General features: G+C 72.0%; 53 protein-coding genes. 22 read left to right on the top strand and 31 right to left on the bottom strand.

The features are described 5' to 3' along the window. Positions 1-442: phytoene desaturase family protein (locus tag VET29_RS01265; protein ID WP_414636429.1), on the top strand; the 442-nt coding region annotated here is incomplete at its 5' end. Here the strand turns inward: VET29_RS01265 and VET29_RS01260 are convergent. Beyond that, entirely contained in the window at positions 404-1,132 is a 729-nt protein-coding gene (locus tag VET29_RS01260) for a CDP-alcohol phosphatidyltransferase family protein (RefSeq protein WP_324913431.1), read from the bottom strand. The two genes, VET29_RS01265 and VET29_RS01260, sit on opposite strands and share 39 nt — an antisense overlap. Positions 1,133-1,185: 53 nt before the next feature. Here VET29_RS01260 and VET29_RS01255 point away from each other — a divergent pair, with 53 nt between their 5' ends. Both VET29_RS01255 and VET29_RS01250 read left to right on the top strand, forming a co-directional pair. Continuing rightward, positions 1,186-2,079, top strand: a complete 894-nt coding sequence (locus VET29_RS01255; protein ID WP_324913429.1) for a YhjD/YihY/BrkB family envelope integrity protein — start codon at positions 1,186-1,188, stop codon at positions 2,077-2,079. Continuing rightward, the gene (locus tag VET29_RS01250; RefSeq protein ID WP_324913427.1) at positions 2,027-3,055 is read left to right on the top strand and encodes a DUF5914 domain-containing protein; all 1,029 of its coding nucleotides are present in this window, start codon (positions 2,027-2,029) and stop codon (positions 3,053-3,055) included. The genes VET29_RS01255 and VET29_RS01250 overlap by 53 nt, the downstream gene beginning before the upstream one ends. On the opposite strand, the gene VET29_RS01245 is transcribed toward VET29_RS01250, so the two are convergent. From VET29_RS01245 to VET29_RS01215, 7 genes are all read right to left on the bottom strand, one after another. Beyond that, complete coding sequence (locus VET29_RS01245; protein WP_324913425.1) at positions 3,031-3,795, bottom strand: class I SAM-dependent methyltransferase; 765 nt, start codon at positions 3,793-3,795, stop codon at positions 3,031-3,033. The genes VET29_RS01250 and VET29_RS01245 overlap by 25 nt on opposite strands. Continuing rightward, on the bottom strand, positions 3,792-4,751 hold the full coding sequence (locus tag VET29_RS01240) for a phytoene/squalene synthase family protein (protein WP_324913423.1): 960 nt from the start codon (positions 4,749-4,751) through the stop codon (positions 3,792-3,794). The genes VET29_RS01245 and VET29_RS01240 overlap by 4 nt, the downstream gene beginning before the upstream one ends. Then, entirely contained in the window at positions 4,748-6,262 is a 1,515-nt protein-coding gene (gene crtI, locus VET29_RS01235; RefSeq protein ID WP_324913421.1) for a phytoene desaturase family protein, read from the bottom strand. The genes VET29_RS01240 and crtI overlap by 4 nt, the downstream gene beginning before the upstream one ends. A gap of 8 nt (positions 6,263-6,270) precedes the next feature. Continuing rightward, positions 6,271-7,368, bottom strand: a complete 1,098-nt coding sequence (locus tag VET29_RS01230; protein WP_324913419.1) for a polyprenyl synthetase family protein — start codon at positions 7,366-7,368, stop codon at positions 6,271-6,273. 160 nt (positions 7,369-7,528) lie between these two features. Then, positions 7,529-8,770 (bottom strand): NAD(P)/FAD-dependent oxidoreductase, encoded by a 1,242-nt coding sequence (locus VET29_RS01225; protein WP_324913417.1) that lies wholly within the window; start codon positions 8,768-8,770, stop codon positions 7,529-7,531. 184 nt (positions 8,771-8,954) lie between these two features. After that, positions 8,955-9,431: a hypothetical protein gene (locus VET29_RS01220; protein ID WP_324913415.1), complete on the bottom strand. Its 477-nt coding sequence runs from the start codon at positions 9,429-9,431 to the stop codon at positions 8,955-8,957. A gap of 146 nt (positions 9,432-9,577) precedes the next feature. Further along, positions 9,578-10,429, bottom strand: a complete 852-nt coding sequence (locus VET29_RS01215) for an alpha/beta fold hydrolase (protein WP_324913413.1) — start codon at positions 10,427-10,429, stop codon at positions 9,578-9,580. A 168-nt stretch (positions 10,430-10,597) separates the two neighbouring features. On the opposite strand from VET29_RS01215, the gene VET29_RS01210 reads away from it, so the two are divergent. Genes VET29_RS01210 through VET29_RS01195 form a run of 4 tightly spaced genes read left to right on the top strand, consistent with a single transcriptional unit; the run spans position 10,598 to position 15,039 of the window. Beyond that, positions 10,598-11,806, top strand: coding sequence for a glutamate-cysteine ligase family protein (locus VET29_RS01210; RefSeq protein ID WP_324913411.1), 1,209 nt, complete (start codon positions 10,598-10,600; stop codon positions 11,804-11,806). Continuing rightward, positions 11,803-12,849, top strand: a complete 1,047-nt coding sequence (locus tag VET29_RS01205; RefSeq protein ID WP_324913409.1) for a methyltransferase domain-containing protein — start codon at positions 11,803-11,805, stop codon at positions 12,847-12,849. The genes VET29_RS01210 and VET29_RS01205 overlap by 4 nt, the downstream gene beginning before the upstream one ends. Beyond that, positions 12,846-13,907: a hypothetical protein gene (locus VET29_RS01200; protein WP_324913407.1), complete on the top strand. Its 1,062-nt coding sequence runs from the start codon at positions 12,846-12,848 to the stop codon at positions 13,905-13,907. Before VET29_RS01205 ends, VET29_RS01200 begins: the two co-directional genes overlap by 4 nt. After that, entirely contained in the window at positions 13,897-15,039 is a 1,143-nt protein-coding gene (locus VET29_RS01195; RefSeq protein WP_324913405.1) for an alpha/beta hydrolase, read from the top strand. Before VET29_RS01200 ends, VET29_RS01195 begins: the two co-directional genes overlap by 11 nt. On the opposite strand, the gene lepB is transcribed toward VET29_RS01195, so the two are convergent. The 5 genes from lepB to VET29_RS01170 all read right to left on the bottom strand — a co-directional run bounded on the left by lepB (position 15,036) and on the right by VET29_RS01170 (position 18,748). Then, positions 15,036-15,521, bottom strand: a complete 486-nt coding sequence (gene lepB, locus VET29_RS01190; RefSeq protein WP_324913403.1) for a signal peptidase I — start codon at positions 15,519-15,521, stop codon at positions 15,036-15,038. The two genes, VET29_RS01195 and lepB, sit on opposite strands and share 4 nt — an antisense overlap. Continuing rightward, complete coding sequence (locus tag VET29_RS01185) at positions 15,518-16,051, bottom strand: MauE/DoxX family redox-associated membrane protein (protein ID WP_324913401.1); 534 nt, start codon at positions 16,049-16,051, stop codon at positions 15,518-15,520. Before VET29_RS01185 ends, lepB begins: the two co-directional genes overlap by 4 nt. A 21-nt stretch (positions 16,052-16,072) precedes the next feature. Further along, positions 16,073-17,929, bottom strand: coding sequence for an ABC transporter ATP-binding protein (locus VET29_RS01180; RefSeq protein WP_324913399.1), 1,857 nt, complete (start codon positions 17,927-17,929; stop codon positions 16,073-16,075). Next, the gene (locus tag VET29_RS01175) at positions 17,926-18,489 is read right to left on the bottom strand and encodes a peroxiredoxin family protein (RefSeq protein WP_324913397.1); all 564 of its coding nucleotides are present in this window, start codon (positions 18,487-18,489) and stop codon (positions 17,926-17,928) included. Before VET29_RS01175 ends, VET29_RS01180 begins: the two co-directional genes overlap by 4 nt. A 76-nt stretch (positions 18,490-18,565) precedes the next feature. Further along, on the bottom strand, positions 18,566-18,748 hold the full coding sequence (locus VET29_RS01170) for a hypothetical protein (protein ID WP_324913395.1): 183 nt from the start codon (positions 18,746-18,748) through the stop codon (positions 18,566-18,568). A gap of 124 nt (positions 18,749-18,872) precedes the next feature. Between VET29_RS01170 and VET29_RS01165 the strand changes: the two genes are divergently transcribed. Continuing rightward, positions 18,873-22,007: an AfsR/SARP family transcriptional regulator gene (locus VET29_RS01165; RefSeq protein ID WP_324913393.1), complete on the top strand. Its 3,135-nt coding sequence runs from the start codon at positions 18,873-18,875 to the stop codon at positions 22,005-22,007. A 24-nt stretch (positions 22,008-22,031) separates the two neighbouring features. Here the strand turns inward: VET29_RS01165 and VET29_RS01160 are convergent, their stop codons facing one another. Continuing rightward, positions 22,032-22,805, bottom strand: coding sequence for a maleylpyruvate isomerase family mycothiol-dependent enzyme (locus VET29_RS01160; protein WP_324913391.1), 774 nt, complete (start codon positions 22,803-22,805; stop codon positions 22,032-22,034). Positions 22,806-22,948: 143 nt separating this feature from the next. After that, positions 22,949-23,584: a helix-turn-helix domain-containing protein gene (locus tag VET29_RS01155; RefSeq protein WP_324913389.1), complete on the bottom strand. Its 636-nt coding sequence runs from the start codon at positions 23,582-23,584 to the stop codon at positions 22,949-22,951. A gap of 159 nt (positions 23,585-23,743) precedes the next feature. On the opposite strand from VET29_RS01155, the gene VET29_RS01150 reads away from it, so the two are divergent. Continuing rightward, positions 23,744-24,664 (top strand): NADP-dependent oxidoreductase, encoded by a 921-nt coding sequence (locus VET29_RS01150; RefSeq protein ID WP_324913386.1) that lies wholly within the window; start codon positions 23,744-23,746, stop codon positions 24,662-24,664. Between the two features lie 119 nt (positions 24,665-24,783). On the opposite strand, the gene VET29_RS01145 is transcribed toward VET29_RS01150, so the two are convergent. Next, the gene (locus VET29_RS01145; protein ID WP_324913384.1) at positions 24,784-25,722 is read right to left on the bottom strand and encodes a hypothetical protein; all 939 of its coding nucleotides are present in this window, start codon (positions 25,720-25,722) and stop codon (positions 24,784-24,786) included. Positions 25,723-25,857: 135 nt separating this feature from the next. Here VET29_RS01145 and VET29_RS01140 point away from each other — a divergent pair, with 135 nt between their 5' ends. Further along, positions 25,858-28,596, top strand: a complete 2,739-nt coding sequence (locus tag VET29_RS01140) for a helix-turn-helix transcriptional regulator (protein ID WP_324913382.1) — start codon at positions 25,858-25,860, stop codon at positions 28,594-28,596. Positions 28,597-28,616: 20 nt separating this feature from the next. Continuing rightward, positions 28,617-29,264, top strand: a complete 648-nt coding sequence (locus tag VET29_RS01135; protein WP_324913380.1) for a hypothetical protein — start codon at positions 28,617-28,619, stop codon at positions 29,262-29,264. A gap of 182 nt (positions 29,265-29,446) precedes the next feature. Here the strand turns inward: VET29_RS01135 and VET29_RS01130 are convergent, their stop codons facing one another. Further along, entirely contained in the window at positions 29,447-30,466 is a 1,020-nt protein-coding gene (locus VET29_RS01130) for a hypothetical protein (protein WP_324913378.1), read from the bottom strand. Between the two features lie 308 nt (positions 30,467-30,774). Continuing rightward, positions 30,775-31,119, bottom strand: a complete 345-nt coding sequence (locus tag VET29_RS01125; RefSeq protein WP_324913376.1) for a helix-turn-helix domain-containing protein — start codon at positions 31,117-31,119, stop codon at positions 30,775-30,777. Between the two features lie 132 nt (positions 31,120-31,251). On the opposite strand from VET29_RS01125, the gene VET29_RS01120 reads away from it, so the two are divergent. After that, positions 31,252-32,190 (top strand): NmrA family NAD(P)-binding protein, encoded by a 939-nt coding sequence (locus tag VET29_RS01120; protein WP_324913375.1) that lies wholly within the window; start codon positions 31,252-31,254, stop codon positions 32,188-32,190. Positions 32,191-32,216: 26 nt separating this feature from the next. Here the strand turns inward: VET29_RS01120 and VET29_RS01115 are convergent, their stop codons facing one another. After that, positions 32,217-32,780, bottom strand: coding sequence for a TetR family transcriptional regulator (locus VET29_RS01115; RefSeq protein ID WP_324913372.1), 564 nt, complete (start codon positions 32,778-32,780; stop codon positions 32,217-32,219). A 121-nt stretch (positions 32,781-32,901) separates the two neighbouring features. Between VET29_RS01115 and VET29_RS01110 the strand changes: the two genes are divergently transcribed. From VET29_RS01110 to VET29_RS01100, 3 genes are all read left to right on the top strand, one after another. Further along, entirely contained in the window at positions 32,902-33,834 is a 933-nt protein-coding gene (locus VET29_RS01110) for an NADP-dependent oxidoreductase (protein ID WP_324913435.1), read from the top strand. A gap of 61 nt (positions 33,835-33,895) precedes the next feature. Then, positions 33,896-34,201, top strand: a complete 306-nt coding sequence (locus tag VET29_RS01105; protein ID WP_324913370.1) for a muconolactone Delta-isomerase family protein — start codon at positions 33,896-33,898, stop codon at positions 34,199-34,201. 51 nt (positions 34,202-34,252) lie between these two features. Continuing rightward, on the top strand, positions 34,253-34,669 hold the full coding sequence (locus VET29_RS01100) for a DUF6640 family protein (protein WP_324913368.1): 417 nt from the start codon (positions 34,253-34,255) through the stop codon (positions 34,667-34,669). Between the two features lie 99 nt (positions 34,670-34,768). On the opposite strand, the gene VET29_RS01095 is transcribed toward VET29_RS01100, so the two are convergent. Together VET29_RS01095 and VET29_RS01090 are read right to left on the bottom strand one after the other, a co-directional pair. Beyond that, positions 34,769-35,824 carry a Glu/Leu/Phe/Val dehydrogenase family protein gene (locus VET29_RS01095; RefSeq protein WP_324913366.1) on the bottom strand — a complete coding sequence of 352 codons (1,056 nt, stop codon included), beginning with the start codon at positions 35,822-35,824 and terminating at the stop codon, positions 34,769-34,771. A gap of 3 nt (positions 35,825-35,827) precedes the next feature. Further along, positions 35,828-37,060, bottom strand: coding sequence for a serine hydrolase domain-containing protein (locus tag VET29_RS01090; RefSeq protein ID WP_324913364.1), 1,233 nt, complete (start codon positions 37,058-37,060; stop codon positions 35,828-35,830). Between the two features lie 71 nt (positions 37,061-37,131). On the opposite strand from VET29_RS01090, the gene VET29_RS01085 reads away from it, so the two are divergent. After that, positions 37,132-37,566 carry an Lrp/AsnC family transcriptional regulator gene (locus VET29_RS01085; protein ID WP_324913362.1) on the top strand — a complete coding sequence of 145 codons (435 nt, stop codon included), beginning with the start codon at positions 37,132-37,134 and terminating at the stop codon, positions 37,564-37,566. Between the two features lie 19 nt (positions 37,567-37,585). On the opposite strand, the gene VET29_RS01080 is transcribed toward VET29_RS01085, so the two are convergent. The 7 genes from VET29_RS01080 to VET29_RS01050 all read right to left on the bottom strand — a co-directional run bounded on the left by VET29_RS01080 (position 37,586) and on the right by VET29_RS01050 (position 43,327). Then, on the bottom strand, positions 37,586-38,902 hold the full coding sequence (locus tag VET29_RS01080; protein ID WP_324913360.1) for a hypothetical protein: 1,317 nt from the start codon (positions 38,900-38,902) through the stop codon (positions 37,586-37,588). Positions 38,903-38,907: 5 nt separating this feature from the next. After that, complete coding sequence (locus VET29_RS01075) at positions 38,908-39,738, bottom strand: ESX secretion-associated protein EspG (protein WP_324913358.1); 831 nt, start codon at positions 39,736-39,738, stop codon at positions 38,908-38,910. Beyond that, positions 39,735-40,544, bottom strand: coding sequence for a hypothetical protein (locus VET29_RS01070; protein ID WP_324913356.1), 810 nt, complete (start codon positions 40,542-40,544; stop codon positions 39,735-39,737). The genes VET29_RS01075 and VET29_RS01070 overlap by 4 nt, the downstream gene beginning before the upstream one ends. After that, positions 40,541-40,825 (bottom strand): hypothetical protein, encoded by a 285-nt coding sequence (locus tag VET29_RS01065; protein WP_324913355.1) that lies wholly within the window; start codon positions 40,823-40,825, stop codon positions 40,541-40,543. Before VET29_RS01065 ends, VET29_RS01070 begins: the two co-directional genes overlap by 4 nt. A gap of 210 nt (positions 40,826-41,035) precedes the next feature. Beyond that, the gene (locus tag VET29_RS01060) at positions 41,036-41,914 is read right to left on the bottom strand and encodes an SAM-dependent methyltransferase (protein ID WP_324913353.1); all 879 of its coding nucleotides are present in this window, start codon (positions 41,912-41,914) and stop codon (positions 41,036-41,038) included. A gap of 113 nt (positions 41,915-42,027) precedes the next feature. Further along, complete coding sequence (locus tag VET29_RS01055; RefSeq protein WP_324913350.1) at positions 42,028-42,885, bottom strand: Scr1 family TA system antitoxin-like transcriptional regulator; 858 nt, start codon at positions 42,883-42,885, stop codon at positions 42,028-42,030. A gap of 106 nt (positions 42,886-42,991) precedes the next feature. After that, entirely contained in the window at positions 42,992-43,327 is a 336-nt protein-coding gene (locus VET29_RS01050; RefSeq protein WP_324913433.1) for a DUF397 domain-containing protein, read from the bottom strand. A 186-nt stretch (positions 43,328-43,513) separates the two neighbouring features. On the opposite strand from VET29_RS01050, the gene VET29_RS01045 reads away from it, so the two are divergent. The 4 genes from VET29_RS01045 to VET29_RS01030 all read left to right on the top strand — a co-directional run bounded on the left by VET29_RS01045 (position 43,514) and on the right by VET29_RS01030 (position 47,255). Beyond that, entirely contained in the window at positions 43,514-44,680 is a 1,167-nt protein-coding gene (locus VET29_RS01045; RefSeq protein ID WP_324913347.1) for a cytochrome P450, read from the top strand. Beyond that, positions 44,677-45,543, top strand: a complete 867-nt coding sequence (locus VET29_RS01040) for an alpha/beta hydrolase (RefSeq protein ID WP_324913345.1) — start codon at positions 44,677-44,679, stop codon at positions 45,541-45,543. Before VET29_RS01045 ends, VET29_RS01040 begins: the two co-directional genes overlap by 4 nt. Before the next feature lie 3 nt (positions 45,544-45,546). Beyond that, on the top strand, positions 45,547-46,800 hold the full coding sequence (locus tag VET29_RS01035; RefSeq protein WP_324913343.1) for a hypothetical protein: 1,254 nt from the start codon (positions 45,547-45,549) through the stop codon (positions 46,798-46,800). Between the two features lie 80 nt (positions 46,801-46,880). Further along, the gene (locus VET29_RS01030) at positions 46,881-47,255 is read left to right on the top strand and encodes a response regulator transcription factor (protein WP_324913341.1); all 375 of its coding nucleotides are present in this window, start codon (positions 46,881-46,883) and stop codon (positions 47,253-47,255) included. Here the strand turns inward: VET29_RS01030 and VET29_RS01025 are convergent. The 3 genes from VET29_RS01025 to VET29_RS01015 form a co-directional block, all read right to left on the bottom strand. After that, entirely contained in the window at positions 47,234-47,899 is a 666-nt protein-coding gene (locus VET29_RS01025; RefSeq protein ID WP_324913339.1) for a response regulator transcription factor, read from the bottom strand. The two genes, VET29_RS01030 and VET29_RS01025, sit on opposite strands and share 22 nt — an antisense overlap. Then, a complete protein-coding gene (locus VET29_RS01020) occupies positions 47,896-49,641 on the bottom strand; it encodes a sensor histidine kinase (RefSeq protein WP_324913337.1) in 1,746 nt (581 codons plus the stop codon). Before VET29_RS01020 ends, VET29_RS01025 begins: the two co-directional genes overlap by 4 nt. Before the next feature lie 81 nt (positions 49,642-49,722). After that, complete coding sequence (locus VET29_RS01015) at positions 49,723-50,187, bottom strand: hypothetical protein (RefSeq protein WP_324913335.1); 465 nt, start codon at positions 50,185-50,187, stop codon at positions 49,723-49,725. Between the two features lie 68 nt (positions 50,188-50,255). Here VET29_RS01015 and VET29_RS01010 point away from each other — a divergent pair, with 68 nt between their 5' ends. Both VET29_RS01010 and VET29_RS01005 read left to right on the top strand, forming a co-directional pair. After that, positions 50,256-51,026, top strand: coding sequence for an ArsR family transcriptional regulator (locus tag VET29_RS01010; RefSeq protein WP_324913333.1), 771 nt, complete (start codon positions 50,256-50,258; stop codon positions 51,024-51,026). Further along, complete coding sequence (locus VET29_RS01005) at positions 51,023-51,421, top strand: VOC family protein (RefSeq protein WP_324913331.1); 399 nt, start codon at positions 51,023-51,025, stop codon at positions 51,419-51,421. The genes VET29_RS01010 and VET29_RS01005 overlap by 4 nt, the downstream gene beginning before the upstream one ends. The last annotated feature ends 408 nt before the right edge of the window (positions 51,422-51,829 follow it).

Below are 51,829 nucleotides of genomic sequence, written 5' to 3'. Positions count from 1 at the left end.
CGCTCCCCGCCCGGTGCCGGACCCCACCGTCTACGTCTGTGCCCCGGACGACCCCACGGTGGCACCCGACGGCGACGAGGCGTGGTTCGTGCTCGTGAACGCGCCACGCCACGGACCGGTCGACTGGACGGCGCCGGGGCTCGCCGGCGACTACGCCGACCGGGTGCTGCGGGTCATGGCCGACCGCGGGCTGGACGTGCGTGACCGGATCCGGTGGCGCGGGATCCGCACCCCGGCCGACTGGGCACGCGACACCGGGTCGGTCGGCGGCTCGATCTACGGCACCTCGTCGAACGGGCCGCGCGCCGCGTTGCTGCGTCCCCGCAACGCCGGCCCCGTGCGCGGCCTGTACCTCGTGGGCGGGTCGGCGCATCCCGGCGGCGGGCTGCCGCTCGTGGCCATGTCAGCCGAGATCGTCGCCGGCCTGATCGGGCCGGCCTGAGCCGGCCGGGTCCACCCACGGCCGCCCCGAGAGCTCCCGCCGGATCCCGGCCGTCAGCTGGACCAGCCCGACGACCGCGCCCACGCCCCACACGAGCGCCGACACCGCGCCCCACGACCACCCGGTGCCCGGGGTGCCCGCGGGGAACGTCCCCGCCCCCGCACAGGCCACCCCCACGACGATCAGGCGGGTCGGCCGCTCCGCGACGGTGACGGCACCCGCCGAACCCATGCCGACGCCCTGCGCCCTAGCCCGCGCGTACTCGTGCGACATCAACGCCGCCCCCAGCGCCGCGCACACCCACCCTGGCGCGCCGAGCACGAACAGCACCAGCACCAGGCACAGGTCCGCGAGCCGGTCGGCCACGGCGTCGACGACCGCGCCGAGCGGCCGGGCCCGGCCGGTGCGCAGCGCCACCGCGCCGTCCAGCCCGTCCAGCACTCCCGTCGCGACCACCAGGACCAGCGCCGCCAGGGGCCACCGGCCGCCCAGCGCCGCGATGCCGACGGCGCCCGCCGCGACCGCCACCCCGGCCGCGGACAGCACGTCAGGAGGAACGCCGTCGACCCGGCGGGCGAGCACGTGCACGAACCGGAGCCAGCCGACGACCACCCGGCTGCCCGACACGTCCTCGCCGTGCAGCCGCGACCAACCCGCCACCGGGTCGTCGTGCGGCTCGCCGTCGGTCATACCGGGACACTAGGCGGACGGGTGAGACACCGCGCCCCGGGTAACCAGCACCCATGCTCCGACCCGGCCTCCGTGGCGCGCTCCACGCGGTCGCGGCGCACGTGCGTGCCGCGCTGCGCGGACGTGACCTCGTGCTGTGGGCCGCGGGGCTGACGTTCTACGGCATGATCGCCCTGGTCCCGGTGTTGCTGCTCGCGCTCACCGGCGCCGCGACCCTGTTCGGTGACGACCTGGTCGTCGACGGGGCACGCCTCCTCGGCCGGTCGCTGCCGGACGCGCACGACAGCCGCCCCGCGCTGTCCGCGCTCGCCGGCGCCGCCGTGTCCACGACGTGGCCGCTGCTCCTGGCGATGCTCCTGCCGGCGAGCCTCTACGGCGAGGGGCTGCGACGTGGGCTCGTCGCCGTCACCGACCAGCCCGTGCAGGGCTCGACCGGGTGGGCCGGCCGGTTGCGCTTCGTGCCCGTGCTCGTGGCGGCGCCCCTGCTCGTGGCGCTGCCACTGGCCTTCGCGCCGGTCGTCGTGCCGCTGTACGAGGCGGGCGGCTGGTCGGCCGTGCTCGGCGTCGTGCTCTCCTTCCACCTCGACCTCGTCCCGATGTGGGTGGCTTTGGGCCTGGTCCTCGCGGGTACCGGCCCGTCGGTGCTCACGCCCCGCGCGGTCGTGCTCGCCGCGTTCGCCCTCGCGGCCGTGCTGACCGGTTTCCTCCACGGGTTCGTGCTCTTCCTCGCGATCCCGCTCGACTGGAGCCTGCCGTTCGGCGCACTGCCCTTCGTCGGTGACCTCGTCGCGCTCGGGCTGTGGCTGTTCGGCCTGCACGTCGTGCTGCTCGCCGGGTACCGGATCGCCGTCAGCGCCAACACCGTCCACACCACCGTGCGGAGAGGAACAGCTCATGTCTCGCAGGACCCCCATGTTCGACCGCCTTCGGGAGCGGTGGCCCGATGAGGTCCCGGTGCGGCCACTGGACCCCCCGAGCTGGCCTGCGCAGGAGCCGACGTTCGCGGCGGCGCGACCGGCGCTGATCGACGCGGCCGCGAAGCGGGCGGCGGCGCGACCGTCCGGCAACTGGTTCGTCCTGGCGGCGAGCCGGGAGATCCGTGGCGACCGTCCCTTCGGCACGTCCGTCGGGCCGAAGGAACTCGTGGCGTGGCGCGACGCCGAGGGCGCGCTCGTGGCCGGCTCCGGTGTCTGCCCGCACCTCGGCGCGCCCCTCGCCCTCGGCCGGGTCGACTGTGGCACGCTGCGCTGCCGCTGGCACGGGCTCGCGCTGACCGGCGACGGCGGTCCCGGCTGGCGCCCCCTGCCGTCCCACGACGACGGCGTGCTCTCGTGGGTGCGGCTCGACGACCTCGGCGGCGAACCACCCCTGGCCGCCCCGGTCCTCGCGGCCAGGCCGGACCCGGCGTCGAGTGTCGAGGCCGTCGCCACCCTAACCGGCGTCTGCGAACCGGACGACGTGGTCGCCAACCGCCTCGACCCGTGGCACGGCGCCTGGTTCCACCCGTACTCGTTCGCCCGGCTCACCGTGGTGTCCGCGCCCGCCGAGGCGACCGACCTCCCCGACGAGGACGACCGGTTCGTCGTCGACGTGACCTTCCGCGTCGGTCCGCGCCTCGGCGTGCCCGTACGGGCCGAGTTCTCGTGCCCGGAACCCAGGACCGTCGTCATGCGCGTCACCGGCGGCGAAGGCCGCGGGAGTGTCGTCGAGACCCACGCGACACCCCGCGCGTCCGGCCGGGACGGGCGGCCGAGGACCGCGGTCGTGGAGGCGACGATCGCCACGTCCGACCGTCCGGGGTTCGCCACCGCCCAGCGCGTCGCGCCGCTGCTGCGTCCGCTGATGCGCCGCGCGGCCGCCCGGCTGTGGCGTGACGACCTCGCCTACGCGGAGCGGCGCTACGCCCTGCGTTCCTCGACCTGACCCGGACGGCCGGCGTGGTCCTCGACGGGTCGGGTGGCGAGGAAGGAGTGCTCGATCCCGCGCTGCCACCCCGGCACGGTCGCGAACCGGACGCCGGTGAACCCCGCGCCGCACAGTCTGGCGGCGAAGGCCGGGGCGTCGTCGAACTCCGCGACGCTGCGCCACAGGTGGCGGTACAGACCGGTGCCGCCACGGTGGAACACGGCCAGGGGGATGACGATGCCCCAGCACACCGCGTGCCACTTGACCCGGGTGACGGCGTCCTCGCCGGAGGTGTAGTCGTGGACCAGCAGCGTGCCGCCCGGGCGCAGCAGCTCGCGCAGTGCCCGCAACTGGCCGTCCGGGTCGGCCAGGTTCCGGCACAGGTACGCGGCGAAGATCGCGTCGAACGGGCCGCGAACGCCCGCGCCGGCCAGGTCCTCGATCCGGCTGTGCACGAACCGCACCCCCGGCGGCCACTGTTTCGCCCGCGCCTGAGCCAGCATCGCGTCCGCGGCGTCGACACCGACGATCTCGGCGCGCGGCGCCGCGGACAGGAGCGCCGCGGTGGACGCACCCGTGCCGCAGCCCGCGTCCAGGATCCGCAGCCCGGCGCCGTCGCCGGGTGTGCCCAGCCGTTCGGCGGACAGCCGGAGGTTCTCGTGGTAGCCCGGGTTGCGGCCGACGAGCAGGTCGTAGGCGGACGCCCCGGCGTCGAACGCGGTCGCCAGGTCCGCGTCCCGCAACGGCGCGCGTCTCACACCGGCCGTCCTTCGTGGACGGTCTCGGTCCTTCTCCGCAGCCACCACGCGCGGGCGAGTGCCGGCGCGGCGACGCGCAGCTTGCGCCCGGTGCCGACGGCGGCGCGTCCGGCGAACACGTCGTGGTCCATCGCCTCGATGCGGCCGAGGATGCCCGCGTACAACGCGAACGCGGTCGCGACGCACGGCCGGGACGCCGGCGCCAGCATGGGGATCCCACGCACGGCGTCCCGGTAGATCACCCGCGTCGTGGCGACCTGCTCGGCCACCGCCGCGCGCACGACCGTGTCCGCCGCGCCGCGCGTCCGGCACCACAGCAGCCGTTCCCTGTCCACACCGGACGCCGCGAGCTCGTCGGCGGGCAGGTACACCCGACCCCGGTCGAGGTCCTCCGCCACGTCCCGCAGGAAGTTGGTGCGCTGGAACGCCTCGCCGAGCAACGCCGCGCACGGCTCGGCCTCCGCGCGGTCGGTCACCGAACCCAGCACGGGCAGCATCTGGAGCCCGATCACCCGCGCCGAGCCGTACGTGTAGCGCTCCAGGTCCGCGCGGGTCGCGTAGTCCCGCACGTCGAGGTCCATCCGCATCGACCTCAGGAACGCCGAGAACAGCGGCGGGTCGATCCCGTAGCGGTCGACCGTGTGGACGAGCGCCCGCACCACCGGCTCCGCGGAGCCGCCGCACGCCAGCCCGGCGGACAGGAGCCGCTCGGCCCGGTTGATGCGGGCGGCCACGACGGCCGGGGTGGCGTCCGGCCCCGGCTCGTCCACCAGGTCGTCGACCCATCGGGCGAACCCGTACAGCGCGTGTACGGCCGGCCGCTGGTGCGGGGCGAGCAACCGGGTGGCGAGGAAGTACGTGCGGCCGTGGGCGGCGTTGAGCACCCGGCAGCGCAGGTACGCCGCACGCAGGCCGGGATCGGTGATCCGTGCGGCGTCGAGCTCGCGCCGGCTCATCGCGACCACCCGGCCGCCATGGTGCTTCTCCGCGTCGCCGGCGAGCCGGTGATCCGGTCGGCCGCGAGCCGGCCGGAGACCAGCGCCGTCGGCACTCCGACGCCGGGGACCGTGCCGGCCCCGGCGAGCACGACGTTGTCGGTCGAGCGGGGGAAGTTGCCGGGGCGGAACGGGCCCGTCTGGGCGAGGGAGTGCGCGTAGCTGAACGGGGTGCCCGCCGTGAGCCCGGACCGCGCCCAGTCCGCGGGGGTGATCGTGTGCAGCACCTCCGCCGACGCGGTCAGCCCTGGCAGCAGCCTGCGCTCGGCCACCCGCAGGACCTGTTCGGTGTAGGCGCTCCCGTGGCGGTCCCAGTCGATCCGGCCGCTGTCGAGGTTGGGCACGGGGACCAGGATCGACAGCAGGTCGCGGCCGGCGGGCGCCAGCGCCGGGTCGGACGCGGTCGGCCGGGTGATCAGCAGCGACGGGTCGGACATGGTGGCGCCCCGGTCGATCAGCTCGCGGAAGGTCTCCCGCCACGCCACGCCGAAGCTGATCAGGTGGTGGCCGGTGTCCCAGCCGGCGGGGGTGCCGAGGTGCACGACGAACGCCGACGGCGAGGCACGCAGCGGCACCGCCCGCGCCGGCGTGTGCCGCAGCAGCCGGTACGCGACGCGTGGTTCGGTCGTGAGCACGACGGCGTCGCACGCGAGCCGGTCACCCCGGTCGGTCACCACCGCGGTCACCCGCCGCCCGCGCCGCTCCAGTCCGGTCACCGCGGCGCCGAACTCGAACCGCACCCCGGCGTCCTCGGCGGCGGCGGCCAGGGCGTCCGGGAGGGCACGCACCCCGCCGCGGGGGAAGTACACCCCGGCGACGGTGTCCATGTAGGAGATGACGCCGTAGACGGCGAGCGCGCGCTGCGGGGCCATCCCGGCGTACAGGGACTGGAAGCTGAAGACCCGGCGGAGCCGCTCGTCGCGGACGAAGTGCCCGACCCGCCGGGCCAGGGTGTCGAACCCGCCCAGCGCCGCCAGCCGCGCCAGCCGCGGCGACACCAGCGACAGCGGCGAGTCGGTGTTGGCGGCGATGAAGTGGTCGTACTCCGCGCGGTAGAGCTGGGTGAGCCACTCCCGCAGGCGCAGGTAGCGCAGTGCCTCGTCGGGTCCGGCGAACTCGCGGACCGCCTCGGTCATCGCGTCGACGTCGCTGTGCACCGCGAGGCGGCTGCCGTCGGCGAAGTGCGCGTCGTACGCGGGTGCGAGGCGCAGCGGCTCCATCCGGCCGTGGATCGAGTCGCCGACGGCGTTCAGCGTCTCCTCGACGATGTCCGGCATCGTGAGCACCGTCGGACCGGTGTCCAGCCGGTACCCGCCGACGTCGAGCCGGCCCGCCCGGCCGCCGGGCACCGGCTCGCGTTCGACCACCACGACCTCTCTGCCCCGTCCCGCCAGGTGCAGCGCCGCGGCCAGGCCCGACAGGCCGGCGCCGACCACGACCACGCGGTCGGTCCGTCCACCTACAGTCCGCACGACGCCTCCTACTGGTCGCGGTTGCCGCACAGGTCGGCGAGATGGGTGAGGCGGTGCCGGGCGTCCACGGGCAGCGCCGAGGTGGACAGCGCGGCCATGCCCTCCCGCAGCCGCTGCTCGATCAACCCCTCGACCTGTTCCCTGGCGCCGGTGGCCGCGACGATGGCCAGGTACTCGTCCACATCGGACCGTTCGAGCCGGGGGAGGCGGTCGAGCTCCGCGAGCTCCTGGCGCTGTGCGCTGTCGGCGCGTTCCCGTGCCAGGACCATGACCGTGGTGGCCTTGCGGGCCAGCAGGTCCTCACCGACCGGTTTGCCGGTCCGGTCCGGGGCGCCGAACATGCCGAGCAGGTCGTCGCGCAGCTGGAACGCCTCGCCCACCACGACGCCGTACCGCCCCAGCGCGCCGATCACGGCGGCGGAGGCCCCCGCGAGCTCCGCGCCGAGCTCGAGCGGGCCGCGCACGGTGTAGTCGCCGGACTTCGCCCGCGCCACGGCACGCACGTCCCGCAGGGCGGGCTGCCGGCGCGCGTCGTTCACCAGGTCGCGCAGCTGCCCGACCGCGAGCGTGCTGCGCATCCGGTCGTAGCGGGGGAGCGCCCTGGCCAGCGCCGCGCCGTCGACGCCGCTCTGCCGCAGCATCTGTTCGGCCCACACCAGGCACAGGTCACCGGCGAGCACCGCGGCGGACTCCCCGAACCGCGCGGCGGATCCGGACAGGTGCTGCTCGTGGTGCCACTGCGCGAAAAGCACGTGCGCGGCGGGCCGGCCCCGACGCAGCGGCGACTGGTCCATCACGTCGTCCTGCAGCAACGCGAAGCAGTGCAACAGTTCCAGGCTGCCCGCGGCACGCACCGCGGACGCGGTCGGTGTGGCCACACAGGCCCATCCCGCGAGCGCGAACGCGGAGCGCACGTACTTCCCACCCTCGACGAAGCGCCGCAACACGTCGGCGAGCACCCGGGTCTCCGGCGCCGGCCCGAGATGGTCGCGGCTGCGCGCGGCGACGAACTCGCGTACCACGTTCGCGACATCGGACCGGGCCCTGGCCCGCCAGCCGGCGGCGTCGTCATCGGGCGAGGTCGTGACGGTCATGGCCGTGCTCACAGACGCGCTCCCTGCTTCTCGTCGCGGCAGCCTGACCGGCCGCGACACTGCTCGGCGGGGTCCGCGTCGTTCGTGCTTCGTTCGTGCGTCGGTTGTGGGAGGCCCGGGGTACCCCGGCGCGGGCCGTCGAATCGCCGCCGTGTCCGCCACGCCCGCGCCCTCAACGCAGGTCTTCGAGTACGGCGGCCGCGGCGCGGCGGCCGGAGACGAGGGCGCCCTGGGTCGAGCTGGTGTCGCGGTGGTCGCCGCAGACGTAGCGGCCAGGAGTCACCCGTACCGGGCGACGCAGCGGGTGGTCCGGTCCCATGACGGGCACCGCCTGGGCGATCGCGTAGGTCGCGAGCAGGTCCCAGTCCCGGGTGCTCGCGTCGTAGAGCCGGGCGAGCCGCTCGCGCACGGCCGTCTCCAGGCCGTCCTCGTCGAGCCGCTCGGGCACCGAGGCGGCGACCAGTGCCTGTCCCGGCGGCGCGTACCCCGGAGCGACGTCGCTGACCACCACGGTGTTGACCAGTAGTCCGCTCCCGCCGTCGACCAGCAGTGTGCTGCCGGTCCCCGGCGGCGGCATGGGTAGGCGGTAGTAGTACGTGGTGACCTGGTGCCAGCTCGGTGCCGGCACGCCGGGCAACAGCCGGGCCGCGGTCGTGCCGTCCGCGGCGACCACGACGGCACGGGCGTTGATCACCTCACCCGACCGCAGGTGGACACCGTCGCCGGTCACGCGGCTCACCGGCGCGTCGCAGCGCACGGTCCCCGGTTCGAGCCGGGCCGCCAGCAGGTGGGGCAGCGCGCCCATGCCGGACGCCGGAAGGGCGGCGCCGCCGCGCAGGAACGACCGCCACACGAGGTGGAACACGCGTGCGGAGGTCACCAGGTCGCGGTCGAGGAAGACCCCGGCCAGGAGCGGCCGGAACACGTCCTCGACCGTCCGGGCCGACACGCCCGCGCTCGACAGCTCGGCGGCCGTGGTCCGGCGGGGCAGCGCGCGCAGGGCGCCGGCCGGCGCGGCCACGTCGCGTGCCGACAACGCCGTGAGCGCGAGCACGTCTCGGGGCCGCCGCACCGCGAACCGCACCACGTCGGCGGTGGCGCCGTACGGACGCCGCCACGGTGGCACCAGCACCAGCCGTTCGCCCGCTCCCTCGGCGGCGACCCCACGCGTGAACGGTTGCAACCGCAGCGACCCCAGTCCGGGCAGCGCGCGCACCGCCGGGTAGGCGGGCAGGAGGACCTGGAAGCCGCGATCGAGCCGGAACCCGTCGACGACATCGGTGCGTACCCGGCCACCCACCACGTCCCCCGCCTCGCAGACCGTCACGTCCAGCCCCGCCTCCCGCAGGTGGTAGGCCGCGTTCAGCCCCGCGAGACCGGCTCCGACGACGACCACGTCCACCCGCTCCGCCACGCTGCCGCTCCTTTCGCCGGGCCACCGACCGGTCGCGCCCCTCGTGCGTGCCGGGTGGTACGACGGCGATCATCTCGTCATGTCCGCGCAACTCATACGCAACTCACCCGGTCGTGTCGCGAGAGAGCGGTTCCCGTCGCCGTGCCTGCCCGCTGATCGCGAGTGGACAGTACGATGTGGACGGTCACTCGACCGGCTCGCCGGGCGTCGCCTCGTGACCGGGCACGCCGGCCGACCGGCGGCGGCGTTTCAACCCCGCCTCGTGGACGTGGGGCATGCCGCCGGTCAGTGCCCGAACCTCGCGTTCGTGCTCGCGGAACGGCGTGTAGTAGGTGTCCTCGTAGTCCTCGATCACCTGGAAGGTCCAGCGGCCCGGCAGCACGTTGCGGCCGAGCAGCTCCCGCGTCAGGCGCTCGGCCACGTCCTGGTGCCCGGCCTTCCTGAGCAGCTCGACGGCCTTCTCCAGCTTGAAGTCGGCCGAACCGGTGAGTTGGTGGAAGGCGTACAGGTGACCTCGGGCGACCTCGACGGTCTCGAGCGCCTCGGTCACCGCCCCGACCGCCTCCACCGTGGCGTCGTCCAGCGAGTCGCCCCAGCCGTCCCCGTCGAACCGCGGGTCACCCGTCGGCCCGTCCACCGCACTGTCAGATGTGTCCACCATGGCGGCCGGGTACCCGCCGCGCGCCGGGCGACGCATTGTTCCCGCCGAACGGGTGGGACGGGTGACCACGGCGACCGGCGCGACACCGGGGGTCCATGTCGGACGTCAGGGGCCGCTCTTCCGGCGTCGCGGGTGGAGGTCCGCGCTCACTGACGGACCGACACCTCGCCGGCCAGGCGGAGCTCCCGGGTGAGCACGTGCTCCGCGATGAGGTCGAAATGTCGCAGCTCGGTCAGTTCGAAGGTTATTGCCCCGCCGCCACGCCCCTGCGACGCCTCCCTCATCGGTGCCACGTGCTCGGCGTAGTCCCCGGAAAGAACGACCCTCATCCGGTCGGCCATGGCCGACACCGCCGCGAGCCGAGATCCGATTTGGTCGTAGCCGTCGGGCTGCCAATAGGCGAGCACGTCCTGAGAAAGCCGCTTGAGCTGAACGAAGTCCTTTCGCACGATTTTGACCAGATACCGACAAAGGTCCCGAAACCAGTCGCGATCGGGGGCGAGGGCAATCAGTTGCTTGAAAGCCGGGAGCGGGTCACGTGGGTCCGCCCGTGCGAACAGGCTGGAAATCGACATTGTCGACTGGTTGACATTGGGGTCCAGCAGCAGCGCGAGGGACAACCGGGGGACGTGCGTGCCGGCCATGCCGTTGAGCTCGGCGAGCCGCAGGATGATGTCGGCCCCCAGGGAGAACCCGACCAGGACGAGATCCTTGCCGTAGTTCTCCTCCGCGATGGCGCGGAGGAAGGCGGCGACGGTCCGCACCTGGTCGTCGAGCGAGACGGCCGGAACTCCCGGCAGCGAGTCCGGCTCGAACCCCGGCAGCGTGATCGCGACACTGTGCTGAGCGGGAACGGCGGTCAGATAGTCCGCGTAATCATCGCCGTCCTGCCCCAACCCGTGGACCAGGATTACGATGCTCCTGGAATCAGCACGTTGTTCGAGATAGCTCACCGCGCGCCCCTCGGTGTCGGGCAGAAGGCGCGAGACATGTTTCATGGTCATTCCCTGACTTGGCCATCGTCGGCTGACAGGCGCGACATGATCCCCAATTCGGCTCTCGACAGCGACATGTCGCATCTGTCTTACTAAAAGTACATGGGCGACTGGACCGAGGAGCGGCTGCCCTCCGTTCGGAGGAACGCCGTAGTCGAGAGGGGCCGAGGTGTGGGGACCGCGCTGATGGAGTCCGTGGCGGCCGAATGGATCGAGCTGAACGCATTTCCGCACCATCGTGTCGGGCGTATCGGTGTCGAACTGGAATTTCTGGTCGAGGACCACGAGATCCCCCGCGACCGCGTGAACCTCACCCGGCTGAGACGTGCGCTGGACAGTCCCGGAGCCTTGCCCGCCGGTGGATCCGTCTCGTTCGAGCCGGGTGGTCAGGTGGAGCTGAGTACCCGACCGGCCGGCGCCGTCGCGGCCTGCGTCTCGGAGGCGGCCGCGGACCTCTCGGTGTTGCGGGACCGCGCCGGCCGCGACGGCCTTCGGTTGCGTGGTGCCGGGTTGGACGAGCGGCCACCGGCCAGGACCGTCGACCTGGCCTGGTATGCCGCGCTCGAACGCAGCTACGACCTGTTCGGCCCCTGGGGCCGCGTCATGATGTGCAATGCCGCCGCCGTTCAGGTCAGCCTCGACCTCGGGGACGACTCGACCGGCTGGCGCGGCAGGAACCGCCGCTGGCTGCTGGCCAACAGGCTGGGGCCGGTGCTGGTCGCGATGTTCGCCAACTCGCCGGACCTCTTCGGTCTGCGCGCACGCAGCACACGGCAGCTCATCCGGTTCCGCACCGATCCGACGCGCACCGATCCGGTGCCGTGGTCGGGCGACGTGCGCGCGGACTGGACACGCTACCTGCTGGACGCGCGGATCGTCGGCATCCAAGGGAACACCCCGTCCGAGTGGACAGCTCCCCCGGTCGGGTTGACCCTGCGCCGTTGGCTGCGCGATGCCCGGCCGCGGGCGGTGTACGAGGGTGATCTGCGCCGCCACCTGAAGTCGATGATCCCACCGGTGCGTGCGTGTGGCCGGATGGAACTGCGGATGATCGACGCGCAGCACGGCGACGACTGGGTGGTGCCGGTGGTCGTCGCCGCATACCTGCTCGACGACGAGCGCGGCTTCGCTCAGGCCGAGACCGCGACACGACCGCTTCCGGTGCCGACCCGTGGCGACTACCTTCTCGCGGCGCGAGAAGGGTTGAGCGTGCCGCGGCTGGCCGATGTCGCCGCGCGATGCATGCGCTCGGTGCTGCGCGGGCTCGACGGCCTCGCCCTTCCCGACTGGGCGGCGGCGCGGGTCTGCTCGTTCGCGGACCGGTACACCCTGCGGGGCGTGTCCCCGGCCGATCTCTGCCTGGTGACGGAGGGCCCATGACGAGGTCTGCCCGACCGGTGCCACGCGCGGACGCCCGTGGCGAGTACGACTACCTGCCCACGATGTCGCCGCGGCAGTACCAGGAGTTCATGGCACGCCGCCATCGCGACATGGCGGAGCTGCTCGATCTCAGCGATGCGGCGGTCGAGGCGGCGCGGCCCTGGCTACGGTCCGCCGCCGAGTTCGGCGACGACCCCCTGTCCGGCAGGGGCGGGTCGTACCGCGACGCGCAGCGCGACCACTGCGCGCGGGCCAGGGGAATCATGACGCTGTTGAGCCTGTCCGGGCACACCACCGGCCGTGCGGTCGTGGTCGACGTCCTCGGCGGGAACGGCACCGTGACGCAGGTCTGGCGGCGTCGCGCCGGAGCACACGCCGCACGCCTGCGCATTCTCACCTGTGACGTGAGCGCGGCGATGGTGACGGCGGCCCTGGCCGACGGGCTGCCGGCGCTGCGGCAGCCCGCGCAGCGGATGTTGTTGCGTGACCGGTGTGCCGACCTCGTGTTGTTCGCGTACGGCACCCATCACCTGAGCGCCCGTGACCGGCCCCGCGCGCTGGCCGAGGCGTGGCGGGTGCTGCGGCCGGGGGGAAGCGTGGTCGTGCACGACTTCCCACATGGGTCGGCGGCGGCCCGGTGGTTCGCGGAGGTGGTGCATCCGTACTCGAAGGCGGGCCACGACCATGCCCACTTCGACGGTGCCGAGATGCGCACTCTGTTGGCCACCACGGGATTCACCGCGGTCGGCACGCGGCTGATCTACGACCCGTTCGAGCTGTCGGGGCCCAGTCCCGAACAGGCGCGGTCGAGGCTCGCCCGCCATCTTCGGTTGATGTACGGGCTGCACCCGCCCGGCGCGCCTGACGACAGCGCCGCCGACGAGTGGGTCGCGGAGAGAATGGCGCGGTACTTCCGGCTCGACTCCGCCGGCCCGGCGGCGGTCACCGAGCTGTCCGTTCGTGCCGCGGGCGGTGCCCACACCGCCGAGCTTCCCCGCGCCGCGCTCGTCGCGGTCGGCCGGAAACCGGACGGTGCGGGGTGAACCACCGCCGATCGACAACGGACTTCGCCCGCAGCGTCGACGCGATCGCGGCGCACCGGCAGGGCCACCACGGTTGGGCGGCGGCACATCGCGCGATCGGCCGGCTGCTCGCGGACGGCCTCGAGGAGCTCGAGCGTCTCCTTGCCACGACGTGGGTCGCGCGGCCGGACATCAGTGATGCCCACCTGCTCACCCTCCTCGGCGTCGCCATCCGCGACATCGCGATGCGTGACCCGGTCGCGGCCGGGGTGTTCCAGGACGACCTCGACGACTCGGCGCGCGCCGAGTTGCTCCGCGAAGTGGTGAGGCAGTACGAAATGGACCTCGCGCGCGCGTTGCGGGACCGCTCGAACTCGTTCACCGGCGCCAGAAGATTTGTCGTTCCGCAATTGTTGGTCGGTGCGTTCGCCGCGAATCTGGCGCTGCCCGAGGTCAGGCTCGTCGACCTGGGAACCGGCCTCGGTCTGTTACCTCGCCAGCTGAACAACCGCGCGGTTTTCGACCGGTTCGCCCCCGATCTGAGCTGGGACCGGGCCACGCCCGCCTACCGTCCCATTCCGCTGACCCTTCGCTGCGGCGTGGACACGTTCCCGCTGCCGACACTGGATTGGGTCCGCGCCTGTTACGGCAACTCCCGTTACTACGAAGACAGGTTCGGCGAGTTATTGTGGTCACTTGAGCAGACTCGGGACACCGCTCAGGATGTGGTCACGCATGTACTGGACATGCTCGAATTACGTCAAATGGCTGAATTCCTTTCCACCTACCGGTTCAATGTGGCAACCTGCAACTTCGCCTTGTTTCAGCATGATCAGAACACGCGAAGGATGATCGTGAACTGCGTGGTGTCACGCCTCCAACGACCTGGCCTCCTGCTGACGATGGATCCGAGCCACGGGCTGACCAGCCCCGGCGCGAGCGTGACCGGCTACCTCGCAGGCGACCCCACCGAGCTGCGCCTGGCCGAGATCTCCGACGCACACTTCATCGGCACCGTCACGTGCGGCCCGCACCTGTCCTCGATCGTCGGCGACGCGTGGGGCATTGATGCGCATTAGCCCCCCTGCCCCACTCCAGCCCGTACTACGACGCACCTGGGCCGCGGTCGGCGTGCTCGGTGGCATCGCCAGTGTGCTCATCGGCATCTACAGTGACCAGGCCCGGACGGGACTCGAATGGCTCTGGGGGCACACCGCGCTGTTCGTGCTCGTGCTGGTCGTCGTCGGCACGCTCGCCACGATCGCCTGGCAGGTCGGCGCGTCGACGGAGCGAAAGCGATCCTTCCGCCCGCCCATCACCGCGAAGTCCCTGGACATCCGCGCCGCCGACTTCGACGACGACCTGCCGGTGGACCAGGCGGTGTACGGGCGTGAGCTGCATTTCCTGGAACGTGAGGTGAAGTCGGACACCGTCGTCGTGCTCCTGCACGGCCTCGGCCTGGACGCCAACGACTTCCGGCCGTACATGTACGTCGCCGGCGTGCACACGATCGCGATCACCTTGTTCGGGTTCAACACGACGGAGGCCCACGACACCCGTTACCGGCCGATCGGCCTCACCACCCACGCCGAGCTCGTCAACGGGGCACTCAACAACATCCGGCGGCAGTACGAGAACAAGAAGCTGCTGTTGGTGGGATTCTCCACCGGCGCGGACATGATCCTGCGGCTCGGCGAGCTGTGGAAGGCCGACCCGACGCGCAGGCCTCGACTCGCCGGCCTCCTGCTGCTCGATCCGAACATCAACCATTCCTCGATGGTGGTGTCCGGCGGTTTCGCGACCACGGACCCGAGTCATCCGCTGGCCGAGTTCAAGCGCATCACCCAGATCCCGTCGAACCTCGAGGAGTTCGAGAACATCACGGAGTATCTGCACAAGATCTGCAAGAAGGACGCCGCGCACATCCAGCAGCACGCCAAGGACTGGTGGGACTACTGGGAGCCGGACGGCCAGTACGGCAAGTTCTTCACCAGGGTCGAGATTCTGCGTGGCGCGTGTGCGCGGACGCGGTTGATCTTCTCGGTGCACTACGAGGAGCATTTCAACGAACTGGTCGCCCTGGCCAGGCAGCGCAACCTGCATGCGCTGTTCGACCTGTTGAAGGTGGATCATTTCGATCTCATCGACGAGGACTTCCTGAACCGGGAGGTCGCGGCGTTCGACAACCCGGACGGGACCTCCTTCCGTTAGGGTGCCGCGTTTCTGGCCGGCCGACCCGTGCCGATCCTGCGGACGACCACCCCGCGCACCCCGCCGGCCTCGAACGGACCGGCCTGGCGGGAGTCGAAGCTCATGCTCTCGTTGTCACCGGTCACGATGATCTCGTCCCCTGGCACGGCCGCCGGGCGACCCGGCGCCGGGTCGCCCGGCGCCGCGACGACCCGTTTGATCATGAGCGGCCGGTCGTCGTTCGTCGCTCCGGCGAGGAAGTCGGCCGCGCTGAGCCCGCGGCCGGGCATCCGTGGTCCCAGGAGGACCACGATGTCGCCGCGCCGCACCGAGTCCACGGTGCGGCGGCGGACCAGCACCCGGTCGCCGTCGGACAGCGTGGGTGCCATGCTCGGACCGGCCACCGTGACCACCATGAACCACCTCCGCAGCGCGGCCGCGCCGAGCACCCCCAGCAGCACGAGCCCGACCAGCACGAGCCCCACCGGCACGACGGCGGTCATCGGCGCGCCGCCGGCCGTGGCACGAGAATCTCGGCGACGTCGTCGAACCGGATGACCACCGCGGCGACGAAGACCGCCGCCACCGAGCCGACCAGGACGTCCACCAGCCCCGGCGGCCGTCCCGTGCCGGTGTCCGCGAGCCCGGCGACCGACACGGCCGCGAGTATCGCGTTCCGCACCAGGTGCCTGCGGTCCAGGAGGTCCGCCGACGCGCCGAAACACGGGCAGGGCACCCGGATGTCCCTGCGTACCGACGACTCGATCGCCACCGCGAACACCGCGCACAGCAGGATCACCAGTACGAAGCCGGCGGTCGCGAAGGCACCCGGCAGGAGGAGCAGCGCGGCGGCCGCCCCTTCGGCGGCGACGACCACCCGTGCGACCGGCCGCACGGGTGGTCGTCGCCCCGGCACGAGGCGAAGTTGGCGCACCGCGGCGACGAAACCGCCGAAGTTGCCCAGCTTCCCGGCCGCCGAGGCCACGAACACCAGAACCAGCACGCCACGACACGCCAGGTCCACAGTGGACATCGAACACTCCCTTCCGGACCATCAGCCGACGGCGGATGGCTCCTGATATCCCTTGGCCTGTAGAGCGAAGAGCCGGGCGTACGCACCACCGGCGGAGACCAGCTCGGTGTGCGTGCCCTGCTCGGACACCACGCCGTCCTCGATGACGAACACGTGGTCGGCGTCCCTGGTCGCCCCGAGCCGGTGCGAGATCAGCACTCTGGTCGTGCCCGCGGCGTACGTGCGCAGCGTCCCGTGCACCTGGTGCTCGGCCTCGGGATCGAGTCCGGAGCTCGGTTCGTCGAGGATGAGCAGGTCCCGGCGCCCCCGGAACAGGCCACGCGCCAGCGCGAGCCGCTGCCACTGCCCGGTCGAGAGCGTGACCCCCACGCCGGCCGTGTCGTCGCCGGCCAGCCAGGCGAGCGCGGCCGACTCGTCGGAGGCGGTGCCGCCGGGGGTGAACGTCCGGCTCAGCAGCGTGTCGTACCCGCCGGGCAGCCGCGCGAGCGTCTCGTGCACCCCGGCCAGCCGCGCGGCCGCCTCGACCCGCGGGCGGTCGTCGCGCCGGCCGACGTCGCCGATCCCGATGTTCTCCGCCGCGGTCAGGTCGTACTCCATGAAGTCCTGGAACACGGCGCCGATCCGGGCCCGCAGGTCCGCGGGCGAGATGTCCCGCAGGTCGACCCCGTCCCAGCGCACCGACCCGCGGGTCGGATCGTAGAACCGGCACAGCAGCTTCACGATGGTGCTCTTGCCCGCGCCGTTGCGCCCGACGATGGCCACCGCGCGACCCGCCGGGATCACCATGTTCACCCCGCGCAGCACCCAGGGATGCGCCGGCGAGTAACGGAACCAGACGTCGCGCAGCTCGATGCTGCCGCGCAGCTCGCCCACCACCGCCGGTTCGGCCGCGACGGGCAGGTCCGGTCCGGCATCCAGCAGCGCGCGGTAGTGCTCGAACATCAGGAGCGACCGGCTGGCCATCGCGTAGGCGCCGACCAGCATCGACAGCGACGTCTGCACCCCGGCGACGGCCGCGACGAACATCGACACGTCGCCGACGCTCAGCTGTCCCCGGCTCGCGGACACGATCGCCACCACGAGACCGCCGCCGGCCACCACCGAGGACAGCAGCGACAACCCGCCCTGCACCCGCAGCTCCTGGCGGTCTACCCGGCGTTCGGCGGCGTCGGCCGTGGCGCGCTCGCGCAGCATCCGGTGCCGGAAGAACCCGCTGGTGCCGAACAGCCGCACCTCCTTGGCGGCCCGGATGTCGGTGAGCAGCCGCGCGTAGAACAGCTCCCGCCGCACGGACGGACTCATCTCCAGGAACACCGCGGCACGCCGGCGGGCGAGCGCGCGCTCGGCCAGCACCGCGGGTACACCGGCGAGCAGGACCACCGCGGTGATCAGCGGGTCGAGGACGGCCAGCGAGCCGACGAACCCGGCGATCGTCACCAACGCCCGGCCGACCCCGACGAACCCGTTGACGACGTTGCTCGGCGCCGAGCGACCGGACTCCTGGGCCACCCGCAATGTGTCCTGGAAGCCGGGGTCCTCGAACCGGCCGAGCCCGACGAACCGTTCCGTCGCGCCGTAGAGCCGGTCCTCGCTCAGCAACGTGACCCGGCGGTCCGCCTCGACCCGCACGTACTCGGTCACGTGCGGCACGACCCCGGCGACGAGTCCCACCACCGCGAGCGCGCCGACCAGCAACAGCAACGGGTACAGCGGCGTCCCCCGCAGCACGGAGTCGAGGACGAGCTTGACGAGCCACGCCGAGGCCACCGGGACGACGGCGCCGAGCACGTTCAGGGGCAGGTACACGGCGAGCAGCCCGGGGGCGGCACGCCACGCCAGGCCGACCGCCGTGACCACCCCCGCGAACCGCGAGCTCATCTGACGACCGCCGCCATCGGGCCGAGCAGCTGGTCGATCTCGTACGAGGTGGCGGCCACGGTCCCGTCACTCTTCACCACGAAGATGACCGGCAGTGCGGTCACGTCGAACGCCTTGGTCATCGGCCCGTCGAACGGCTCGATCACGACCTGCGCGACCGGCTCCAGCCGGTCGGCCATCGACCTGGCCTCGACCTCCTCGCCGGTCAGCACCGCCACGACCCGCCGCCTGCCGTCGGGCAGACCGCTGACGTGCTCGACGAAGTTCGGCAGGTTGGCGACACAAGGTCTGCAGTGCGGCGACATGAACGCCACCACCGTGCCGTCGAGCAGGTCGTCCAGCGCGAGCACGCCGCCGTCGGTCGTCGTGGCGGTGAACGGGCCCGGTCGCGAGCCCTGCACGAGCGAGCTGGCCAGGTTGTCGAGCGGGTTGGGTTGGCCGGCCGACCGCTCCAGGCGGACCTCGTGGTCCCGGAGCCGCCTGAGGACGCCGAGCGTCAGCAGAAGGTCGAACAGGCAGAGGAAGCACAGCACCATCACAGCAACGACCAGCACCGTCACCGCAGCAACTCCTTGTCTTCGAGTGGAACGGCGTCCTGGCGGGTGACCCGCCAGGACGCCACCCCCCGCGGTCTGGTCAGCAGGACACGCACTGGGTGGTGCAGATGTACGTGGTCGCGCTCACCCAGCAACAGCGGAACGCCCACGCCCCCGTGCACTGGTCGCACCAGCACCCGGGCGGCGGCGCGGCAGCCGCCACGGCCCGGGGCACCACTCGCGCCAGCACCCGGTCACCGAGCTTCTCGATCAGACGAACCATGTGACTCAATCCCTTCCCGTGAAACAGAACCAGGGCACGCCCTGGCGATGGCCAGCCTGCTGGCCGCCGCTCACAGCTCGCTGACATCTCGACGACGTCCGGTAAACTCCACCGCGGGGGGCACATGACCAGAGGGTGGAGTTTTCGCCTGCTCGGTGAGCTGGTGGTGGTCAACGGGACGGCGACGGTGCCGCTGGGGAGCGGCCGGTTGCGGGTGGTGCTGGCGACGTTGTTGTTGCGTTCCGGCCAGACCGTGCCGCGCGACGAGCTCATCGACCGGCTGTGGGGGGACACGCCGCCGGGCCGCGCCCGGTCCACCGTGCAGACCCATGTCATGCGCCTGCGGCAGACGCTGGACGACCCCGGCCTGATCGTGACCCGCCCGGGCGGCTACCGGATGGAGATCGGGCCCGACCAGCTCGACCTGACCCGCTTCCGCGCCATGGTCGAGCGGGCGAGGCAGCTCGACACGGCCCCCGCCCGTGCCGAGCTGGGGCGGGCGTTGTCGCTGTGGCGGGGCCCCGCGCTGGCGGACGTGCCGTCCGAGTCCCTGCGGCTCGACGAGGTGCCCCGGCTCGACGAGGAGCGGTTGCAGGCGCTCGAGCGGCGCGCCGAGCTGGACCTCGAACTGGGTGACCACGGCGACCTGATCGCCGAGCTCACCGCGCTGACCGCGCGGCACCCCTACCGGGAGCGGTTCTGGTACCTGTTGATGCGGGCGCTGTCCCAGGCGGGGCGTCAGGCCGACGCGCTGGACACCTACCAGCAGGTGCGGGCGCGTCTCGACGAGGACCTCGGCGTCGGGCCGGGACCGGCGCTGCGCCGGCTCCAGGCGGCGATTCTCAACGACGACCAACCGCTGACCGCGCCGCCGGTCGCGCCACCTCCCGCGCGGGTACCCCGGCAGCTGCCCGCGGCCCCGGCGTCCTTCACCGGACGGGCCGCCGATCTCGCCGCGCTGGACAAGATCGCGGCGGGCCTGGGCATGGTGGTGGCGGTGATCCACGGCACCGCGGGGGTCGGCAAGTCCGCGTTGGCGGTGCACTGGAGCCACCAGGCGGCACACCGGTTCCCGGACGGACAGCTCTACGTCGACCTCCACGGTTTCGACGCCGAGCACCCGCCGGCCGATCCGGGCGCGGTGCTCGCGAGGTTGCTGCGGTCACTGGACGTCGAGGCGGCCCGCGTGCCCGTCGACCACGAGGAAAGGGCCACGCTCTACCGGTCGGTGACCGCGGGCAGGCGCCTGCTCCTGTTGCTGGACAACGCCGCCTCCGCCGAACAGATCCGGCCCCTGCTGCCGGGCACGCCCTCCTGCTTCACCCTGGTGACAAGCCGCAACCAGCTGCCCGGCCTCGTCGCCGTCGACGGCGCGCACAGCCTGCCGCTCGACGTCCTCGACGGACGGGAGGCCCTGCTGCTGCTGGCGAACGTCCTCGGCCACGAGCGGGTGGCGCGGGCCGGCGAGGCGGCGGCCGAGCTCGTCCGGCTGTGTGGCCGGCTCCCGCTGGCACTGCGCCTGGCGGCGGGAAAACTGCGGGTGCGTCCGGAGCAGAGCATCGCCTCGGTCGCCGAGGACCTGCGCGACAACAGCCCGCTCGACGCTCTCGCGGTGGACGGCGACGCCCGTGCCGCCGTCCGCCCCGCGCTCGCCCTGTCCTACGGCGCGTTGCTGCCGGACGAGCGGCGCCTGTTCCAGAACCTCGGCCTGATCCCGGGCCGGGACTTCACCGCCGTCGCGGTCGCCGCGCTCGCCGACGCGACCGGGGAGCACACGACACCGCTGCTCGCCGGCCTCGTAATGTCGAACCTGGTGGAGGCACACGTCCCCGGCCGGTACCGGCTGCACGACCTGGTCCGCCTCTACGCGCGCGAGGTGTCCGAGTCCGACCGCGGGAAACCGTTGCGGCGACTGTACGACTGGTACGTGACGATGGCGGAGGCCGCCGCGGCGCTGCTCTACTCGCACGCGCCGATGCTGTCCGGCCCGGCGCGCGCGGACACGTTCGCGGACCCGGACGGCGCATGGGCCTGGCTCGAGAGCGAGCTGCCCAACATGGGCGCGATCATCGCCGGCGCGGCGGCCCACGGCATGCCGAGCGTGGCGTGGCGGTTGGCGGACGCGACCCGCGGGTTCTTCCTCGCCCGCACCTACCACAACGAGACGTGGCTGGCGTTCGCCCGCGCCGGGCTGTCGGCCGCACAGGACGCGGACGACCGGCACGCACAGGCCGCGATGCACGTCAACCTGGCCACGGCGTACTGGAGTGTCTGGGACAACCAGGGTTTCCTCGACCACAGCGGGAAAGCGGCGGACCTGGCGCGCGACGTCGGCTGGCGGGCCGGTGAGGCGAAGGCGCTCGGCAACGCCAGCCTCGCGCTCATCGGTCTTGGCCGGCCGCGTGAGGCGCGCGAGCACAGCGAGCGAGCCATCGAGATGTGGCGTGCGGAGGGGATGCCGGAAGGCATGGTCCACGCGCTGCGGATGCTGGCCCACCTGCACAACGAGTCGGGCGACCTCCGCGCGGCGGAGCGGTACTTCGGCGAGGCGCTCGACCTGGCCAGGCGGCGCCGCTCGGTCTTCGGCGAGATCGACGCGCTCGCCGGACTCGCCTGGTCGAGCTGGCTGCGCGGTGACCTGGACGGCGCGGCACGGCGGTACAACCAGACCGTGGCCATGGCGAGGACCCTGGGCTCACGGTTCCGTGAGGCCCAGGGCCTCGGCAAGCTGGCCGAGATCGCCTGCGCCGAGGGCCGCATGGCACGGGCGGCGGACCTCGGCCAGCAGGCGTTGGCCATCGTGCGTACCGCGGGACGAGCACAGAACGAGGTCGACGTCCTCAATGCGGTCGGCCGCATCGCCGTCCGGTCGGGGCAGCCGACGGTGGCGGTGGGACACCACCAGCGGGCGTCCGGCCTGGCCGGCGAGCCGAACCCCTATCACTACGGCCTGATCGACGCACTGGTGGGCCTGGCGGACGCGCACCTGGCACTGGGCGAGCACGCGGCGGCCCAGCCGGCGGCGAGGCAGGCCCACGACCAGGCGGGAGAGCTCGGATACCGGATCCTGCAGGGCAAAGCGGCCACCGTCCTGGCCGAGGTCGAGCTGGCGCGGCACAACCACACCCAGGCGGCGATCTACGCCGGCCAGGCACTGAGACTCCACCACGCCACCGGCCACCGCCCCGGCGCCGAGCTCGCCTCGATGAAGGCACGCCAGATCTTCGAGCTGTCGAGGACAGGTTCACGACGGCCCTGACGGTCCTGCCCGGACAACCGTTGGTCAGAAGCCGGGGAACACCCGGCGCAGGTCGTCGAGGGTGAGGCTGCCGTCGACGGTGACGCCGTTGGCGTACGGGTCCTTGAGGCGGCCGCTGACCAGCCGGATGAACGCCTCCGGCGGCCCGTTGAACGTGGCGGACGGTGCCTCGAGGTGGTCCACCAGGGTGGCCGTGTCGTCGATCACCAGGCCGGCGCCGGGGACCGCGAGCGACACCGGGTCCTCGAGCTCGGCCGGCTTGGCGAGGAAGCCCAGCAGGAAGCCCACGGGTCCGGTCAGGAGGTCGACGAGGACCGCGGCCGACTCGGTGTCCACCCCGGCGTCCGGGTCGAACGCCACGCGCACGTCCCACGAGTGGTTGGCCACCTCGTTGAGCCGCATGCCCAGGGCGGTCAGCAGCGGGACCGGCTCCGGCAGGAACCCGAGGTCCACGATCAGCGACGAACGCTGCTCGGGCGTGAACGCCTCGACCGTTTCCAACCAGCGGCCGTTGGACGCCACGAAACCCTCGGCCTGCGCCCGCGGCGTGGACGCGTCCCAGCGGGCCCAGATCGTCTGGTTGTCCTCGGCCGCCACCGTCTCGCCGGCGGCCCGCGCGATCGGCGCCCGGCCGATCTCCGCACCACTGCCCAGGTGGGACAGCGCCTGCGCGACGGTCCACTCGGAGGCGCCGCTGGTGGCGGCCAGCTGGTCGTCGCTCAGGGTGGAGACCAGGCCGGCGAGGCGGTCGTGCTCGGCGCGGAGGGCGCCGATCGTGCGATCCACGAGTTGGGTCATGCCACGCTCAACTCCCGAGCCGATCCATGTGTTCCGCTGATCAACCGTTCCGCCGCGCAATGCCGCCCACCAGCACACACGTCACCCTGTCCGGGTGACGTCCGCGGGGTAGTCCTGCCGCTGGTCGTGCCGCGCCGGTCGCCTCACGGCCGGTGCGTGGAGGACCTTGCCCAGCGGATCATGGCGCGGTGGAGGCCGGCGGCGTCGGGCGCGTCCGGCATGGGGGGCAGGGGGGCGCCGGGGGCGGCGGCGCCGCGGAGCAGCTGACCGACGAGGCGGCGCCAGGTGTCGGGTGCGGCGTCGGCGGTGGCGGCGATGACGCCGGCGTTGGCCATGAGCATGACGATCATGTCCTCGGGGACGAAGTCGGTTCGCAGGTGGCCGGTGGCCCTGGCGCGGGCAATGAGCTTCAAGAAGCCGTGGTAGGACTCGGCGCGGCGGGCTTCGAGGACCTTCGCGTCGGGGATGCTCATGGTGAGGATCGCGGCGAAGCCACGGTCGGCGGCCTGCATGGCGCAGATGGCCTCGATGTACCAGGTGAAGCCGTGCCAGGGATCGGGGTCGGCGAGGGCTTCGGCCGTGGCGTTGGCGTAGCCGTCCATCCGGTCGGCGAAGACGGCGCTGATGAGGTCCTCGCGGGTGGCGAAGCGGCGGGAGAGGGTGGCCTTGCCGACGCCGGCCTCGCGGGCCACCGCCGCCATGGACACCCCGAGGCCCTCGGTGGCGTACAGGCGGCGGGCGGCGGCCAGGATGCGTTCGCGGTTGCGTTCGGCGTCCACGCGCAGAGCGGTTCCGCACTGCGGATCTGGAACCTCAGCACGGTCCGTCGGCGGTGTCATACCCCGCACTCTACTAAGTGGAACACCCTTCCCGGTTCTTCTGCTACCGTGGCGGAGGGAAACGGGAAGGCCGTTCCACTTACTGTGAGGGTGATCATCGTGCGTGCTGCAACCCTGAAGTCCGTTCCCGCCAGCCCGGCCGTGGCCGAGGTCGACACCCCGCGCCCGGAGGCGGGGGAGCTGCTGGTGCGGGTGGTCTCGTCGTCGGTGAACGGCATCGACGCCGCGACCGCCGCCGGCTACCTGCGGGGGATGATGGAACACCGCTTCCCGTTGGTGGTGGGCAACGACTTCGCCGGGACCGTCGAGGCGCTCGGCGCGGGCGTCGAGGGGTTCGCGGTGGGGGACGCGGTCTTCGGCGTGGTGACGAAGCCGTTCCTGGGGGCGGGTTCGCTGGCCGAGTACGTCACCGTGCCGGCCGCGCACGGCGTGGTCCACATCCCGGCCGGCCTGAGCGTGCGCGACGCCGGCGCGCTGGGACTGGCGGGCACGGCCGCCCTGGACAGCGTGAACGCCGTGGATCCGCACGGGGACGAGACGATCCTGATCTCCGGTGCCACCGGCGGTGTCGGCACGCTGGCCGTGCAGTTCGCCGCCGCACGCGGCGCACGGGTCATCGCCACCGCCCGCCCCGGCGCGGAGGCCGACCTCGTCACCGGCCTCGCCGCCGGGGTCCACGTCGTGGACTTCACCGGTGACCTGGCCGCGCAGGTCCGCGCGCTCGCGCCGAACGGCGTGGACGCGGTGCTGCACCTGGCCGGTGACGGTGACCAGCTCGCGGGCCTGCTGCGCCCCGGTGGGCGCTTCGCCTCCACGCTCGGCGCCGTCCCCGAGGGCGTCACCGCCTTCTCGGTGATGGCCGACGCCACCCCGCGGACCCTGGCCCAGGTGGCCGCCGACGCCGCCGCCGGCGTGCTGCGTGTCGCGGTGACGGCCACCTATCCGCTGGAGCGGGTCCACGAGGCGTTCGCCGCCTTCGGCGCCGGAACGCTCGGCAAGGTCGCCGTCACCTGCTCCTGAACCGAACTCCTCGAAACGATCTCGGAAGGAAACCTCGACCAGGGCCCGCGGGGTCGGCGAGCGCCCATGTCCGCCAGGAACGGTTCTGGCAGCCGCCGCGGGAAACCCCGGGAATCCGGTCACGCGGTCACCGTGAATATCGTCCGGGTCCACTGGCCGCCGTCCTGGCATTGGCCGGTGAGGTAATAGTCGCCCGGGTTCGTCGCCGGCACGGTGAACGTGACGGTGAATGTGCCGTCCGCCTCGATGGGTGCCGTGGCGGAGATTCCGGTTCCTTCCCAGATGACGTTCACCGCCCGGTTGCCGTAGTCCGGGCAGCCGCCGTATTCGGTGCCGTGCACGGTTACCGAGGTCCCGGCGCTTCCCCGCGTCGGCGACGTGGTGAGGGCCAGCGGAGAAGTGACGGCGAACTCCGTCCTGGCCCATTCCCCGCCGTCGACGCATCGCCCGTAGAGGTAATGGGTTCCGGTGCCGGCCGACTCGGGAACGGTGAACCGGATGCCGAACCGGCCGTCGGGTTCGATCGGCGCGGTGATGCCGGTGCCGTATCCGTCCCACAGCACGTCCACGGTGCGTGACCCGTAGTCCGGGCAACCGTCGTATCCCGTGCCGTAGAAGTTGAGGGACGTGCCCGGCAGTCCACTCGGCTGGTCGGCGGTCGTCGCCAGCTGCCGCGTCCGCGCGGTGGTGCCATCCTGCGGTTCCTGGTTGCCGTTCGTGGTGGTGCCGGGCCGGTCCACGCCGTTCCCCGGCCGGCTTCCGCTCGGCACGGGCCTCGTGGTCGGGGTCGGCTCGGGCGGTCGGACCGCCGGGAGGTCCGCGCTCGGCCGGTCGTGCCGTGGGGCGGTGGTCGAACGTGGTGCGGACCGTCCCTCGGCGGGCGGCTCCGGTCCCAGCAGGACCAGCACGGTCGTCGCGCCGCCGGTCACCACGGTGACGCTCAGGAAAACGCAGGCCGCCTTCCGTTTCCTCGACCAGTCGTTCCTGATCCGGGTGAACCACGAGGTCCTGGCCATCTGGTTTCCGGTACCGGAGATGTTCCCGATGGGCGCGTTCACATTTCCTTTGACACTCGACCTCGACCGCTGATTCATGGCATCCCCCTCGATATCCGGCCGCACCGGCTCGTGACGATCCTCGCTGGCCGGGGTCGTAGGCTGGATCAGGGAATTCCCCAGGGTTTTGGAGGCGATGTGTCGACCCCCGAGGAGCAGCCGGAGCTGTTCGGCCGAGAGGCGGAGGAGGAACGAATCCGGCGGCTCGTGGCCGACGCGCGGAAAGGCCGCAGCGGTGTGCTCGTCATCAGGGGAGAGGCAGGCGCGGGGAAGACCGCGTTGTTGGACCGTGCGACCGAGTACGAACCCACGCTGCGGGTGCTGCGGACGCGGTGCGTGCAGAGCGAGGCCACGTTCGCCTTCGGGGCGCTGACGGACATCCTCCGGCCGGTGGTCGCCCTCGCCGACCAACTGCCTGCCGGGCAACGGAACGCGTTGCGTGTCAGCCTCGCCGTCGACGAGGCCGTGCGCCCACCCGGCGGCGTCGCGGTCGGCCTCGGCACCCTGGGGGTCCTCGCGGAGGCCGCGCCGGCGTTGGTGGTTGTCGACGACCTCCAGTGGATGGACGCCGGCTCGCGGTCGGCCCTGCTGTTCGCGGCCCGGCGGCTCGTCGGGGAAGGGGTCGCGGTGCTGGTCGCGGTCCGGCACGGCGACCAGGGCGGCGACCTGGCCGACCTGCCGACCCTGGAGCTCGGCGGCCTGCCCGCCGAGGCCGCTCGCGCGCTCGTGGCCAGGGTGCGGGGCGAACCGCCGGACGACGACGAGTTCGCGCTGCTGCTGCGGTACAGCGCCGGCCACCCCCTGGCACTCGTGGAGCTCTCCCGACGACCCGCGGGCGTCCCGCACGGCCACGATCGGCCCCCGCCACCGCCCGACACCGTCGCCGACGCGTACCGGCAACGGCTGGCCCCGCTCGATCCCGCCGTACGGCGGGCGCTCCTGCTGTGTGCCGCCTCCTTCACCGGCGAGCTGGCCGAGCTCGCCGAGGTGCTGGGCCCCGCCGGACTCGACGCGCTGTCTACGGCCGAGGCCGCCGGGCTGGTCACCACGGCCGACGGCATCGAGTTCGCCCACCCGCTGATCCGGTCGACCGTCTACCATGCGGCGACCCCACGCGAGCGCCGTGCCGCCCATGCCGCGATAGCGCGGGCGTTGCGGTCGGCCAGGGGCAGGCTGTGGGACAGGCACGTGTGGCACCTCGCGGCGGCCGCGTTCGGTCCTGACGACGACGTCGCCGACGCACTGGCCGACCTCGCGGCGCGCAGCCTCGCGCGTGGTGCCATGCGAGAGGCGTACGCGGTCTACCTGCGTGCCGCCCAGCTGACGTCGGCGCCGCGCGAGCGCGAGCAGCGCAGGTACAGGGCGGCCGAGGCGGCACACCTCGCCGGCGACACCGACGCCGCCACGGCGGCCATCGACCGGATCGACACCGACGCCGCGGGTGTCGAGCTGCGGGCGGCGGTCGCGCAACTGAACACCCAGATCCAGTTCACCCGCGCCAAACCCGCCGACATCTTCACCACCGTGTCCGGGGCGGCCGCGGCCGCACCCGAGCAGGCCGCGACGCCGCTGTGGGTCACCGCGGCCGGCGTCGGCGCGGTGGCGGGACTCGTCCCGGAGGCACTGGCGGCGGCGGAACGCGCGCTTGCCGCGCAGCCCGCACAGTCGCACGACATCGGCCCCGCCGTACTGTACGCCCACACCTCGTTGCTCACCGGGCACCATGAGCGTGCCAGGGACGTCGTGTCCGGCTACCTCGCGACCCTCACGGAGACGGATCCGCTCCAGCACGGCATCGAGGTCTTCGGCTTCGCCACGATGGACCTGATGTGGCTGGGGGAGTACGGCAGCGCGCGCGACGTCTTGCGCACGACCCTCACCCGGCTCCGCCGCGCGGATGCGATGGAACGGCTGCCCAGCCTGCTCTCCGTGCTGGCCGACCTGGAGGCCCGGTGTGGTGCCTGGAACGCGGCCTACGGCACGGGCGCGGAGTGCAGGTCGCTGGCCGACGCCGTCGGCCAGCCACTGCTCGCCGGCTACGCCGCCAGCACGATGGCGCTCGTGGACGCCGCGCAGGGCGACGAGTCGCGCTGCGCGCAGAACGTCCGGGACGCCCTGGACCTACTGGAACCGCTCGGCGCCGAGCTGGTGATCCCGTACGCGCACCTGGCGCTCGGGAGGATCGAGCTGGCGGCCGGGCGCCCCGAGCGTGCGGTCGACCGCCTGACGAACCTGGCGAACCGCCTCGACCGTCTGGGTGTGCGCGACCCGGTGGTGTTTCCCTACCACGCCGACCTCGTGGAGTCCTTGTTCCGCACGGGAAACGTGGACCGGGCCGGGAAGTGCCTTGACGATCTCGTGCGCCGGTCCGGCCATGAGCCGGTGCCGGCCGCCCGCGTCGCGATCGCCCGCTGCCGAGGACTGCTGGCCGACGACGAAGCCGAAGCCGAACGGCACTTCGTCGTCGCGATGGAGGAGGAACTGGCCACCGGCGACGAGTACGCCGCCGCGCGGACCCGGCTGCTCTTCGGGGAACGGCTACGCCGGGCCCGTCGGCGGGGACGTGCTCAGGAGCAGCTCGCCGCGGCCCGCCTGGTCTTCGAGCGGCTGGGCGCACATCCCTGGGAACGCCGAGCGGCGGGCGAGCTGCGAGTCGGCGGTACCACCCCGGGCAGCGCGGGAACCCCGTTGACCAACCAGGAGGTCCGGGTGGCCCGGCGGGCCGCCGAGGGCCTCAGCAACCGCGAGATCGCCGCTACGCTGTTCCTCTCGGTGAAGACCGTCGAGTACCACCTCAGCAACTGCTACCACAAGCTCGGCGTGCGCTCCCGCGTCGAGCTCGTCCGCGCGTTCTCGACCGCCGTAGAGCACAGGTGACCGCACAAAGGTTGGTGGATATGGGTTTGGTGGATCGGGTGACGCCGACGGGGGAGATCGTGGTGGCGCCGCTGGTGTGCAGATGGCTCGGCAAGCGCGGAGTCCTGCACGAAGGCGACACCCTGGTGCGCTCGCACCAGGGGACGACGTGGACGGTCTGCGACCAACCGCGCCGGTACCGGCGGCAGCCGCGGTGGCCGCCCGGGCAGCCGACCGTGCTGTTCTTCCATGACGAGGCCGTCGCGCTGGCGGCGGGGCATCGACCGTGCGATGCCTGCCGCCCCAAGGACTTCGACGCGTACCGGAAGGCGGTCGCGGGTCGCCGCGTCACCACCCTGCCCTCCGCCGCGGAGATCGACAGCCAGCTGCACGACGAGCGGCTCGACCCGGACACCGGCCGGCGACGCCTGCACACCGCGAAGGTGACCCAGCTTCCCGTCGGCACGTTCGTGCTCCTCGACGACGGACCGGCGATGATCCAGCTCGGCCTGGTGTCGCCGTGGACGCAGGCGAAGGGCTATGTGCGGCCCAGCATCCGGCCTGCCAGGGGCACGGTCCAGGTACTCACCCCGCCGTCCACGGTCGAGGCACTGCGCAACGGCTACCGGCCGCAGACCGACATCGTGGTGCTCCACTCCTACGACGACGGCAGACCGAATGGCTTCTGACCGTCCAGCCACCGGTCGGCCGCCCGGCGTCGCGGTCCGTCCCGCGGGCCGCCGACGGGATCCGGCTGCCGGCCGGGTTCACGAGCCGCGTCGTCGCGCGGGCCGGCCAGCACGACCGGCGCGGGATCGCCGCGGCCCGGGCGGTCCGGGCCACGGCGATCCGCCGTTCACCAGGAAGGGAGTCAGCCGGCGGGAGTCCAGCGGACGGCGCGTGTCTGCCCGTCCCGGGTCGCCCAGCCGACGGCCACACCCGCGGAGTTGAGCGAGCGTGCGACGCTCGTGCCGGTCGCGTCCAGGTCGCCAAGCAGCGTCGGGGTGCCGTCCGCTTGCCAGACGGCGGCGTGCCATCGGGTGGTGCCGCCGGTGGTACCCGACGCGCCGTGGATCACGCCGTCGTCGGTGATCCGTACGGTGCCGCCGTCGTGGCCGGGGGCCGGGGTGAGGATCGTGGGGGTGCCGTCGGCCGCCCAGGTCGTCGCCTTCGTGTGTCCGGTGTAGCCGGAGACGACGCCGTCGTCGCTGATGTCGAGCGCGGCGCCCGTGGCGGTGCCCAGCGCCGTGACGGTGCCGTCGGTGTCCCATCGCACCGGGCGCAGCGCACCGAGGCTGGTGCTGGACGTGCCGACGACCACGCCCGCGTTGTTGATCCCGTAGGCGTAGCTCTGGGTGTCGCCGGGGAGGGGGTTCAGGACCGTGGGGGTGCCGTCGACGGCCCAGCGCACGGCGCGCTGGTCGTACGCCGCGTTGTAGGCATAGCCCGCCACGACGCCGTCGTCGTTGATCGCCTGGGCCGAGGAGGGGCGGCCGCCGGGGAGCGTGCCCAGGTCCTTGATGGTGCCGTCGGCCTCCCACCGCACGGCGTGCCGGCTGGAGCTGCTCGCTGAGGACTGGCCGGCCACCGCGCCGCCGTCGTTGATCGCGTTCGCGTTGCTCTCGGTGTCACCCGGCCACGCGGCGAGCGGGGTGGGCGTGCCCGCCGGGTCCCACCGCACGGCCGTGACCGTGCTGCCGTAGACGGTGCCCACGACCACGCCGTCGTCGTTGACACCTTCGGCGCTGGCGCTGTACTGCCCCGGCAGCGGGCCGAGCTCCGTGATCAGCGGCGTGGCCGCGGCTGCGGGCGCGGTCAGCACGCCGATCGCCACCGTCGCCACCGTCGTGACCGCGACGATCCCGACGGTTTCTCTGAAACGCTTTCGCATCAAGGCTTTCCTCCAGTCGATACCCGGCCGGCACGGCCGGGCAGCGTGATCATGACAGGCACCACCGACACCCGTACGGCGTTTCGCGTTTCCACTGAGGACCCGGCCACCGGCCCACCACCGCGAGTCCCGCGTTCAAACACCCCGAGTCCCGCGTTCGCGCACCCCGAGTCCCGCGTTCGCGCACCCCGAGTCACGCGTTCGCGCACCCCGAGTTCCGTGTTCAAACACCCCGAGTCCCGCCGGCGCGAACGCGGTCCTGTCCGGGAGGGAATCGATTCTCGTTGCGCCGAACGGAGTTGCTCGCGTCAGGTGTCGTGGTGCGGGAGATGGCGTGCGCTCCAGTCGGACAACGGCTGAAGGACGGAGATCAGCTCCTCGGCATCGGGCGTGAGGGCGTAGGTGATCCGGACCGGTGTGGTGGGGACGACCGTGCGCTCGATGAGCCCGCGGCCCTGCAGCTGCTTGAGCCGCAGTGTCAGCTGTGGGTCCGAGATGCCCGGGACCAGCGCACGGTACTCCTTGAACCGGCGGGCGCCCCGGGCCGCGGCGAGCAGGATCGGTCCGGTCCAGCGGACCCCGATGATGTCGATCGCACGCAGGATTCGCTGGCAGCTTTCCTCGTCGACGGGAGCGCCCGTTGGCCTGGTCACTTCTCCAGAGTAAGTAACTTTGGTGACCTTTGCCAAGGCGGACCGGTGAGCGGGAGGCTTTCGCCTGCCGGCCTGCCCGGGTCGCGCCGGTGGCCGTACGCAAGCGAAGTCGGACGAGGAGTGGACGAGTAGATGACGACAGTTCTGGTGGCGGGCGCGACCGGCAGTCTCGGCAGCCTGATCGTGAAGAACCTGCTGGACCGGGGCGCTGACGTACGTGCGCTGGTCCGGAAGCCCTCCGTGGACAGACTGGCGGCGCACCCGAACCTGACGCCGTGCGTCGGCGACCTGGCGGACGGCGCGGACGCGCTGGCACCCCACGTCGACGGCGTGGAGGTCGTCGTGTCCGCGGTCCAGGGCGGCCCGGAGGTCATCATCGACGGGCAGCGGGAGCTGCTGCGGGCCGCGGAGCGGGCCGGCGTGCACCGGATGATCCCGTCGGACTTCTCGATCAACCTCCACGGCTACGGCTACGGCGTCAACGTGTTGTCCGACCTGCGCCGCGTGTTCGCGGACTCGTTCGCCACGTCGACGGTCGCCCGCACGTCGGTGGCGGTCGGCGCGTTCCCGGAGTACTTCCTCGGCGCGGTCCACGAGGTGCTCGACCCGGCGGCCGGCACGTTCTCGGTGTGGGGCGACGGCACACGCCCGATCGACATCACCACCATCCCGGACACCGCCGCGTTCACGGCCGCGATCGCGCTCGACCCGAGTACCGCGGGCCGCGAGGTGCACGTCGTCGGCCAGCAACTGTCCATGCTGGAGCTGCGGAACGAGGTCGAGGCGGCGTCCGGACGGCGGTGGGCACTGGTGCGCAAGGGCACGCTGGGGGATCTGCGTGCGGAGGTCGTGCGCCGACAGTTCACGGCGTCCACCGTGTTCGAGTACGTCGCCCTGCAGTACCAGGTGGCCATGTTCGACGGGACGGCCTCGCTGCGGGACGTGCGCAACGCGGATTACCCGGACGTGGCGCCGACCTCGGTGGCGACCTACCTGGCGGGCCCGGGCGCGGCGCACTTCACGGTGCCCGCAACGGCGCGGCGCCGGGACGACTGGCCGGCGCCGGTCTGAGATCCGGGGTGTCCGAGCGCGGTCGGTCAGCCGGCGGTCAGGGCGCGTAGTTCGGCGAACGACCGGCGGACGACGTCCCGTAGGTCCAGGTCGTCCGTTGCGTCGAACCATCGTTGGAAGGCGACCCGGTAGACCGCGGCGCCGGCCTCGGCGGCCAGGCTGGCCTCGGTGTCGCCGACGCCCCGCCGCCGAAGGCCGTCGGCGAGGGCGGCCGACATCTGGGCAAGCTTGATCAGTTCACGTTCGCGGAGATCGGCGTTCGCCATGATCACCGCGTGCCGCTTTCTGGCGAGCTCACGGTCGTGTCCGATGATGTCGGCCGCGGCGTCGAGCGCGGTTTCGACGAGGTCCAGCGTGGACGACGTGGCGGGTGCCTCCTCCAGCGCGGCCAGCGACTTCTCCACCAGCTCGGCCGAGGCGTCGAAGAGGACCTCGCGCTTGTCTGCGAAGTAGCGAAAGAAGGTCCGGGCCGTCACGCCGGCCCGTTCGGCGATGTCGGCCACCATGGTCTGCTCGAAGCCCTGTTCGAGATACAGGGTCAGTGCGGCCTCCCGCAGTCGGCCACTGGCGCCAGGCTCCCATCGTCCCATGGTGTGAGTTTAGTCCTGTCTCCTGCCAACTCACGCACTGATGTCACCAGATGACATCAGTCTGGTAGTGTGATGTCATCAGATGACATCAACGCGTTGGGAGGTGTTCGCCGTGACCACGATGAAGCGCATCCAGTACCACCGGTACGGCGGTCCCGGGGTGATGCGGCTCGAGGACTTCGAGCCGGCACGGCCCGGCCCCGGTGAGGTTCTGGTCCGCGTGAAGGCGGCGGCCGCGAACCCGATGGACTGGAAGATCCGCAACGGTGAGCTGAAGATCATGACCGGCCGGCGGTTCCCGCGGGGCATGGGCCACGACTTCGCGGGCGTCGTGGTGGCGGTCGGCGCCCACGTCACTCGGCTCGCCGTCGGCGACGAGGTGCTCGGCGGGGTGGGCCTGAAGGCGGCCGGAACCTTCGCCGAGATGGTCGTCGCAGAGGAGAAGGCGGTCGTGACGAAGCCGGCGAGCCTGTCCTGGGCGCAGGCCGCCGCGATCCCCGTCGTCGGCCTCACGGCCTTTCAGGCGATGGTCAACACCGGCAGGCTGCATGCCGGGCACGCCGTCTTCATCCACGGCTGTCTCGGCGGTGTCGGCCGGTCCGCCGCCCAGCTCGCCCTGGCGCACGGCGCCACCGTGGGCGGCAGCTGCCGCGACACCGCCGCGCACGAGGCACGCGATCTCGGTATCGCCCCGATCGTCGAGTTCGACTTCGACGCGACGGAGCTCATGGGACGGTTCGACGTGGTCCTCGACACCGCCGGCACGCTGCCGGTCAGAACGGCACGGGCGTTGCTCAAGCCCGGTGGCCGCATCATCGACATCACCCCCACGCCGGCGAAGTTCGTGCGAAGCGTCCTGCCGGGACCGTTCCGGGTGCTGATCGGGAAACCCGTCGTGGCGGATCTCGCCGCGGTCGCACAGGCTGCCGGGAAGGGGATCCTGCGGCTGCCGGTTGCCCGCACCGTGCCGCTGGACAAGGCCATCGCGGCGCTCACCGAGCTCGAACGCGACCACACACCCAGGGGCGGAAAGCTCGTCATCACAACCGAATGACCATCGCGTCGTTCGAGTCCCGTTCCGTGACACCAGCAATCCCTATCGAAAGGACAGACCCATGCCATCGACCCAGACGTTCATGGTGGTCGCCACCCTCCATGCCGACACGAACTTCGCGGAGTTCGCAGCCCTGAGAGACGACGAGCACAAGCAGTTGGAGCTGCTGCGTTCGGACGGGCGGGTCGGCGCCCACTACGTGTCCCCCGCCCGGGGGGCAACGTTCCTGGAGGTCATCGCCGCCGACGAGAAGCAGGTCGCGGAGACGCTGGCCACCCTGCCGTTCGCCCGGTTCTTCGAGGTCGACGTCTACCCGACCACGCCACCGGACGCGGCGGAGGTCGCACACCGGGCGCGGATCAGTTGAGACCGGCCGGGCGTGGCTGCCGGCAAGTCCCTTTCACCTGATGGAGAACGAATGACAACGCTCAGCCTCAAGAAGTTCCCGCTCGGCAAGGTGCTCATCGCGGCGTCCGCGGTGGGGACCATGGTCGGCGCGTACGTCGCCGACTGGAACGAGACACACATCCACAACCCGACGTGGCCGCCCCACGCCAAGTTCCACAACGCCCAGACCATGAGCATGGGTGTCGCGCTGTCCCTGGCGACCCTGTACCACCTGTGGAAACCAGGCCGCTCCCGCGCGTCCCTGGACAGCGCGGCGATGATCGCGAGCATGTACGGGGTCACCCAGCTCTCGGCCAGGTTCTATCCGGAGACCGCCAGCGTCGACCCGCCCCGCGAGGACACCTGGCCGCAGCTCAAGTACACCCTGCCCAGCCTCGGCATGGTCCTGTTGGGCTACCTGACCGAGCGCTACCGAATCACCCGGTAGTCCACTCGGCACACCGATCCGGCGGTCCCGGCCTCGTCGTAGGCCGGGCCGGCGGATCGACCGTGGAGTCCAAAGTGGACACGATGTCGGGGGAGCCGGTCACGAACGGTCAGCGCCGCGGCGGTCGTTGGCTTCGGCGACGCGCTGGTGGGCGTGGCGGCTGGCGACCTCGTACGGTGTGCGGCCCGTGTCGTCGGCCCGCTGGTAGATGTCGGCCAGCCGTGGGCCGATGCCGCGGGCCGCGGCGGTGGCTTCCTCGACCGTGCCGCCGGCGAAGTCGATGATCGTGCCGTGGATGACGCCTCCGGCGTTGACCACGAAGTCCGGTGCCCACAGGATTCCCCGTGCCGCGAGCGCGTCGGCCACGGACGGGTCCGCCAGCTGGTTGTTGGCCGGCCCCACCACGGCGGGACAACGCAGGCGTGGCACGACGTCGTGGGTGAGCACCCCGCCGAGCGCGGCCGGCACGAGGATGTCGGTCGTCATGGTCATCGCTTCTTCCGGCGGCACCCAGTCGGCCCCCAGCGCGCGCGCCAGTTCCGCACGCTGGGGGTCGATGTCGGCGACGGTCAGCTTCGCGCCCGCCGCGGCCACCAGGTGGGCGAGCCGGCCACCGACCTGGCCCAGGCCGACGATGGTGACGTGCCGGCCGGCCAGTGACGGCGTTCCGGTGAGGTGCCTGCTGGTCGCGTCGATGGCGGCCATGGTGCCGATGGCCGTCAGCTCCGACGGCTCACCGCTGCCGCCGTGTGCTACCGGCAGGCAGTGCACCCAGGAGGTCCGTTCTCGCGCGATCCACATGTCCTCCGCCGTGGTGCCGACGTCCTCGCCGGCGTGGTACCGCCCACCCAGCGACTGCACGGCGTCGCCGAAGTCCAGCATCGCCTGCCGGCGCTGGTGCTCGTCGAGGACGACGCCCGGCGGCAGGGCGATGACGGACTTACCGCCACCGAAGTCGAGGGCCGCCGCCGCGCACTTGAAGGTCATGGCCTCGGACAGGGCCAGGGCGTCCGCCAGCCCCGCCCGCCAGTCCTGATAGGACCACAGCCGGCAGCCACCCACCGCGTCGCCCAGTGCCGTGGAGTGCACGGCGATGATGATCGGCAGGCCGGACCTGGCGCCGGTGCGGATGAGGATCTCCTCGTGTGCCAACATGTTTCACGTCGCCGGGACGGGTTTGCCGAGCATCACGCAGATCGCGGCGTCGACGACCTTCTGGTCGGCGGCACGCAGTGTCGGATCGAGCAGTCCGAACTGGGTCGTGCTGACCACGCTCACGGTTCGCCTGCCGGCGCGGTCGGTGTAGTTCTGGCTCGAGAAACCGGGAACACCACCGGTGTGACCCCACACGGTGCCGCACGAGTTCGTGTACTCCTGCAGGCCCAGGCCGTACCGCCCGGTTCCCCCGCTGCTGGGGTCGTCGACGAACGTGCGCATCTGCGCCAGCTGAGCGGCGGGCAGCAGCCGGCCGGACATCAGCGCACCGAGGAAACGGGTCCAGTCCCGGGGGGTGGACACCACCGAACCGGCGGCCCACGCCCAGGACGGGTCTAGTGCGGTGACGTCGACGTGCTCGCCGCGAGCGGGCCCGACGAACGCCACGCCGGGCGGAACACCCGGCGGCAACAGCGGTGCCAGGTGCGCGGCGTCGGGCTCGTAGCCGTGCGCCAGCCTGTCGCCGTCACGGGACGCCGAGTCGACCGCGAGATAGGTGTGGCGCAACCCCAGCGGCCGCACGAGCCGATCCTGGATCAGCCGCGCCACGCCGCGCCCGGTCACCCGTTCCAGCACCAGGCCGAGCGCGATGTAGTTGATGTTGCTGTAGGAGTGTTCCTGGCCCGGCGGGAAAAGCGGGGGGTACTTCGCCGCTGCCGCGAGCAACTGCTCCGGGGTCCACGTGTGCGGCCGCTGGCCGGTGATCGAGGCGAGCACGGCAGGGTCCAGTACGTAGTCGGCAAGACCGCTGGTGTGGTTGAGCATCATCCGCAACGTGATCGCGCGGCCGTTCGGCACGAGGCCCGGCAGCCACCGCTCCACCGGGTCGTCGAGGCGCAGCCGCCGCTCCGCGACGAGTTGCAGCAGCACCGTGGCGACCATGGTCTTGGTGTTCGAGCCCATGCGGAACTGGTCGTCGACCGACAGGCGGTTGTCGGCCCTGGTCCACGCCGCCTGCCGGGAGACCTCGGTGCGGCGCCCTCGGCCGTCGTCCACGCGTACGACGACACCCGGCACACCGGCGTCGATGTCCTGCTGGACAAGGACATCGAGGCGGCGATCGTGGACCTTCGCGGTATCCGCGGTCGCGACCGGAGCGGACACGGCGATCGACAGGACGGCGGCCAGCGACAGCACGACGGACCGTCGTGGACGATGCGGGGGCAATGTGGTCACCGGAAAAGCGTAAGGCGTCCGACGGTTCACAAACCAGCTGCGGACCTTGCACAGGCTGTTATGTTCTGAACATGGATGCGGTGGATCGTCAGATTCTTAACCGGCTCGTCGTCAACGGGCGAGCCAGTCTGACCGACATCGCGACCGAGGTGTCGTTGTCCGTGCCCGCCGTCAAGCGACGGGTCACCCGCCTGGAGCGCGACGGGATCATCCGGGGCTACACGACGATCGTCGCGGAGCCCGGCAACAGCAGGATCCACGCGCTGGTGGAGGTGTTCTGCACCGAACACGCCCAGCGCGAGGACGCCGTCCGCCTGTTCGAGTCCCGCCCGGAAGTGCGGCTGGCCTACACGGTCGCGGGCGACAGCGACCTGATCCTCCTCGTACGGACTGACAACGCCGACCACCTGGAACAACTGCTGATCGACCTGCGCAGCCATCCGATCGTGCTCAGGACCCGTGCGCAGCTCATGCTCAACAGCCTGATCGACCGCGTCACGTTGTGACCGTGGGCGGGACACGGCCTCACCGGCCGGCGGTCTCGCCGGCCTGACGAGTCGGGGCCAACAGCTGCCGGTGGGACGGGCAGTGATCCGCCAGGCGCCAGCCCGCGGGCAGTCGCGCCTCGGTGCCGACGGCCACGAGTGCCTCCTCGATCGTGACCACGTCGTGGAAGCGGGCGCCGAGGTCGACGCCGTCGTTGAACTGGATGCCCGCGAGCCGGGTGGCGCCGTGCACCTCGACCTCGTCGAACAACACGGCGCCGGCGAACGTGCACTGGAAGAGGTCGATGCTGGTGTCGTCCGGGGAGTGCCCGGCGGCGAACGTCACGTGTGTCACCGTGAGCCGCTGGAAGTCGGAGTGGGCGGCGAAGTGGCCGGCCACCGTGAGGCCGTCCAGCTCGACGGTGTCGGTGAAGGTCACGGACTCGATGTCGACCGTGCCGAGGTCGCAGCGGCAGATGAGGCGGCCGCCGAGGTGGGTGTCCTTACCGCTGACCACGAGCCGGTCCACGCGACTGTCCCGTTCGAGCAGCACGTCGTCGGTCGTCGTGCAGTTCTTCATGGTCAGCTCCTCGACCAGGAGCCCCTGGAGCGTGGTCGTACCGGTCAGGGACGTGCGGTCCAGCCGGAGCACGTCGACGGTCCCGCCGTCCACGCGGAACTCGTGCAGTGCGGCGCCGGTCAGGTCGATCTCGGCGACGGGCTCCGGGGCCCTGCGCAGCACGGTGGTGAGCACCCGCTGCGCGCGCTGGCGAACACGGCGCTCCTGCTCCACCTCGATCGACGTCGACGCGCCCTCGTCGACCGGGCCGCGCAGGTAGCCGCAGATCTGGTCGAGCACGTCGGGGATGAGCGCCGGCCGGGTCCTGGTCAGCCCGTCCAGCAGGATGAGCGCGCCGATGCGGACCCGGTCCGAGGCGTGCCCCAGCAGCTCGATCGCCTTCGTGAAGCGCTCGTCCACGATCCGGATGCGTTCCATGCCGAGCTGGTCCAGCTCCTTCGTGAGCCGGTTCTGCTCGATCCGTCCGCGTTGTCTCTCGGTCTCGAGGCGGTCCTGCTCGGTGCGCCGGCGCTGGTCGTTGAGCCACAACGCGTACAGCCCGAGCACCGCGGCCGACGCCAGCGCGCCCGTCCGGATCGCCTCGGACGCCGCAGAGGGCACGCCCGGGCCGATCAGCCAGCCGACGGACAGCAGGGACAGGCCGAACGCGCACAGGATCGTCGGCGCGAGCACGGGGTTGGGCCGCGCCCGCCGGCTGGCACGAACCGCGCCCAGGCCCAGCACGACCACGCTCACGACCATCAGCGCGGCGCCGAGCAGCTCGAACGTCACGGGCATGGGGCTCACCACGCGCGATCGGTGAGCTCGGACAGGCGTTGCCCGAGCATCGTCATGATCTGCCGGTCGTCCGCCCGGTCGATGGTGATGTGCGCACCGCGCCGGGCGAGGACATGCCGGGCCTGGGCCGAGTCGTGGACCACGAGGGCGAACGGGTGCCGGACGCGGCTGCCCTTGGCGTCGCGCGCGGCGATGCCGAACTTGGCCCGCATCGTGTGGCCGTGGCGCAGGAGCTCGTGCACCTCACCCGCGGCCTTGCCGATGTGTGTCGTGAGCGCGTCGATGAACCGGTGCGACCGGTAGCCGTCGATGGCACGCTCCAGTTGGTCCACCGGGATGGACCGTGCACGGATCCGGCCGGGACCCGGGCTCGGCGGCAGGAGCTCGACGGCGGCCAGCTCGGGCGCGCTGGTCTCCACCGACTCGATCGCGACCACCGAGTCCAGCACGTCCGGCGCCTCGTGGATGGTCACCCGGACCACGTTGCCCCGCAACGGCGCGGCGGCGAGCATGCGGACCGACTCACCGCGGATGTTCATGCGCAGGTCGACCTCGCGGTGCGGCCGGGCCAGCACGCGGAGCATGGTCTGGACTTCCTGGCTCGGCCGGACCGACTCGCCGGCCCGCACCGCGTACCCGCCGGCGACCAGGTCCGCGCGCAGGCGCCGTACCTGCTCGGCCGACTCGCGCTTCGGGAGAACTCCGTCCGAGCGCGGCAGGTCGAGCACGACCGGCATCGGACCCCGGTCGCTGAACATTCGCCACAGTTCCTGCCAGGCCGGCAAACTGAGCGGTGTCTGCCAGGGGGCGGTGCTGTGCGCTCTGAAGATCGTCATGCCGGATCGTCCTCGCAGTCCTGATATCCGGCGTCCTCGCCGATGACCGCCGGATAGGCGTCGCCATCCGAACCGAACAACTGGTTCTCGACGCTGAACTGGTTCGGCCGGATGGCCTCGTCGGTCCCGGGAATGGCACTGCCGGGAAACGCGGTGCCCAGCCCGGACGCGGGCGACGGGGGCTGGCCGTCGGCGGACCGGATCGGCTTCGTGGGCCGCTCGTCCCCCGGGAACGGTGGGACAGGAGCCGTTCCGCCGGTGCCGGTCGCGACCGCGTCACCGGCGGTCCCCGCGGCCGTTGGCCACGTGCGCAGCTCCTCGTTCGCGGTCTTCTCGTACTGTTCCATCAGCGACCGCGCCCACTTCGTGATGTCGCGCCGGGCCTGCTCGTTGGGCTCGTCGTCGCGGGCGAGAACCCAGTCGAGCATGTGCTCGTTGTTGGACTGGTAGTCCTGGTGGAGCCGCTCGATCCGGTCCCGCACGTCGCCGAACGCCGCGGCGAGCGCATCGAGCGACGACTGCATCGTCCGCACGTCCTCCAGCGCCGCGGCCAGGTACTCGCGGGTCCGCGCGCTGTGGGCGGCGGCGTTCTCGTGTGCCTGCCCGGCGCCGCTGTCGGAGATCGCGTGCCAGTGCCGCTGGTGCTCGGTCAGCTGGGCTTCGAGCTCGGTGCCCCACTCGCCGAGCTGGTCGACCACGCGGTAGATGTCCTCTTCGGACTCCGTCGGGTGCAGCAGGTCCCGGATCTGTTGCAGGCTCGCGTGATCCCACGAGACGGGTGGCACCGCCCGCCCGTCGGCGGTCATCGTCGACGCTCTGGGAGCACACGCCCGAAGGCGTCCGCGGTGTCCTGGTCGGTCGTCTGGTGCACCCGCCGCGACGCTTCCAGCTGTGTGGCACTGGTGCGGAGCCGGTCCAGCACCGCGGCGAGCCGGGTCGCGAGCCCGTTCTCCCCACGCAGCACCGAGACCAACTCCTCGACGATGTGCACGCTGACCGGATCCCGGCCCGGGTGCTTGGGTGCCGCGGTGATCCGCAGTTTGCGGGTGACGGCGTCGATGCCGTCACCCGCGCGCTCGTCCGACATGATCAGTCCGGGTATGACGGCCGTGACGATATCGGCCCGGATCTCATTTCGACGGTCTGCCGGCTGAATATTCCGCACTTTCCGCTGACCTTTCCGTCAGTGCGTTCATGAGACTTCAGCATAACCGGAAAGGGTTCGAAACAAAAAGTTGGATACGCGCCACAGAAGTAGGTCAGAATTGCGGAATATTCAAACTGCGAAACGGAATATTCACGGGTTGGTCGAAATGGGGTAATGGCGGGACGTCGTCTTGCCGACGCCGGTCCAGAGGACGGACTCCGCCGCGGAGCCGAGCGGCACGAGTGGCACGTTGGGACCGGTCTGCTCCGGTCGCCACGCCACCGCGGTCGTCCAGCCGGGCGCCACCAGGCGGCAGCCGTCGAGCATGGACTCGATCTCGCCGCGGGAGCGCCACGTGACATCGTGGCCCGTGCCGCGGTAGGCCCGGCGTAGACCTTCGAGGATCCGGCGGCCGGCGGAGGATCGCGTGGTGTTCGAGGCATGCGACAGCGCCACGTACGAGCCGAGCGGGAGCAGTTCGCGCAACCGGGCCACGGACGACGCCCCGATATCTCGGCCGGTGGTGTCGGGTTGCTGAATATGCAACACGGCGACCAGCAGCAGGGCGACGGGCTTGGCGGGGTCGATCAGCTTCGTGTCGAGCGCCGCGGCCCACAACGCGTCCGGGGCACGCAGGTCGGCCTGCACGATCGCCTGGTTGGCCCGGTTTCCCTGGCGGTCCAGCACGACCTCGCCGTGCGCCACGGCGATCGGGTCGTTGTCGACGTACACGACCCGCACGCGGCTTCTCTTGTGTCGTTCCCGAACCCAGTCCTCGATGATGAAATGCGTGGCGCCGGCGTTCGGCACGCCGCAACCCACGTCGAGGAACTGCCGCACGCCCTTGTCGAGCAGAAACCGGACGACCCGGTTCAGATAGAGGCGTTCGATGGCGGCGATACGCCGCACCAGCGGGAACTCGCCCAGGATTCGGTCGGCGAACGACCGGTCGACCGCCCAGTTCGTCGTGCCGCCCAGGCAGTAGTCATAAACACGCGCGACGCTCGGAGAATCGAGACTCGACGCCACTGGCGGCAAATGCGATGGCCTGGACACGACGAACAGCCCTCCCGCTGCTTCGTTAGCAAAGGGAAGCCTACCGCAACCAACCGGGATTTGCGTCCCTCAGTTGGCGGAACCGATCACATACTGTACCGGTGAGAATCTCGCCGGCCCATCGCCGTGTGGCTGCCGGCCACGAGTTCGTCGAGCACAGCCCGGGTTTCCTCGACCGGCAGCGCCGCGTCCCTGGCGAGTTTCCAGTAGGTTTCACGCTCCTTGATTCTTGCTCTCTCGGTGATTTTGTGTCCGTCCCGCCCGAACGGCACGTAGAGCATCGCGCCACGGTCCCGCGTCACGACGAGGGTGAAGTCGCTGTCGATGTAGGGAATATTCGCGTCGAACATCAGCAGCCGCACCGTGAGCCGGGGTGCCGAGTCGAGCAGCCCCAGCAGATGCTGCGCCTGCTCGCTGATGAGGTCGGCCTGACCGCCGGGCATCCGCAGCATCGCGGAGAAGCTCATCACGACCTGGACCGACGGCCCGTCCTCCCGCATGAGGACGTCGACCCGGCGCCCGTGCAGCCGCAACACGTCCGTCGGCACGAAGGAGGCGTCCGACAGGCCGTACTGCTTGAGCACGTACCGCTCGCACTGGAGCGGCATCGGGATGCGCTCGCTGGTGAACCGGCGGACCGACGCCGCATGCGCCTCGACGCGGAGAAGCGCCTCGAAGTTGGGATGCAGCGTGAGACCGCCCTCGCGGCTCGCGCACGCGAGCCGCTCGATCTCCGCCCGGTTGTCGGGCCGGTAGAGCTCCAGCAAAGCCGTCAGTTCGCTTTCGGTCGGGAGTCTCGTGCCCTTCTCCATGCGCGCGATGCTCGACTGGCTGCTGCCGATCCGCTTGGCCACGTCGCTTTGGCGGAAGTCTGCACTGGTCCGGGCATCACGGAGCGCACGGCCGAGTTCCAGGTCGCGCTCGGTTGGTCTCTTCGCCGCCACGGATGCCTCTCGATAACTCGTTCGAAGTCACGCGTTCGTGTGACCACATTCGAACCGTAAACCCTTTTGTTCGTCCGTGGACACCTGACGCCGCGTACTCCACGCATCACCGGGAGCGAGTGTCGGTTCCTGATTGCCACCGGCCGGTAATCCGATCAAGGAACACGTCCCAGCCGGCCGCGTCGAACGAGAGTCGAATTGGCGCACTGGCCTTGGAATCTCTGACGTCCACGCAATCTTGTGCGCGGCTCACCTCCACGCACTCATTGCAGGGGGTACTTGCACTGGACCGTCGCCAACGACCCGACGCGTGATCAGAATCACAGTTATTAGCAGGTCTCCGCGTTGTTGCCGACTCAACACGTTTCGACACACGGAATATTCTCCGCGTCTGAATATTCACCAGCAAGTGGCGCGGCAAGTTTATTACTTGACAATTCATAGACACGGCGCGCGGCCGGCGAACACGCGCCCTGGACGCGCCCGCCCCGATCGCGTGCTGTTCCGCGCCGGCGCCGGCGGCTCGCGCACGCACGAAATCCCGGCGGGACACAGGATCAGGGCTAGCCCTGATGCCGCCACCCGGTCGTCCGAACCATCCTTGGTCGTCGGTTCGAACGGGGGAGTCATGCATCCGCTTCTGCCAGTCATGCGTGCCGGGCTGGACCCCCACGCCGATCTCGTGCGCATGCGCCGCGACCGCCCGGTCGCGGCCTTTCCCATGCTGGGCCTGCCGAAGGCGTGGCTGGTGACCCGTCACGAGCACGTGCGCCGGGTCCTCGGTGACCCGCGCACGTTCGGCAACGACCTCGCCCTCGCACGGGACCTGCCCGCCACGATCACGGCGGGACGGTGGCGGCCGGGCGGCCTCGGCTTCTACGACCCGCCGGGACACACCAGGCGCCGGCGGCTGCTCGCCCCCGCGTTCCGGCCCCGGGCCATCCGCGGGATGACGACCAGGATCGAGGCCATCGTCGACGAGCAGCTCGACCGGCTGGCCCACGCCGGCGGCCCCGTCGAGCTGGTGCGGGCACTGGCGGAGCCCGTCGCGGCGCGGGTCGTGGGTGAGCTGGTCGGCGTCGCGGACGCCGACGTCCTTGCCACCGGCGGCGGCAGGTTCGACATCTCGGGGGAGCTCGGCATGCCGCTCGCGGCCATCGTCCGGTCGGTGAGCCACCTCGCGGAGCTCGTTCGCCGCCAACGGGAAGGCCGGCGGGCAGGACTGCTCGGCAGGCTGATCGACGAGCACGGCGACCACCTGGCCGACCACGAGCTGGTCGGCCTGGCCGACGGGCTGCTGACCGGCGGGCTGGACACCACCGCCAGCATGATCGCGACGGGCGTCCTGGTGTTGCTCGGCGACGACGACCTCGCCGCGGCGGCGCGGGCCGGGGGCGGACCGCTCGACGGGGTGGTGGACGAGCTGCTGCGCTACGTGTGCGTCGCGCAGCTCGCCTTTCCCCGCTTCGCGCGGACCGGCGTGGTGCTGGCGGGCCGGCGGATCGAGGCGGGTGAGGCCGTGTTCTGCTCGTTGCCCACCGCGAACCGCGACCCGGCGCTCGGCGCGGGCATGGACGCGGTGGACCCGCACCGCGGGCCCACGCCGCACCTCGCGTTCGGGTTCGGCACGCACCGCTGCCTCGGTGCCCCGCTCGCCAGGCTGGAGATGCGCATCGTGTTCTCCGCGCTGCTGCGCCGTTTTCCCGGCCTGCGGCTGGCGGTGCCCGTGGAGCGGGTCGGCTTCCGGCGGTTCTCCATCATCCACGGCGTCGAGTCGCTGCCGGTGACGTGGTGACGGGTGAGCGTGCCATGAGCGGGCAGGCCGAGGTCCGGGACGGTGTCCACGTCGTCGACCTGGCGCCCGCCGACGCGGGCGGGCGGGCGTTCCTCCTGCTGCACGGGCTGGGGGGCACGCTCCGGTTCTGGAGCGGCGTCGCGCCGGCGCTGGGCGCGGTGGGCCGGACACTGGTGATCGACGTGCCGGGGTTCGGGCGCAGCGTGGTCCCCCGCGGCGAGGTGACGCTGGACGGCATCGCCGACGCGATCATCGAGTTCTGCCGGCGTGCGGGAGCCACGGGCTGCACCGTGGTCGCGCACTCGCTGAGCGGCCTGATCGCACTGCGGGTCGCGGCGAAGGATCCCGGCCTGTGCCGTCGGCTCGTGCTGGTCGACGCCACGCCGGTGACCGGTATCGCGATGCTCCGCCACCCGGGGCGTGCGCTGCGGGCTCCGGCGCTCGCCGGCACGCTCGCCGCGCAGTTCGTCGGCGGGCTGGTACCGCTGCGGCCGTGGTCCGCCGGCCTGATCGCGAGGTCGAAGGTCCTGCGCACGATCGCGCTGTGGGTGTTCGTCGCGCGGCCGTGGCGGCTCGACCCCGTGCTCACCACCGAGGCCCTCTCCCACACCGGAGGCGCCCGCACCGTGCTGCGCGCGCTGCGGCAGGCCCGCGCCATCGACCTGCCCGCACTGCTCGACGCGGCACCGGTGCCCCTCGACCTCGTGCGTGGCGACCGCGACACGATGAACACCCCGGCCGACTTCGCGATCGTGCGCGCTCACGCCGACGTGCGGCGTGAGCTGACCATCCGCGACTGCCGCCACTGGCCCCTCATCGAGGATCCCCAGGCACTCATCGACTTCATTCTCGCCGAGGAGTGAGACATGCCCGCCGTCCCCGCCGCCCCGACCACGGTCGACGTCGCCGCCTTCGACCCGTACGCCGCGGCGATTCCCCTGCGCTGGCTGCGAAAGGTGCGCAACGGCGTGCTGCTGCTCCTGGCGCCCGTCGTCGCCGGGCTGCTCGCCGCGAGCGCGGCGGTCGGGGGGATGCTCGGTGACGGCGGCGACTTCCAGCCGCTCGACGACTTCTGGCGTGCGGTCGGGCGCAACGACCTCACGGTCGCCGAAGGCCTGCGGTACCCGCTCGTGCGGGACACCCTGGTGTGGTTGTTCGCGGCCGTCATGGTGGCCGAGATCATGATCATGCACCGGCAGTGGCGCCTGTTCACCACGTGCATCCCCAAGCTCATCACCAACAAGGTGATCAAACCACGGCACGACGTCACGACCGGGAACCCGGACGACCCGCCCATCCTGCGCTTCGCGGTCGGCTTCCCGCCGGAGCAGCGGCTCGCGCGCTACCTCGAACGGACCAACGCCCGCAACCGCAGGCACGCCGCGGTGTTCACCGCCGCGTTCGTGTTGGCGGCGTTCGTGTTGGCCGCGCTCCTGTCGCTCGGCCAGTACTACGGGTCGTTCCGCATCTTCGTCCCCGAGGACGGCACCGCGGCGCAGCGGGAGCAGTGGCGCCGCGACGCGTACGCGCACTGGTGGGCCGGCATCGACCAGCCCGTCGGGGCGGTCACGTACTTCCTGTTGGCGGCGCTCGCCATCTACATGATCCTCGCCCAGACGCACGTCGGGGTGAGCATCGCGCGGATCGCGGCCGCGCTGCCGAGGCTGGCGCAGCTCGACGCCAACTGGATCAACCCGGACGGCCACTACGGCTGGGAACCGGTCCGGCACATCTTCCGCACCGTCTGGCTGTCCATGGCGCTGTACGGGATCATGGTCTCCGGTCTGGCCGTCGTCCTCGGGCTGGGCAGCGGCGGCTGGATCCCGGCCGCGTTCTGGTTCGTCCTGCTGTGGATCTACGTCGGTCTGCCCTGGCTCGGCATCCGCCGCATCGAGGCCGCCGCGCGGGAACGCCACATCGCGATGGCCGAGGCCGAGGCGGAGGGCGCCTCGACCAGGGAGCTGGACGAGCTGGAGGCACGCGTGGAGCGCTACCGCAACGCCCGGATCCGGCCGATGCGCCTGGGCAGCTTCGCCCGCATCCCCGTCCTGCTGTCGGTCACGCTGCCCGTCCTGCTGAACGTCTTCCAGCCGTACGTGGAGAAGTGGCTGGGCCACTGACCCCGTGCCACCGTGCCGGGTTCGGGGTCCACCCTGATGTGTAGCCGGGCGCCGTCGGTCAGTCTGCTGGGGTGGACCGCGTGCTGATCGTGGATGACAACGTGTCCTTCCGGGACGTCGCCAGGGCGTTGCTGGAGGCGGGCGGTTTCCTGGTGGCCGGCGAGGCCGGGTCGGTGGCGGAGGCGGTGCGGTTCGCGGCGGCGACCGGGCCGGACGTGGTGCTGCTCGACATCGGCCTGCCCGACGGCGACGGGATCAGCGCGTGCGCCGACCTGCGCGCCGCGGCACCGCTGGCCGTGCTCGTGCTCTGTTCGGTGCGTGCCGAGGAGCAGTACGGGGACGCCGTCGGCCGGTCGCCCGCGGCCGGGTTCCTCACGAAGTCGCGGCTGTCCGCCGAGGCGCTCGCCGGCATCGTCGCCCGCGCGCGGCGCGGTCAGCGCGACGACCGCAGGTAGGCGAGCACGGCGAGGACCCGGCGGTGGTGGTCGGCCTCGGTGGGGATGTCCAGCCGCTGGAAGATGCTGCGCACGTGGCTTTCCACGGTCTTGCCGGTGAGGTGCAGCGCGTCGGCGATCGCCTGGTTCGACCGGCCCTGGGCCATCAGCGCGAGCACCTCCAGCTCACGGCCGGTCAGCCCGTCGAGCAGGTCGCGTCTCCTCGGTCCGCCCATCATCGCCGACACCACGTCGGGGTCGAACGCGCAGTCGCCCGCGGCGACCCGCCGCACGGCGTCGAGGAAGTCACCGCCGGACACGCGGTCCTTGAGGAGGTAGCCCACCCCGCGTGCCGCGTGGCCGACCAGCTCGGTGAGGTGCGCCGCCTCCAGGTACTGCGACAGCAGCAGCACCCCGACCGACGGCCGGGTCCGCCGGATGCGCACCGCGGCGTGCAGGCCCTCGAGCCGGTGCTCCGGCGGCATGCGGATGTCGACCACCGCGAGGTCCGGGCCGGTGGCCTCGACAGCGGCGAGCAGCGCGTCCGGGTCGCCGACCTCGGCGAGGATGCGGCAGCCCGCCTTCGCCAGCAGCTCGGCCAGTGCGGTGCGGAACAACCGGGCGTCGTCGGCGATCACGACACCCGGTCCGGCCGGCGCGTTCACGAGCTCTCCAGGGGTAGCAGTGCGGTCACCGTCGTGCCGGCGCCGGGCGCGGCCGTCACCGTCAGCTCACCGTCCACAGCGGACACCCGGTCGGACAGGCCGGTCAGCCCGGTGCCGAGCGCCGGGTCGGCGCCACCCACCCCGTCGTCGGCGACGGCCACCCGCAACGCGCCGTCCACCGTGCCGACCTCGATCCGGATGTGTTCGGCCGCCGCGTGTTTCAACGCGTTGGTCACCGCCTCCGCCGCGACGTAGTACGCCGTGACCGCGACCAGGTCGGGCAGTCGCGGCAGGTCCGACCCGGTCAGCTCGACCGGGCGCGGGGACCGGGCGGCGAGTGCGCGCAGCGCGGGCCGCAGGCCGAGGTCGGTGAGCACCGAGGGGTGGATCCCGCTCGCCAGCACCCGCAGCTCGGTGAGCGCTTCCTCCAGCCCGTCGGCCGTGCGCCGCAACAGCTCGGTCAGCTCCGGGTCCGTGCGGACGGCCGGCTGCCCCCGCGCGAGCCGCAGCGTGAGCGCGGCCGTCACGAGCAGTTGTTGCGCGCCGTCGTGCAGGTCGCGCTCCACCCGCATGCGTTGCTCGTCGCCCGCGGCCACGATCCGCGCCCTGGACGCCTTGACCTCGGCCAGCTGCGCGCGTACCTCGGCGGCCAGGCGCTGGTTGTCCAGCTCGAGCGCCGCCGCCGAGGTCACCGCGGCCAGCACGTGGTGATCCTCCCGCAGCGCCGGGTCGTGGATCAGCACGGCCACCCGTTGCCCGTCGCGGTGCACCGGGGTGACCGCGCGGTCCAGCGCCAGCGGCCTGCCGTCGGCGTCGATGTAGTCGCCGCGCTCGGGCCGGTGGTAGCCGATCTGCACCGACGGGTCGCCCAGCGCCCTGGCCAGTAACTCGCGCAGCTGACGGGGATCCGAGCCGTTGATCCGCATCAGCAGGTCGGACACCGAGGTCCGTCCCAGCCGGACACGCCAGACGCCGCCGAGGAAGGCCAGTGGCAGCGCCAGGGTCGCCGCGTGCGCGACCGTGATCAGCACCTGGTGGTGCCAGGACGGACCGGTGCCCAGCACCGCGTCGAGCACCGACGTCGTCGCGCCGAGCAGACCGACGGCGGACAACGGCACGAGCACCCGCCTGGCCGGTCTGGTCGCCGCGATCCACCGGCGTGCCAGCACCGCCACCACCGCGGCGCCGAGGACCAGCTGTACCGCGTCCTCCGCGCGTGCGATCGTGTCGTAGGGCAGCGGCCACACCAGCAGCAGGTTCGGGGTCAGCGTGGTGAAACCCAGTGTGCTCAGCGGAATCCCCGCGAACACCACCGCGTAGCAGACCGCGGTGAGCAGCCGGTCCGACCGGCCGCGCAGCACCCCGTCGGGGTAGGCGAGCAGCAGGTGCACCAGGAACCCGGCCGACGCCGAACGCAGCAGCAGCCCGACGGTGTGCACGGCGGGGTCGACCGAGATCTGCACGTCCTCGGCGAACCACCCGATGCCGACCAGCACGAGCAGCAGGCCGATCCTGTTGCCCGGCGCCGACGGCCTGCGATGCACGGCGAGCACGCCGGCCACGAGGTAGGCCCCGCCCACCGCGCCGGAGAACCCCGCGCCGGTCGAGGTCGGGTGCCTGCCGGACTCGGTCGCCAGCAACACCAGCACCCCCAGGCACACCCCGAAGACGGCCAGTCCGTCGGTCAGCCGCGCGGTGCCGACGCGGACGCGGGGGCCCGACCCCCCATCGGCAAGGTTCACGCACGTTCCTCCCGGGTGATCGTCGCACCCTGAGCGTCGTCCGGCACGGTCGGTGCGTGACGGCTGGGTTCCTCGCCGTGCTCAGTGCTGGTCCGGACTCAGTTCCTCGCGTGCCCCGGTGAGAAACGCGACCTTGGGTCCCTGAAGGTGGTCCCACATCGAGACGTCCTCCGGCTCCTGCCAGAGGACGTGGTCGAGGGCGCGCACGTACGCGCGTGCCAGGTCGTGCAGGGCCGCGGCGAACAGGACGTGGATCATCCGCTCACACACCCACAGCTCGTCGACGACATCCAGCGCGGACGCCTTCCAAGCAGGCGTGCCGGCCCGATCCTCGGCGGCCCGCTCGGCCCGCTGCGCGACGCGGATGAACTCCCGCAACAACTCCAACCGCTCCGCCCGGCGGGCCTCTGCCCGATCCTCGGCCCGCCGGCGCAGTTCGCTGCGGTCGGCGCGGCGCTGCACGCCGGCCTGGGCCAGGTAGGACAGGACGCCACCGAGCGCCACACCGGTCAGGGAGAGGATCGAGACCCACACCTGTATCTGCACAGGGCGATACATACCAAACGATCTACCCCGCCTGGGGGACAAGCGAGATAGTCCATCAAATCAGTTTGATGTACTCTCCGGACATGGTGGACTCCGGCCAGCCGCCGCCGTTCGTCCGGCTCGCGGCGCACCCGTTGCGCTGGCGGCTGCTCACCCGGCTCGCCGGCGGTGACTACCGGGTCCGTGAGCTGGTGGCGCTGGTCGACCAGCCGCAGAACCTGGTCTCCTACCATCTGCGGCTGCTGCGCGACGGCGGGCTGGTCACCGCGACCCGCAGCAGCTTCGACGGCCGTGACAGCTACTACCACCTGGATCTCGACCGCTGCGCGGCGGCGCTGGCCGGCGCCGGCGGCGCACTGCATCCAGCGCTGTCCCCACCTGCCGCCCAGGCCGGCGAGCGGGGGATCGCCGTGCTGTTCGTGTGCACCGGCAACAGCGCCCGCTCGCCCATCGCCGAGGCACTGCTCCGGCACCACACCGGCGGTCGGGTGCGCGCCGCCAGCGCCGGCACCCGTCCCAGGCCCCAGCTCCACCCCGACACCGCGGCGGTACTGCGGGAGGCGTTCGGCATCGACATCGCCGGCCGGCGTCCCCAGCACGTCGACGCGGTGGCCCGGCGCAGGTTCGACCACGTGATCACCTTGTGCGACAAGGCCCGCGAGTCCTGCCCCGAGTTCGGCCACCACCCTCGGCGGGCGCACTGGAGCATCCCCGACCCGGCGACCACCGGGCGCGCCGGCTTCCGCCTCGCGGCGGTGGACATCGACACCCGCATCCGGCACCTACTGCCCACCCTCACCACCAACCGCGCCTCGCACAGTAGGAGGTCCCGACCATGACCGACCAGTACGCCAGCGTCCGCTACGTCGTAGACGACGTGGCCGCCGCCATCGACTTCTACACCACCCACCTCGGCTTCACCCTGAACACCGACGCCGCCCCCGCCTTCGCCGACGTGGTCCGTGGCCCGCTGCGCCTCCTGCTGTCCGGCCCGGCCAGCTCCGGCGCCCGCGCCACCCCGGCCGACGCGTCCGATGCCGGCCGCAACCGCATCCACCTCGTCGTCGACGACCTCGACACCGAGATCACCCGCCTGCGCGGCGCCGACCTGCCCTTCCGCAGCGACCTGATCGCCGGCCCCGGCGGACGGCAGATCCTGCTCGCCGACCCCGCCGGCAACCTCGTCGAGCTGTTCCAACCCGCGAACCGGTCCGCCGTACCCGCCACCCCCTGACGAGGACGGGCTCCACACAGACAGCGGAGTGCGGCCTCAGCGTCGACCTGAGCGGGAATAGGATGATCCGAGACGGTTCGCGTTTGTCCGATCGCGACGGTCCCCGGGAGGTCGCGGCTGATGTCCCTGGTGTTCGTCGACCGCACGGCTTTGTGGAGGGCAGGCCGATGAACTTCCTCGGCTGCCGCCGGGTGCGGCGAGGCGGACAGGCGACGCGGTTCCACCTTCCGGCGGCGCCGCCCACCGGCCCGGCACCCGGCCAGGGTGGGCCGCGGTGACCGTCGCTCCCGTGGTGGCGCTGGGGTTCGCGGTGGTCGGGGCGGTCGGTTACGGCGCCGGCTCGGTGTCGCAGGCCCTTGCCGCCCGCCGCAGTACCGGTACGTTGCACACCCTGCGTCAGCCGCTGTA

It is taken from the genome of Actinophytocola sp. (genome assembly GCF_035634895.1).
GTDB lineage: Bacteria > Actinomycetota > Actinomycetes > Mycobacteriales > Pseudonocardiaceae > Actinophytocola.
This window is presented reverse-complemented; position numbering and strand designations above follow the sequence as displayed.

Bases quoted from the DNA above. Each gene is read 5' to 3' on its own strand.
- VET29_RS01260 (WP_324913431.1), bottom strand. From the start codon at position 1,132: ATGACCGACGGCGAGCCGCACGACGACCCGGTGGCGGGTTGGTCGCGG.
- VET29_RS01255 (WP_324913429.1), top strand. From the start codon at position 1,186: ATGCTCCGACCCGGCCTCCGTGGCGCGCTCCACGCGGTCGCGGCGCAC.
- VET29_RS01250 (WP_324913427.1), top strand. From the start codon at position 2,027: ATGTCTCGCAGGACCCCCATGTTCGACCGCCTTCGGGAGCGGTGGCCC.
- VET29_RS01240 (WP_324913423.1), bottom strand. From the start codon at position 4,751: ATGAGCCGGCGCGAGCTCGACGCCGCACGGATCACCGATCCCGGCCTG.
- VET29_RS01220 (WP_324913415.1), bottom strand. From the start codon at position 9,431: ATGGTGGACACATCTGACAGTGCGGTGGACGGGCCGACGGGTGACCCG.
- VET29_RS01215 (WP_324913413.1), bottom strand. From the start codon at position 10,429: ATGAAACATGTCTCGCGCCTTCTGCCCGACACCGAGGGGCGCGCGGTG.
- VET29_RS01205 (WP_324913409.1), top strand. From the start codon at position 11,803: ATGACGAGGTCTGCCCGACCGGTGCCACGCGCGGACGCCCGTGGCGAG.
- VET29_RS01195 (WP_324913405.1), top strand. From the start codon at position 13,897: ATGCGCATTAGCCCCCCTGCCCCACTCCAGCCCGTACTACGACGCACC.
- lepB (WP_324913403.1), bottom strand. From the start codon at position 15,521: ATGACCGCCGTCGTGCCGGTGGGGCTCGTGCTGGTCGGGCTCGTGCTG.
- VET29_RS01185 (WP_324913401.1), bottom strand. From the start codon at position 16,051: ATGTCCACTGTGGACCTGGCGTGTCGTGGCGTGCTGGTTCTGGTGTTC.
- VET29_RS01180 (WP_324913399.1), bottom strand. From the start codon at position 17,929: ATGAGCTCGCGGTTCGCGGGGGTGGTCACGGCGGTCGGCCTGGCGTGG.
- VET29_RS01170 (WP_324913395.1), bottom strand. From the start codon at position 18,748: ATGGTTCGTCTGATCGAGAAGCTCGGTGACCGGGTGCTGGCGCGAGTG.
- VET29_RS01165 (WP_324913393.1), top strand. From the start codon at position 18,873: ATGACCAGAGGGTGGAGTTTTCGCCTGCTCGGTGAGCTGGTGGTGGTC.
- VET29_RS01160 (WP_324913391.1), bottom strand. From the start codon at position 22,805: ATGACCCAACTCGTGGATCGCACGATCGGCGCCCTCCGCGCCGAGCAC.
- VET29_RS01135 (WP_324913380.1), top strand. From the start codon at position 28,617: ATGGGTTTGGTGGATCGGGTGACGCCGACGGGGGAGATCGTGGTGGCG.
- VET29_RS01130 (WP_324913378.1), bottom strand. From the start codon at position 30,466: ATGCGAAAGCGTTTCAGAGAAACCGTCGGGATCGTCGCGGTCACGACG.
- VET29_RS01120 (WP_324913375.1), top strand. From the start codon at position 31,252: ATGACGACAGTTCTGGTGGCGGGCGCGACCGGCAGTCTCGGCAGCCTG.
- VET29_RS01115 (WP_324913372.1), bottom strand. From the start codon at position 32,780: ATGGGACGATGGGAGCCTGGCGCCAGTGGCCGACTGCGGGAGGCCGCA.
- VET29_RS01110 (WP_324913435.1), top strand. From the start codon at position 32,902: ATGAAGCGCATCCAGTACCACCGGTACGGCGGTCCCGGGGTGATGCGG.
- VET29_RS01105 (WP_324913370.1), top strand. From the start codon at position 33,896: ATGCCATCGACCCAGACGTTCATGGTGGTCGCCACCCTCCATGCCGAC.
- VET29_RS01100 (WP_324913368.1), top strand. From the start codon at position 34,253: ATGACAACGCTCAGCCTCAAGAAGTTCCCGCTCGGCAAGGTGCTCATC.
- VET29_RS01095 (WP_324913366.1), bottom strand. From the start codon at position 35,824: ATGTTGGCACACGAGGAGATCCTCATCCGCACCGGCGCCAGGTCCGGC.
- VET29_RS01085 (WP_324913362.1), top strand. From the start codon at position 37,132: ATGGATGCGGTGGATCGTCAGATTCTTAACCGGCTCGTCGTCAACGGG.
- VET29_RS01080 (WP_324913360.1), bottom strand. From the start codon at position 38,902: ATGCCCGTGACGTTCGAGCTGCTCGGCGCCGCGCTGATGGTCGTGAGC.
- VET29_RS01075 (WP_324913358.1), bottom strand. From the start codon at position 39,738: ATGACGATCTTCAGAGCGCACAGCACCGCCCCCTGGCAGACACCGCTC.
- VET29_RS01070 (WP_324913356.1), bottom strand. From the start codon at position 40,544: ATGACCGCCGACGGGCGGGCGGTGCCACCCGTCTCGTGGGATCACGCG.
- VET29_RS01065 (WP_324913355.1), bottom strand. From the start codon at position 40,825: ATGTCGGACGAGCGCGCGGGTGACGGCATCGACGCCGTCACCCGCAAA.
- VET29_RS01050 (WP_324913433.1), bottom strand. From the start codon at position 43,327: ATGAATTGTCAAGTAATAAACTTGCCGCGCCACTTGCTGGTGAATATT.
- VET29_RS01045 (WP_324913347.1), top strand. From the start codon at position 43,514: ATGCATCCGCTTCTGCCAGTCATGCGTGCCGGGCTGGACCCCCACGCC.
- VET29_RS01035 (WP_324913343.1), top strand. From the start codon at position 45,547: ATGCCCGCCGTCCCCGCCGCCCCGACCACGGTCGACGTCGCCGCCTTC.
- VET29_RS01010 (WP_324913333.1), top strand. From the start codon at position 50,256: ATGTACTCTCCGGACATGGTGGACTCCGGCCAGCCGCCGCCGTTCGTC.
- VET29_RS01005 (WP_324913331.1), top strand. From the start codon at position 51,023: ATGACCGACCAGTACGCCAGCGTCCGCTACGTCGTAGACGACGTGGCC.